The sequence below is a fragment of the Streptomyces mutabilis genome, from assembly GCF_014649815.1.
Lineage (GTDB): Bacteria > Actinomycetota > Actinomycetes > Streptomycetales > Streptomycetaceae > Streptomyces > Streptomyces mutabilis.
The window spans coordinates 227,252-283,240 of record NZ_BMTT01000002.1 but is presented as its reverse complement, the minus strand read 5'-3'; the positions used below and the strand labels follow the sequence as shown (position 1 = coordinate 283,240).

Annotated in this window: 54 protein-coding genes, 1 pseudogene and 1 riboswitch (2 of these 56 only partly in view); of the genes and pseudogenes, 31 read left to right on the top strand and 24 right to left on the bottom strand. The window is 72.8% G+C overall.

All coding sequences use genetic code 11. From position 1 onward, the window contains the following. The 4 genes from IE142_RS05460 to IE142_RS05445 all read left to right on the top strand — a co-directional run. Positions 1 to 590, top strand: partial view of a glutathionylspermidine synthase family protein gene (locus IE142_RS05460; RefSeq protein ID WP_191884654.1) — the end only. 595 nt of this gene lie to the left of the window's left edge; 590 of the gene's 1,185 nt are visible here — the last part of the coding sequence; its start codon lies beyond the left edge, outside the window; its stop codon occupies positions 588 to 590. Positions 591 to 649: 59 nt separating this feature from the next. Then, positions 650 to 736, top strand: a riboswitch (ZMP/ZTP riboswitch). A gap of 26 nt (positions 737 to 762) precedes the next feature. Next, positions 763 to 2,208, top strand: coding sequence for a glycine hydroxymethyltransferase (locus IE142_RS05455; RefSeq protein WP_191884653.1), 1,446 nt, complete (start codon positions 763 to 765; stop codon positions 2,206 to 2,208). Positions 2,209 to 2,256: 48 nt separating this feature from the next. Next, the gene (gene trpS, locus IE142_RS05450; protein WP_078949379.1) at positions 2,257 to 3,276 is read left to right on the top strand and encodes a tryptophan--tRNA ligase; all 1,020 of its coding nucleotides are present in this window, start codon (positions 2,257 to 2,259) and stop codon (positions 3,274 to 3,276) included. A 198-nt stretch (positions 3,277 to 3,474) separates the two neighbouring features. Then, positions 3,475 to 4,053 (top strand): 2'-5' RNA ligase family protein, encoded by a 579-nt coding sequence (locus tag IE142_RS05445; RefSeq protein ID WP_100046864.1) that lies wholly within the window; start codon positions 3,475 to 3,477, stop codon positions 4,051 to 4,053. A 10-nt stretch (positions 4,054 to 4,063) separates the two neighbouring features. On the opposite strand, the gene dprE2 is transcribed toward IE142_RS05445, so the two are convergent. Both dprE2 and dprE1 read right to left on the bottom strand, forming a co-directional pair. Further along, positions 4,064 to 4,819, bottom strand: coding sequence for a decaprenylphospho-beta-D-erythro-pentofuranosid-2-ulose 2-reductase (gene dprE2 / locus IE142_RS05440; protein WP_191884652.1), 756 nt, complete (start codon positions 4,817 to 4,819; stop codon positions 4,064 to 4,066). Between the two features lie 19 nt (positions 4,820 to 4,838). Continuing rightward, entirely contained in the window at positions 4,839 to 6,230 is a 1,392-nt protein-coding gene (gene dprE1 / locus IE142_RS05435; protein WP_191885044.1) for a decaprenylphosphoryl-beta-D-ribose oxidase, read from the bottom strand. Between the two features lie 133 nt (positions 6,231 to 6,363). Here dprE1 and IE142_RS05430 point away from each other — a divergent pair, with 133 nt between their 5' ends. Genes IE142_RS05430 through IE142_RS05415 form a run of 4 tightly spaced genes read left to right on the top strand, consistent with a single transcriptional unit; the run spans position 6,364 to position 9,215 of the window. After that, positions 6,364 to 6,870, top strand: coding sequence for a phosphatase PAP2 family protein (locus tag IE142_RS05430; protein WP_100046867.1), 507 nt, complete (start codon positions 6,364 to 6,366; stop codon positions 6,868 to 6,870). After that, positions 6,863 to 7,813 carry a decaprenyl-phosphate phosphoribosyltransferase gene (locus IE142_RS05425; RefSeq protein ID WP_191884651.1) on the top strand — a complete coding sequence of 317 codons (951 nt, stop codon included), beginning with the start codon at positions 6,863 to 6,865 and terminating at the stop codon, positions 7,811 to 7,813. The genes IE142_RS05430 and IE142_RS05425 overlap by 8 nt, the downstream gene beginning before the upstream one ends. Further along, positions 7,807 to 8,292, top strand: coding sequence for a GtrA family protein (locus IE142_RS05420; RefSeq protein ID WP_191884650.1), 486 nt, complete (start codon positions 7,807 to 7,809; stop codon positions 8,290 to 8,292). Before IE142_RS05425 ends, IE142_RS05420 begins: the two co-directional genes overlap by 7 nt. After that, positions 8,280 to 9,215, top strand: a complete 936-nt coding sequence (locus IE142_RS05415; protein ID WP_229830169.1) for a YihY/virulence factor BrkB family protein — start codon at positions 8,280 to 8,282, stop codon at positions 9,213 to 9,215. The genes IE142_RS05420 and IE142_RS05415 overlap by 13 nt, the downstream gene beginning before the upstream one ends. On the opposite strand, the gene IE142_RS05410 is transcribed toward IE142_RS05415, so the two are convergent. Further along, positions 9,163 to 10,443 carry a D-alanyl-D-alanine carboxypeptidase family protein gene (locus IE142_RS05410; protein ID WP_191884648.1) on the bottom strand — a complete coding sequence of 427 codons (1,281 nt, stop codon included), beginning with the start codon at positions 10,441 to 10,443 and terminating at the stop codon, positions 9,163 to 9,165. The two genes, IE142_RS05415 and IE142_RS05410, sit on opposite strands and share 53 nt — an antisense overlap. Before the next feature lie 690 nt (positions 10,444 to 11,133). Between IE142_RS05410 and IE142_RS05405 the strand changes: the two genes are divergently transcribed. Then, positions 11,134 to 11,340, top strand: coding sequence for a hypothetical protein (locus IE142_RS05405; RefSeq protein WP_191884647.1), 207 nt, complete (start codon positions 11,134 to 11,136; stop codon positions 11,338 to 11,340). Positions 11,341 to 11,807: 467 nt separating this feature from the next. Here the strand turns inward: IE142_RS05405 and IE142_RS05400 are convergent, their stop codons facing one another. Next, positions 11,808 to 12,053, bottom strand: coding sequence for an SCO4848 family membrane protein (locus tag IE142_RS05400; protein ID WP_043380788.1), 246 nt, complete (start codon positions 12,051 to 12,053; stop codon positions 11,808 to 11,810). Between the two features lie 152 nt (positions 12,054 to 12,205). On the opposite strand from IE142_RS05400, the gene IE142_RS05395 reads away from it, so the two are divergent. Beyond that, complete coding sequence (locus IE142_RS05395; protein ID WP_191884646.1) at positions 12,206 to 13,558, top strand: metallophosphoesterase; 1,353 nt, start codon at positions 12,206 to 12,208, stop codon at positions 13,556 to 13,558. Here IE142_RS05395 and IE142_RS05390 read toward each other — a convergent pair. The 4 genes from IE142_RS05390 to IE142_RS05375 form a co-directional block, all read right to left on the bottom strand. Further along, positions 13,549 to 14,310 (bottom strand): TetR/AcrR family transcriptional regulator, encoded by a 762-nt coding sequence (locus IE142_RS05390; RefSeq protein WP_191884645.1) that lies wholly within the window; start codon positions 14,308 to 14,310, stop codon positions 13,549 to 13,551. The two genes, IE142_RS05395 and IE142_RS05390, sit on opposite strands and share 10 nt — an antisense overlap. 11 nt (positions 14,311 to 14,321) lie before the next feature. Continuing rightward, a complete protein-coding gene (locus IE142_RS05385) occupies positions 14,322 to 14,807 on the bottom strand; it encodes a thiol-disulfide oxidoreductase DCC family protein (protein ID WP_191884644.1) in 486 nt (161 codons plus the stop codon). A gap of 4 nt (positions 14,808 to 14,811) precedes the next feature. Next, positions 14,812 to 15,219, bottom strand: a complete 408-nt coding sequence (locus IE142_RS05380; protein WP_191884643.1) for a hypothetical protein — start codon at positions 15,217 to 15,219, stop codon at positions 14,812 to 14,814. A 94-nt stretch (positions 15,220 to 15,313) separates the two neighbouring features. Further along, positions 15,314 to 15,724 (bottom strand): VOC family protein, encoded by a 411-nt coding sequence (locus IE142_RS05375; protein WP_043380779.1) that lies wholly within the window; start codon positions 15,722 to 15,724, stop codon positions 15,314 to 15,316. A gap of 168 nt (positions 15,725 to 15,892) precedes the next feature. On the opposite strand from IE142_RS05375, the gene IE142_RS05370 reads away from it, so the two are divergent. The 3 genes from IE142_RS05370 to IE142_RS05360 all read left to right on the top strand — a co-directional run bounded on the left by IE142_RS05370 (position 15,893) and on the right by IE142_RS05360 (position 17,280). Beyond that, the gene (locus IE142_RS05370; RefSeq protein ID WP_191884642.1) at positions 15,893 to 16,348 is read left to right on the top strand and encodes a TM2 domain-containing protein; all 456 of its coding nucleotides are present in this window, start codon (positions 15,893 to 15,895) and stop codon (positions 16,346 to 16,348) included. Next, positions 16,341 to 16,769, top strand: coding sequence for a DUF2752 domain-containing protein (locus tag IE142_RS05365; protein ID WP_191884641.1), 429 nt, complete (start codon positions 16,341 to 16,343; stop codon positions 16,767 to 16,769). The genes IE142_RS05370 and IE142_RS05365 overlap by 8 nt, the downstream gene beginning before the upstream one ends. Positions 16,770 to 17,010: 241 nt before the next feature. Next, on the top strand, positions 17,011 to 17,280 hold the full coding sequence (locus IE142_RS05360) for a TM2 domain-containing protein (RefSeq protein ID WP_043380773.1): 270 nt from the start codon (positions 17,011 to 17,013) through the stop codon (positions 17,278 to 17,280). Positions 17,281 to 17,362: 82 nt separating this feature from the next. Here IE142_RS05360 and IE142_RS05355 read toward each other — a convergent pair whose 3' ends face one another. The 5 genes from IE142_RS05355 to IE142_RS05335 form a co-directional block, all read right to left on the bottom strand. After that, positions 17,363 to 18,136, bottom strand: coding sequence for a succinate dehydrogenase iron-sulfur subunit (locus tag IE142_RS05355; RefSeq protein ID WP_043380772.1), 774 nt, complete (start codon positions 18,134 to 18,136; stop codon positions 17,363 to 17,365). Then, positions 18,136 to 19,890: a succinate dehydrogenase flavoprotein subunit gene (sdhA, locus tag IE142_RS05350; protein ID WP_191884640.1), complete on the bottom strand. Its 1,755-nt coding sequence runs from the start codon at positions 19,888 to 19,890 to the stop codon at positions 18,136 to 18,138. Before sdhA ends, IE142_RS05355 begins: the two co-directional genes overlap by 1 nt. A gap of 19 nt (positions 19,891 to 19,909) precedes the next feature. Continuing rightward, positions 19,910 to 20,398: a succinate dehydrogenase hydrophobic membrane anchor subunit gene (locus IE142_RS05345; protein ID WP_191884639.1), complete on the bottom strand. Its 489-nt coding sequence runs from the start codon at positions 20,396 to 20,398 to the stop codon at positions 19,910 to 19,912. 5 nt (positions 20,399 to 20,403) lie between these two features. Then, positions 20,404 to 20,784, bottom strand: a complete 381-nt coding sequence (sdhC, locus tag IE142_RS05340; protein ID WP_043380764.1) for a succinate dehydrogenase, cytochrome b556 subunit — start codon at positions 20,782 to 20,784, stop codon at positions 20,404 to 20,406. A 262-nt stretch (positions 20,785 to 21,046) separates the two neighbouring features. Continuing rightward, entirely contained in the window at positions 21,047 to 21,541 is a 495-nt protein-coding gene (locus tag IE142_RS05335; protein WP_191884638.1) for a 2-oxo-4-hydroxy-4-carboxy-5-ureidoimidazoline decarboxylase, read from the bottom strand. Positions 21,542 to 21,822: 281 nt separating this feature from the next. Here IE142_RS05335 and IE142_RS05330 point away from each other — a divergent pair, with 281 nt between their 5' ends. The 6 genes from IE142_RS05330 (at position 21,823) to IE142_RS05305 (ending at position 27,556) form a co-directional block, all read left to right on the top strand. After that, positions 21,823 to 23,382: a beta-N-acetylhexosaminidase gene (locus tag IE142_RS05330; protein ID WP_191884637.1), complete on the top strand. Its 1,560-nt coding sequence runs from the start codon at positions 21,823 to 21,825 to the stop codon at positions 23,380 to 23,382. 170 nt (positions 23,383 to 23,552) lie between these two features. Then, entirely contained in the window at positions 23,553 to 24,122 is a 570-nt protein-coding gene (locus IE142_RS05325) for a hypothetical protein (RefSeq protein WP_191884636.1), read from the top strand. Positions 24,123 to 24,208: 86 nt separating this feature from the next. Beyond that, positions 24,209 to 24,775 carry a hypothetical protein gene (locus IE142_RS05320; RefSeq protein WP_191884635.1) on the top strand — a complete coding sequence of 189 codons (567 nt, stop codon included), beginning with the start codon at positions 24,209 to 24,211 and terminating at the stop codon, positions 24,773 to 24,775. Positions 24,776 to 25,440: 665 nt separating this feature from the next. Then, positions 25,441 to 25,848, top strand: a complete 408-nt coding sequence (locus IE142_RS05315) for a hypothetical protein (RefSeq protein WP_191884634.1) — start codon at positions 25,441 to 25,443, stop codon at positions 25,846 to 25,848. 155 nt (positions 25,849 to 26,003) lie between these two features. Next, entirely contained in the window at positions 26,004 to 26,621 is a 618-nt protein-coding gene (locus tag IE142_RS05310; RefSeq protein ID WP_191884633.1) for an RNA polymerase sigma factor, read from the top strand. 50 nt (positions 26,622 to 26,671) lie between these two features. Further along, positions 26,672 to 27,556 (top strand): hypothetical protein, encoded by an 885-nt coding sequence (locus IE142_RS05305; RefSeq protein ID WP_191884632.1) that lies wholly within the window; start codon positions 26,672 to 26,674, stop codon positions 27,554 to 27,556. Positions 27,557 to 27,599: 43 nt separating this feature from the next. Here IE142_RS05305 and IE142_RS05300 read toward each other — a convergent pair whose 3' ends face one another. Further along, complete coding sequence (locus tag IE142_RS05300) at positions 27,600 to 28,523, bottom strand: glycosyltransferase (protein WP_191884631.1); 924 nt, start codon at positions 28,521 to 28,523, stop codon at positions 27,600 to 27,602. 713 nt (positions 28,524 to 29,236) lie between these two features. Here IE142_RS05300 and IE142_RS05295 point away from each other — a divergent pair. Together IE142_RS05295 and IE142_RS05290 are read left to right on the top strand one after the other, a co-directional pair. Continuing rightward, a complete protein-coding gene (locus IE142_RS05295) occupies positions 29,237 to 29,899 on the top strand; it encodes an RNA polymerase sigma factor (protein WP_191884630.1) in 663 nt (220 codons plus the stop codon). Then, positions 29,899 to 31,005, top strand: coding sequence for a hypothetical protein (locus tag IE142_RS05290; protein ID WP_191884629.1), 1,107 nt, complete (start codon positions 29,899 to 29,901; stop codon positions 31,003 to 31,005). Before IE142_RS05295 ends, IE142_RS05290 begins: the two co-directional genes overlap by 1 nt. A 257-nt stretch (positions 31,006 to 31,262) precedes the next feature. Here IE142_RS05290 and IE142_RS05285 read toward each other — a convergent pair whose 3' ends face one another. After that, positions 31,263 to 32,171: a L,D-transpeptidase family protein gene (locus IE142_RS05285; RefSeq protein WP_191885043.1), complete on the bottom strand. Its 909-nt coding sequence runs from the start codon at positions 32,169 to 32,171 to the stop codon at positions 31,263 to 31,265. Positions 32,172 to 32,423: 252 nt separating this feature from the next. Here IE142_RS05285 and IE142_RS05280 point away from each other — a divergent pair, with 252 nt between their 5' ends. Together IE142_RS05280 and IE142_RS05275 are read left to right on the top strand one after the other, a co-directional pair. Continuing rightward, complete coding sequence (locus IE142_RS05280) at positions 32,424 to 34,004, top strand: acyl-CoA mutase large subunit family protein (protein WP_191884628.1); 1,581 nt, start codon at positions 32,424 to 32,426, stop codon at positions 34,002 to 34,004. 32 nt (positions 34,005 to 34,036) lie between these two features. Beyond that, positions 34,037 to 34,478, top strand: a pseudogene (locus tag IE142_RS05275) (TetR/AcrR family transcriptional regulator C-terminal domain-containing protein); the annotation flags it as partial. Here the strand turns inward: IE142_RS05275 and IE142_RS05270 are convergent. The 3 genes from IE142_RS05270 to IE142_RS05260 form a co-directional block, all read right to left on the bottom strand. Further along, entirely contained in the window at positions 34,466 to 35,455 is a 990-nt protein-coding gene (locus IE142_RS05270) for a class I SAM-dependent methyltransferase (RefSeq protein ID WP_191884627.1), read from the bottom strand. The pseudogene IE142_RS05275 and the gene IE142_RS05270 sit on opposite strands and share 13 nt — an antisense overlap. A 77-nt stretch (positions 35,456 to 35,532) precedes the next feature. Continuing rightward, a complete protein-coding gene (locus IE142_RS05265) occupies positions 35,533 to 36,675 on the bottom strand; it encodes an acyltransferase family protein (RefSeq protein ID WP_191884626.1) in 1,143 nt (380 codons plus the stop codon). Positions 36,676 to 36,720: 45 nt separating this feature from the next. Continuing rightward, positions 36,721 to 37,617: a class I SAM-dependent methyltransferase gene (locus IE142_RS05260; RefSeq protein ID WP_191884625.1), complete on the bottom strand. Its 897-nt coding sequence runs from the start codon at positions 37,615 to 37,617 to the stop codon at positions 36,721 to 36,723. 380 nt (positions 37,618 to 37,997) lie between these two features. Here IE142_RS05260 and IE142_RS05255 point away from each other — a divergent pair, with 380 nt between their 5' ends. Further along, positions 37,998 to 39,089, top strand: a complete 1,092-nt coding sequence (locus IE142_RS05255; protein WP_191884624.1) for an acyltransferase — start codon at positions 37,998 to 38,000, stop codon at positions 39,087 to 39,089. 63 nt (positions 39,090 to 39,152) lie between these two features. Here the strand turns inward: IE142_RS05255 and IE142_RS05250 are convergent, their stop codons facing one another. The 6 genes from IE142_RS05250 to IE142_RS05225 form a co-directional block, all read right to left on the bottom strand. After that, entirely contained in the window at positions 39,153 to 40,508 is a 1,356-nt protein-coding gene (locus IE142_RS05250; protein WP_191884623.1) for a polysialyltransferase family glycosyltransferase, read from the bottom strand. Between the two features lie 3 nt (positions 40,509 to 40,511). Beyond that, entirely contained in the window at positions 40,512 to 41,477 is a 966-nt protein-coding gene (locus IE142_RS05245) for a glycosyltransferase family 2 protein (protein WP_191884622.1), read from the bottom strand. Between the two features lie 123 nt (positions 41,478 to 41,600). Next, positions 41,601 to 43,835, bottom strand: coding sequence for a polysaccharide pyruvyl transferase family protein (locus tag IE142_RS05240; protein WP_191884621.1), 2,235 nt, complete (start codon positions 43,833 to 43,835; stop codon positions 41,601 to 41,603). Then, positions 43,832 to 45,097, bottom strand: a complete 1,266-nt coding sequence (locus IE142_RS05235) for a glycosyltransferase family 29 protein (RefSeq protein ID WP_191884620.1) — start codon at positions 45,095 to 45,097, stop codon at positions 43,832 to 43,834. The genes IE142_RS05240 and IE142_RS05235 overlap by 4 nt, the downstream gene beginning before the upstream one ends. Positions 45,098 to 45,263: 166 nt before the next feature. Further along, positions 45,264 to 46,598 (bottom strand): polysialyltransferase family glycosyltransferase, encoded by a 1,335-nt coding sequence (locus IE142_RS05230; RefSeq protein ID WP_191884619.1) that lies wholly within the window; start codon positions 46,596 to 46,598, stop codon positions 45,264 to 45,266. After that, a complete protein-coding gene (locus tag IE142_RS05225; protein ID WP_191884618.1) occupies positions 46,595 to 47,584 on the bottom strand; it encodes a glycosyltransferase family 2 protein in 990 nt (329 codons plus the stop codon). Before IE142_RS05225 ends, IE142_RS05230 begins: the two co-directional genes overlap by 4 nt. Before the next feature lie 198 nt (positions 47,585 to 47,782). Here IE142_RS05225 and IE142_RS05220 point away from each other — a divergent pair, with 198 nt between their 5' ends. The 7 genes from IE142_RS05220 to IE142_RS05190 all read left to right on the top strand — a co-directional run. Beyond that, positions 47,783 to 49,132: a DUF6716 putative glycosyltransferase gene (locus tag IE142_RS05220; RefSeq protein WP_191884617.1), complete on the top strand. Its 1,350-nt coding sequence runs from the start codon at positions 47,783 to 47,785 to the stop codon at positions 49,130 to 49,132. A gap of 77 nt (positions 49,133 to 49,209) precedes the next feature. Continuing rightward, on the top strand, positions 49,210 to 50,469 hold the full coding sequence (locus IE142_RS05215) for an N-acylneuraminate cytidylyltransferase (RefSeq protein ID WP_191884616.1): 1,260 nt from the start codon (positions 49,210 to 49,212) through the stop codon (positions 50,467 to 50,469). Between the two features lie 13 nt (positions 50,470 to 50,482). Then, positions 50,483 to 51,421 (top strand): N-acetylneuraminate synthase family protein, encoded by a 939-nt coding sequence (locus tag IE142_RS05210; protein WP_043380703.1) that lies wholly within the window; start codon positions 50,483 to 50,485, stop codon positions 51,419 to 51,421. Positions 51,422 to 51,472: 51 nt separating this feature from the next. Further along, positions 51,473 to 52,540 (top strand): hypothetical protein, encoded by a 1,068-nt coding sequence (locus IE142_RS05205; protein WP_191884615.1) that lies wholly within the window; start codon positions 51,473 to 51,475, stop codon positions 52,538 to 52,540. Positions 52,541 to 52,714: 174 nt separating this feature from the next. Beyond that, a complete protein-coding gene (locus IE142_RS05200; RefSeq protein ID WP_191884614.1) occupies positions 52,715 to 54,442 on the top strand; it encodes an AbeC-like domain-containing protein in 1,728 nt (575 codons plus the stop codon). Positions 54,443 to 54,486: 44 nt separating this feature from the next. After that, a complete protein-coding gene (locus tag IE142_RS05195) occupies positions 54,487 to 54,867 on the top strand; it encodes a hypothetical protein (RefSeq protein ID WP_191884613.1) in 381 nt (126 codons plus the stop codon). A gap of 309 nt (positions 54,868 to 55,176) precedes the next feature. Beyond that, positions 55,177 to 55,989 carry the 5' portion of a M20 family metallopeptidase gene (locus tag IE142_RS05190; RefSeq protein ID WP_191884612.1) on the top strand. It continues 423 nt past the right edge of the window, so 813 of the gene's 1,236 nt are visible here — the first part of the coding sequence; the start codon lies at positions 55,177 to 55,179; its stop codon lies off the right edge, out of view.

The window sequence follows — 55,989 nt, the reverse complement described above, 5'->3', positions numbered from 1 at the left end:
CCGCCGAGCAGGCGGGCCTGGCCACCGAGTGGATCTCCATGGAGGAGATCGGCTGGGACCGCCTCTCCGGCCGCTTCGTCGACACCAGGCTCCGTTTCATCCGCAGCATCTTCAAGCTCTACCCCTGGGAGTGGCTCACCACCGACCGCTTCGCCGACCACGTCCTGGACACCCTCGACAACGGCGGCGGCACCGGCACCACCCTGTGGATCGAGCCCGCCTGGAAGATGCTCCTCAGCAACAAGGCCCTGCTCGCCGTCCTCTGGGAGCTGTACCCCGGCCACCCGAACCTGCTCCCCGCCCACCTCGACGGCCCCCGCGAGCTGGCCGACACCACCGGCTACGTCGCCAAGCCCCTCCTCGGCCGCGAGGGCGCCGGCGTCACGGTCCACCGCCCCGGCACCGAGGCCCCCGCGCGCACCGAGCCGTGCTGCTACCAGGAGCTGGCCCCGCTCCCGGACTTCGACGGCAACCGCGTCGTGCTCGGCGCCTGGGTGGTGGAGGACGAGTCGGCGGGCCTGGGCATCCGGGAGTCCTCGGGCCTGGTGACGGACGAGTACGCCCGCTTCCTGCCCCATGTGATCCTCTGAACACCGTCGCTCGCATGGTGGACGCCGCGGCCCGGCACTCCGGGCCGCCCGGTAGGCTGGCCGCGGGCCGTGACTGGCGCGCTGGGATGGGACCGACCATCGGGGAGCGGCCCGAGCGACGAGTGCCGTGCGCCTGGGCCGTACCGTGAGAACGCCACGTCCGGAGGTCCCCATGTCAGCAGAGCTGTCCCCCGAGTCCACCGCCTACCGAGCCGCGCTCGACGTCATCCGCACCGTCGAGCCCCGCGTCGCCGACGCGATCGGCCAGGAGGTCGCCGACCAGCGCGAGATGCTCAAGCTGATCGCCTCCGAGAACTACGCCTCCCCGGCGACGCTGCTGACCATGGGCAACTGGTTCAGCGACAAGTATGCCGAGGGCACCGTCGGCCGCCGCTTCTACGCCGGCTGCCGCAACGTCGACACCGTCGAGTCCCTGGCCGCCGAGCACGCCCGCGAGTTGTTCGGCGCCCGCCACGCCTACGTCCAGCCGCACTCCGGCATCGACGCCAACCTCGTCGCCTTCTGGGCCGTCCTCGCCGACCGAGTGGAGGCGCCCTTCCTCCAGAGGACCGGCGTCCGCCAGATCAACGACCTGACCGAGGCCGACTGGGCCGAGCTGCGCCAGGCCTTCGGCAACCAGCGGATGCTCGGCATGTCCCTGGACGCCGGCGGCCACCTCACCCACGGCTTCCGCCCGAACATCTCCGGCAAGATGTTCGACCAGCGCTCCTACGGCACCGACCCGGCCACCGGCCTCATCGACTACGAGGCCCTGCGCGCCCAGGCCCGCGAGTTCAAGCCGCTGATCATCGTCGCCGGCTACTCGGCGTACCCGCGCCTGGTGAACTTCCGGATCATGCGCGAGATCGCCGACGAGGTCGGCGCCACCCTCATGGTCGACATGGCCCACTTCGCGGGCCTCGTCGCGGGCAAGGTCCTCACCGGCGACTTCGACCCGGTCCCGCACGCCCAGATCGTGACGACCACCACCCACAAGTCCCTGCGCGGCCCGCGCGGCGGCATGGTGCTGTGCGACGACTCCCTCAAGGACCAGGTCGACCGCGGCTGCCCGATGGTGCTCGGCGGCCCGCTCCCGCACGTCATGGCCGCCAAGGCCGTCGCCCTCGCCGAGGCCCGTCGGCCCGCCTTCCAGGACTACGCCCGGCGCATCGTCGACAACGCCCGCGCGCTGGCCGAGGGCCTGATGAAGCGCGGCGCCACCCTGGTCACCGGCGGCACCGACAACCACCTGAACCTGATCGACGTGGCCTCCTCCTACGGCCTCACCGGCCGTCAGGCCGAGGCCGCCCTCCTCGACTCCGGCATCGTCACCAACCGCAACGCCATCCCCGCCGACCCGAACGGCGCCTGGTACACCTCCGGCATCCGCATCGGCACCCCCGCGCTCACCACGCGCGGCCTGGGCACGGCGGAGATGGACGAGGTCGCGGGCCTGATCGACCGCGTCCTGACCACCACGGAGCCGGGCACCACCAAGTCGGGCGCCCCGTCGAAGGCCTCCCACGTCCTGGACGAGAAGGTGGCCCAGGAGATCGCCCAGCGCGCGACGGACCTGGTGAAGGGCTTCCCCCTGTACCCGGAGATCGACCTCGGCTGACGGTCGCCGACCGGGGGGAACGAGTCTGCGGCGGAACCTGAGACAATGATGGGCATGGCCTCTGAACGTCCCCGCGTGCTCTCCGGTATCCAGCCGACCTCCGGCTCGTTCCACCTCGGCAACTACCTCGGTGCCGTACGCCAGTGGGTCGACATGCAGGACACCCACGACGCCTTCTACATGGTCGTCGACCTGCACGCGATCACGGTCCCGCAGGCTCCCGAGGAGCTGCGCGAGAACACCCGCGTAGCCGTCGCGCAGCTCCTCGCCGCCGGTCTCGACCCGGACCGGTGCACGCTGTTCGTGCAGAGCCACGTCCCCGAGCACGCCCAGCTCGGCTGGCTGATGAACTGCATCACCGGCTTCGGCGAGGCGTCCCGGATGACGCAGTTCAAGGACAAGTCCGCCAAGCAGGGCAACGACCGCACCACCGTCGGCCTCTTCACGTACCCGATGCTGATGGTCGCCGACATCCTGCTCTACCAGGCCGACCAGGTCCCCGTCGGCGAGGACCAGCGCCAGCACCTGGAGCTGACCCGCGACCTCGCCGACCGGTTCAACCAGACCTACGGCGACACCTTCACCGTCCCGAGCGCGTACATCCTCAAGGAGACGGCGAAGATCTACGACCTCCAGGACCCGACCGCCAAGATGAGCAAGTCGGCGGCCACCCCCAAGGGCCTGATCAACCTCCTGGACGAGCCGAAGACCACCGCGAAGAAGGTCAAGAGCGCGGTCACCGACACCGACACCGTGATCCGCTTCGACCGCGAGCACAAGCCCGGCGTCAGCAACCTGCTGACGATCTACTCGACGCTCACCGGCACGACGGTCCCCGAGCTGGAGCAGAAGTACGAGGGCAAGGGCTACGGCGCGCTGAAGACGGACCTCGCCGAGATCGTCACCGACTTCGTCACGCCCTTCCGGGACCGCACCCGGCAGTACCTGGACGACCCGGAGACCCTCGACTCGATCCTCGCCAAGGGCGCGGAGAAGGCGCGCTCCGTCGCCGCGGAGACCCTCGCCCGGGCGTACGACGGGCTCGGCTTCCTGCCCGCCAAGCACTGACCGCGGCGCCACCCCGGAGCCGCCCCCGGCGCTGATCACAGCACCCGCGGGCCCGTCCCGTGCGCCCCGGCACGCCGCCGTAGCGCTGCACATCACTCCGGTTGCGCCTGCCCCGGGCACGGTCGTGGCCGTACAGTCGATAACCGGGTGTCCGACACAGCGACACTCAACGAGTGACGCGTAACGACAGGAGACGACGTGGGGACCGTAACGATCGGCGTGTCGATCGCGGTCCCGGAGCCACACGGCAGCAAGCTCCAGCAGCTGCGCGCGGGCTTCGGCGACGCGGCCGCTCACGGCATCCCCACGCATGTCACCCTGCTGCCGCCGACCGAGGTCGACGGCGGTGCGCTGCCGTCGATCGAGGCGCACCTCGCCGAGGTCGCGGCGCGCGGCAGGCCCTTCCCGATGCGCCTGTCCGGCACCGGCACCTTCCGCCCGCTCTCGCCCGTGGTCTACGTCCAGGTGGTCGAGGGCGGCGCGGCCTGCTCGTGGCTGCAGAAACGGATCCGCGACGCCTCCGGCCCGGTGCCACGCGAACTGCAGTTCCCGTACCACCCGCACGTCACCGTGGCCCACGGCATCGACGAGGCGGCGATGGACCGCGCCTACGAGGAACTGTCCGACTACGAGGCCCAGTGGCCCTGCACCGGCTTCGCGCTCTACGAGCAGGGCGCCGACGGGGTGTGGCGCAAGCTGCGGGAGTTCCCGTTCGGCAGCGCCACCGTGCCCCCGCAGGCGGGCCGCGTCGAACGCGACTCCCTGCCCACCCGCTGAACCGGGGCCCTCACACCGGCAGCCGCCGGAACACCCCCCGCGGGAGGTGCCGCAGCGCCGACATCACCACGCGCAGCGCGCCCGGCACCCACACCGTCTCCGAGCGCCGCCGCAGCCCCAGCTCGATGGCCGTGGCCACCGCCTCGGGCGTCGTGGCGAGCGGCGCCTCCTCCATGCCCTCGGTCATCCGCGACCGCACGAACCCGGGGCGTACGACCATGACGTGCACGCCGGTGCCGTGCAGCGCGTCGCCGAGGCCCTGTGCGAAGGCGTCCAGGCCGGCCTTGCTGGAGCCGTAGATGAAGTTGGCGCGGCGGGCCCGCTCGCCGGCCACCGAGGAGAGCACCACCAGTGAGCCGTGGCCCTGGGCCTGCAGCGCGCGGGCGCTGATCAGGCCCGCCGAGACGGCGCCGGTGTAGTTCGTCTGCGCCACCCGCACGGCGTTCAGCGGCTCCCGCTCGTCGTGCGCCTGGTCGCCCAGGACGCCGAAGGCGAGCAGCACCATGTCGATGTCGCCCTCGGCGAAGACCTTGCCGAGCGCCGCCTCGTGGGACTCGGGGTCCAGCGCGTCGAAGGCGACGGTGCGTACCTCGGCGCCGAGATCGAGCAGCTGCCGCGCGGACCGGTCCAGGGCGGGGGAGGGGCGGCCGGCCAGCCACACCGTGCGGGTGCGGCGGGCGACCAGGCGGCGCGCGGTGGCGAGCCCGATCTCGGACGTACCGCCGAGGACGAGTAGGGACTGGGGGATGCCGAAGGCGTCCTTCACGACAGCTCCTGAAGATTGCTCAGAGATGGAGACGGCGGGCCAGGTCGGACACGAACACCCCGCGCGGGTCCAGCTCCGCGCGCAGCGCGCGGAAGTCGGTCAGGCGCGGGTACATCGCGTCGAGCAGTTCGGGCCGCAGCCGGGAGTCCTTGGCGAGGTAGACCCGACCGCCGGCCTGTGCGACCTCCTCGTCCAGGCCGTCGAGGAAGGCCCCGAGGCCCGGCAGGCCCGCCGGGACGTCCAGGGCGAGGGTCCAGCCGGGCACGGGGAAGGAGAGCCAGCCCGGGTCGGCTTCGCCGAAGCGCTTGAGGACGGCCAGGAAGGAGGGGCAGCGGTGCTCCGAGATGCGCCGCACGATCCGGCGCAGGGCGTCCGCCCGGTCGTGGCCGACGACGAACTGGTACTGCACGAAGCCGCCGCGGCCGTAGACGCGGTTCCAGTGGGGGACGCCGTCCAGGGGGTGGAAGAAGGTGGAGATCCGCTGCAGGCGGCCCCGGCTGACGCGGGGCGCCTTGCGGTACCAGAGTTCGTTGAACAGGCCCACCGTCGTCCGGCTCAGCAGGCCGTCCGGCACGAGGTCGGGGGCGGCCGGGAGACGGGAGGTGCGGAAGGCCAGCGGGTCCCGCCGCGCGCGCGAGCGCTCGGGGAGCGCGTCCAGCGGGGCGTGGTCGCCGCGGGTGAGGACCGCGCGGCCGGTCCGCGCGCCGCGCGCGAGGAGGTCGATCCAGGCGACCGAGTAGCGGTAGCGGTGGTCCGTGGCCGTCAGGCGGGCCATCAGGTCGTCGAGGTCGGCGGCGCGCTCGGTGTCGACCGACATCAGCGCCGTCTCGACCGGCTGGAGCCGCACGGTCGCGGTGAGGATCACGCCGGTCAGGCCCATGCCCCCGGCGGTCGCGTCGAACAGCGGTGTGCCCCGGTCCACGGTGCGGACCCGGCCGTCGGCGGTGAGCAGCTCGAACGAGAGCACGTGCCGCGCGAAGGACCCCGACACGTGGTGGTTCTTGCCGTGGATGTCGGCGCCGATCGCTCCGCCGACCGTCACGTAGCGGGTGCCGGGCGTCACCGGCACGAACCAGCCGAGCGGCAGCAGCACCTCCATCAGCCGGTGCAGGGAGACCCCCGCGTCGCACAGCACGGTGCCGCCGTCGGCGTCGATGGCGTGGACGCGGTCCAGGCCCGTCATGTCGAGCACGGCTCCGCCCGCGTTCTGCGCCGCGTCCCCGTACGCCCGCCCCAGGCCCCGCGCGATGCCGCCGCGGACCCCGCACTCCCGGACGGCGTCGGCGGCCTCCTGGTACGTGCGGGGGCGGATCAGCCGGGCGGCGGTGGGCGCGGTACGGCCCCAGCCGGTGACGGGACCCCATGTCGTGCCGGAGTCTCCTTCGGCGGCGGGAACGGTGTCGGCGGACATGCGGGCGACCGTACCGCCCTTGTACGGGGGATCAGTCATGGAACATCCGGCTCATCCCCGAAACGGGTGATTAATGGTATGTCGCTCGATCACGCCGGACTTCCCGCGCCGTGGGCGTGAACAGTGAGTCCACATGGACGACCTCGACATGGACCACCGGATCGTGACGGCGCTCAGAGCCTGCGGCACGGACCCGCGCGTGGCCGGTGCCGCGCGTGCCCTGTCCTGGGCCGGGGAGCACGGGGCGCTGTGGCTGGCGGCGGGCCTCGCCGGAGCCGCCGTGGACGGCCCGCGGCGCGGTGCCTGGCTGCGCGGCACCGCCCTCACCGCGGGCGCGCACGTCGTCAGCATGGGCGTGAAGCGGGTCGTGCGCCGTCCGCGCCCCGCGCACATCGTGCCCCTGGTGCGCACCGCCGGCCGGCACTCCTTCCCCAGCTCCCACGCCACCTCGGCCGCCGCGGCCGCCGTCGCCTTCGGCGCGCTCGGCGTGCACGCCGTCTGGCCGCTCGCCGCCGCGGTGTGCGTCTCCCGGCTGGTCGTCGGCGTGCACTACCCCTCGGACGTCGCGGCGGGCGCGGCCCTGGGCGCGCTCACGGCCCGGCTCGGCGCCGACTGGATGCGCGGAGGTCCCCGTGACTGACGCCGCCGTACTGCGGCAACGCGCCCCGGAACAGCAGCCCGAGTCCGCGCCGCCCGGCCGCAAGGGGTTCCTGGCCGGCCTGCTCAGGACCGCACGCCCCCGCCAGTGGGTCAAGAACGTCCTGGTCGTCGCAGCCCCGGCCGCCGCCGGCGAGCTGTTCGCCCCGAACGTCCTGACCCGGCTGGCCCTGGTCTTCGTCCTGTTCACCGCCTGCGCCGCCGCCGTCTACCTGGTCAACGACGCGCGCGACGCCGAGGCCGACCGCGCCCACCCGGTCAAGCGGCACCGCCCGGTGGCCGCCGGACAGGTTCCGGTGCCGGTCGCGTACGTCGTCGGGGGCGCCCTGGGCGTCCTCGCGCCCCTCGTCGCGGCGTGGCTGTGCCCGCCCGTGGTCGCCGCGCTGCTGACCGCCTACCTCGCCATGCAACTGGCGTACTGCATCAGCCTCAAGCAGGTCCTGGTCGTCGACCTCGCCGTCGTCACCACCGGCTTCCTGATGCGGGCGATGATCGGCGGACTCGCGCTCGGCATCCCGCTGTCGCGCTGGTTCCTCATCACGACCGGCTTCGGCGCGCTGTTCATGGTCTCCGCCAAGCGCTACTCGGAGGCCGTCCAGATGGCCGGGAAGGCGGGCGCCACCCGCGCGCTGCTCACCGAGTACACCACCGGCTACCTCCGCTTCGTCTGGCAGCTCGCGGCCGGCGTCGCCGTCCTCGGCTACTGCCTGTGGGCCATGGAGGAGGGCGGCGTGCCGCACACCAGCGTGCTGCCCTGGCGCCAGCTGTCGATGGTCGCCTTCATCCTCGCCGTCCTGCGCTACGCCGTCTTCGCCGACCGCGGCACCGCGGGCGAACCCGAGGACGTCGTCCTGCGGGACCGGGCGCTCGCCCTGATCGGCGTGGTGTGGGTGGCGATGTACGCCCTGGCGGTGGCCAATTGGTAGACGGCACCGCCAAGGGAACACGGCGCGAGGTGATCGGCTTCGCCGTCGCCGGGCTCCTCGCCTACGCCGTCGACCTCACCCTCTTCACGGTCCTGCGCGGCCCGGCGGGCCTCGACCCGCTCACCGCCAAGGCCCTTTCCTTCGTCGCCGGCTGTTCCGTGGCGTACGCGGGCAACGCGTTCGGCACTTACCGGCACACCCGTCCCCGGGGCTTGCGCCCGTACGCCGTCTTCTTCGCGGTGAACGCCGCCGGAGCCGCCGTACAACTGCTGTGCCTGGCCGTCAGCCACTACGGCCTCGGCCTCACCTCGCAGCGCGCCGACACGATCTCCGGCGCCGGAATCGGCATGGTCCTGGCCACGATCCTGCGTTTCTGGGGCACAAGGACACTGGTCTTCCGCACCGGGGCCGGAACCGGTGGCACGGCGGGATCATGGACCGGGACGGGTGGGGGCAGGGTCGGATCATGGACTGGCTGAAGAAGCTCCCCGTCGTCGGGCCGTGGGCGACGCGGCTGATGACCACGCACGCGTGGCGCTCCTACGAGCGACTGGACCGGGTGAAGTGGACGCGCCTGGCGGCCGCGATGACCTTCACCAGCTTCGTCGCGCTCTTCCCGCTTCTCAGCCTGGCCGCGGCGGTCGCCGCCGCCACGCTCAGCAAGGACCGGCAGAACGAGCTCCAGGACAAGATCGCCGAGCAGGTCCCCGGCATCTCCGACCAGCTGAACATCCAGGGCCTGATCGACAACGCCGGCACCGTCGGCCTCATCGCCGGTGCCCTGCTGCTGTTCACCGGCATCGGCTGGGTCGACGCCACCCGGGGCTGCCTGCGCGCCGTCTGGGAACTGCCCGACGAGGAGGAGAACCCCCTCCTGCACCGGGCCAAGGACGGGGGCGTCCTCGTCGGTCTGGGCGGCGCGCTCCTGGTCACCGTCGCCATCTCCACGGTCGCCTCGGCGCTGGTCGGCTGGATCGTCCGGCAACTCGGCCTCGACGGCGGCTTCGGCAGCGTGCTCCTCTACGTCGCGGCGTTCGCCGTCGCCGTGCTCGCCGACTTCCTGCTGCTCCTGTACGTGCTCACCCTGCTTCCCGGCGTCCAGCCCGCGCGCCGCCGCCTGGTGGTGGCCGCGCTGATCGGCGCGATCGGCTTCGAACTGCTGAAGCTGCTGCTGAGCGGCTACATGCAGGGCGTCGCCGCGAAGAGCATGTACGGCGCCTTCGGTGTTCCCGTCGCCCTGCTCCTGTGGATCAACTTCACCTCGAAGCTGGTGCTGTTCTGCGCCGCCTGGACGGCGACGGGGAGCAAGGAGCGGGAAATCGGGGAGGAGGAGAGCGGCGAGCAGGGCCTCACGGGCGCGTCCGACGACGGACCAGGTCCGGCAGCGGCCACCTCCGGTTGATCAGCCACGCCCCGCCCGCGAGCAGCACCAGCACCCCGGCGGTGATGCCGGCCGCGACGCCGACGCCTCCGGAGCCGCCCGCGGCCGGGGCGACCGCCACCGGCTGCGGGCCCGCCGTGCCCTCGCCGGCGCCGCCCGCCTCCCCAGAGGGGCCGGCGCCCGGCTGGGGGCTTGCCCGCGCGGCGCTCCTCGGCGGGACCAGCTCACCCACCGGCTTCACCTTGCCGGCCGCCTTGAAGCCCCAGTCGAAGAGGCGGGCGGTCTCCTTGTAGACCTCGTTGTGCTCGTCCTTCGCCGGGTTCATCACCGTGACGAGCAGGACCTTGCCGCCCTGTTCGGCGACGCCCGTGAAGGTGTAGCCCGCGTTGGTGGTGTAGCCGTTCTTCACGCCAGCGATGCCCGGGTAGACCTCCACGTCGGAGTCGCCGGCCAGCAGGCGGTTGGTGTTCTGGATCTCGAAGGGCGTGCGGGACGTCTTGCCCTTCTCGTCCTTCTTCGTCTCGCCGGGGAACTCGGTGCGGACCGTCGAGGCGTACTCGCGGAAGTCCTTCTTCTGAAGCCCGGAACGGGCGAACAGCGTCAGGTCGTACGCGGAGGAGACCTGGCCCGGCGCGTCGTAGCCGTCGGGGGTGACCACGGTCGTGTCCAGGGCCTGCAGTTCCTCGGCGTGCGCGTTCATCTCCGCGACGGTCTGCTTCGCTCCGCCGTTCATCGCGGACAGCACGTGCACGGCGTCGTTGCCCGAGCGCAGGAAGACGCCGAGCCACAGGTCGTGGACGGTGTAGGTCTCCTCCTCCTTCACACCGACCATGCTTGAGCCCGCCCCGATGCCCGCCAGGTCGGCCCGGGTGACCTTGTGCTCGGTGGTCTTCGGCCACTTCGGCAGCAGCGTGTCGGCGAAGAGCATCTTCAGCGTGCTCGCCGGGGCCAGCCGCCAGTGCGCGTTGTGTGCGGCGAGCACGTCGCCGGACTCGGCGTCGGCCACGATCCACGAGCGGGCGGTGAGGTCCTTCGGCAGCACGGGCGCCCCACCCGCCAGATCCACCTGTGTCCCCGGCTGCCCGAGCCGTGCGCCGCCCACCGTCGACATCTTGGCGGGCGGGGTGGCCGAGGGGCTCGCCGAGGGGCTCGGGGCGGCCGACGCCGCGGGGGAGAGGACGGCGAGGGCGGTCAGGGCGGCGGAGGTGACCGACAGGGCTCGCCTGACGGTCTTCTTGGGTGCGGGCACGAACGAGAACGTACCTCCCCGCACCGGCGCGGTCCCACCCCCCTCCCCACCACGCGCCCGGAACCGGACACCAGGCGGCGACCCGGTGACCCAGACGCGGAACGAGCGGCATCTTTCCGCCCGGATACGCGAGTTGACTTCTGGAATCCGGGTCACCCGAATGACGTCCGATCGCCGCTGGGCCGACGCGGTACGCCTACGGCCAGAGGCCCGCCGCGTGCAACGGGAGAGCGGTGAGATTCCAGGGCCGCATGTATGTCCACGAAGTGCCGTGGCCGAATCGTCGTGACCCCATGGCCGCCGTCCGGCTGGATTCCTGATCCGTGAATCCCGTGGCTGTCACCGTGTGTCGGTAACACGCGTGCTGCGCGGTTCAGGCGGGCGGCTCTCCGGCGCCGTCGACCGTGCTCTGCTGTGGGTCCGCGGCAGGCTTCCCGGGGCCCGGAGGCAGCAGGAGGGCGGGGCGGCGGCGGTGGAACCCGCGAAGACGGACCGACTCGATCACCTGGCACAACGGCTTCACACGCGGTCCGTCCGTCGTGGCCGCCGCGCATGACGCCGCTGGATCGACCTGCACCGCCTCGGGGACGCGGCCGGCACCGACAGGCTCGCCAGGAGAACTTTTCGCGGCCCCCGCACCGGGCCACGGCAACTGATCATCCACACTAAGCAAGGACCACAGGGAGCGTCATGAAGATCGCCTGGTTCGCCTGGCTGGCGAGGCACTTCGGTGAATACGGCTACGACGACGGACCGTTGCGCGCCGCGATCGGCACGGGCGCCGTGCTGGTGACCGCCGCGCTGCTCTGGTTCACACTGCACCGCAACCGGCCGGCCGCCGTGGTCGCCACCGGCCTCACCTGCGCCCTGGGCATCGGGTGGCTGGCCTTCCACTGAGAGGACGTTCATGACGGCCGCCGTCGTCGTCGGTTCCGGGCCGAACGACCGCTCCTCGACCTCGAGGTACTGCACGACATCCGCGCGGCCGTCCACCCCATGGCGCCGGTGTCCGCGTTCATGCGGTCGCTCGGCCTGTGGAGGCGCACGGCGTCCCGCTGCTGCACCCTCGAACTGCACGGGCGGCGACATCGCCTCCGGCGCGATGACCCGGTGGCGGACTCTGGCGCGCCCCGTGCCCCGCTGGAACCTCTACCGGACGCCTCTGCCCGGCACGCGGCTGTGTTCCTCGGCGACTCCGCCGGGTCCCTCGGTCCACGGCACGTGCGGGTACCACGCGGCCCGGGCGGCGTTGGCCGCCTGGCCGGAGGCGGCACGGTCCGCTGCCGTCCGGCTCGGTCGGGGCGATCGCACGCTCGAGGGATGACGGCTTCCGCGACTTCCGGAACCGGCCGGGCCGCGCACCGTCAACCCTGGCCCTTTTTCCTGTACGCACGCACGCCGCGGAAACCGATCACTCCAATGGCTGTGCCTAGGATGAACGATGTGACAGCCAAGGCCAGGTGTACCCACAGATACGCGGTGGGACTGCCGTCCTCGAACGCCAGACCGCTGGCGTCCTGGAACAAGTTCTTCACGAAGGTCGCCCAGATCACCCAAGACCAGGCACCGAAGGCGAGCAGAAACCAAGAGACGGGGCGGCTGAGCTTCACGGGGAGTGGTCCTTCGCTGCGGGAATCCGTGCGCTGCCAGTATCCGACTGGCTGTCCTGCATCCTGGTAACGGGGTTCGACTGCGCGCACTGCGCCGAACGTCCATGGGCGTCGCTGACGTCGGGACGTCATTACTGAGGGGATACGACGGCATGGTGGTCGTCTTCGCGCTCGTCGCGCTGGCCGTGGTGAGCGTGGTGGTCGCGGCGAACTGGTACGTGTGGCGGCGGCTGTTCCGCGACACGACCCGGGGACCCGGCGCGGTGCGCCGCATCGGTGCGGTGGTGATCGCCGGCGGGTGGGCGCTGGCGGTGTGCGCGCTGGTCGCCGAGCGCGCGGGGGCACCGTTCTGGCTCCAGCGCGTCCTGGCATGGCCCGGCTTCCTGTGGCTGGCGCTGTCGATCTACCTGCTGCTGGCGGTACTGGCGGGCGAGGTCGTACGCCCGCTGCTGCGGCGGATGCTGGAGCGCCGGGCGGCCGCGCGGCAGGCGGAGGCGGCGGTGGAACCGCTGATGTCCCCGCCCGCCGACACGGAGCGCATACCGGCCGGAACGGCCCCGTCCAAGCCGCCTAGGGCGCCCGACGCACCGGGGTCCTCCGGGGCCGCCGGTGGAACCGCTGAGCCCCCGGCCTCCGACGCCACCACACCCGGCGCCACGCCCGAGAACCCCCTCGCCCTCCCCTCCCGCCGCCTCTTCGTCTCCCGTGTCGTCGCCGGTGCCGCCGCCGCGGCGGCCGTCGGGACGGTCGGCTACGGGACGTACGGCGTCCTGAACGGCCCGAGCGTCAAGCGGGTCACCGTTCCGCTGGCGAAGCTCCCGCGCGCGGCGCACGGCTTCCGCATCGCCGTGGTCAGCGACATCCACCTCGGTCCGGTGCTCGGCCGGGGCTTCGCGCAGAAGGTCGTGGACACGATCAACTCCACGCAGCCCGACCTGATCGCCGTCGTCGGCGACCTGGTGGACGGCAGCGTGAAGGACCTCGGCCCGGCGGCGGCCCCGCTGGCCGGGCTGAGGGCCCGCCACGGTGCGTTCTTCGTCACCGGCAACCACGAGTACTTCTCCGGCGCCGAGCAGTGGGTCGCCGAGGTGCGGCGGCTCGGCCTGATCCCGCTGGAGAACGCCCGCACCGAGCTGCCCCACTTCGACCTCGCCGGGGTCAACGACATCTCGGGCGAGGGCGAGGGCCAGGGCCCCGACTACGCCAAGGCCCTCGGAGACCGGGACCGGGCCCGCGCCTGCGTGCTGCTCGCCCACCAGCCGGTGCAGATCCACGACGCCGTCGATCACGGCGTCGACCTCCAGCTCTCCGGCCACACCCACGGCGGCCAGCTCTGGCCCGGCAACCTCATCGCGGGCGCCGCCAATCCGACGCTGGCGGGCCTGGAGCGCTACAGCGACACCCAGTTGTACGTCAGCCGGGGCGCGGGCGCCTGGGGGCCGCCCACGCGGGTCGGGGCGGAGTCGGACATCACGGTGATCGAGCTGGCGTCCCGTCAGGCCTGACCGGCGCCGTCCTTCGCCGGCGCCGGCTTCTTCGCGGGGTCCGGCAGCGCCTTCGTCATCCCCGGCAGGAAGTCCGTGAACAGCTCGTGCACCTCGCGCACCAGCGGGCGCAGCACCCGGAACCGGGCCAGCGCGACGCCCCGCGCGGTGAGCCGGGCGCCGCGCTCGGCGAGCCGGTAGCTGCGCTCGCGGTCCTCGGTGCGGTCGAAGATCCAGTACAGGACGAGACCCATCTGCGAGAGCCACATCAGCTCGGGCAGGATGTCGCGCAGGTCCTCGGGCACCTTGGTCCTCGCACCGGCGAGCACCGAGCGGTGGAGGCTGATGGCCTCCTCGCGCGCGTGCTCCGACTCCGGGGAGAAGGGGCTCAGCGGGCTGTCGGGGTCGGCGGCGTTCTTGAAGAACTGCACCGCGAACTCGTGGTACGGCGTCGCGATGTCCAGCCAGACCTTCAGCACGCCCGCCAGCCGCGCCTCCAGGTCGCTCTCGCGGGCCAGGACCTCACGGACCGCCGCCTGGTGCTCGGCGGCGATCCGGTCGTAGAAGCCCTGGATCAGGTGCTCCTTGCCGGCGAAGTAGTAGTAGGCGTTGCCGACGGACACCCCGGCCTCCTGGGCGATGGCCCGCATCGTCGTCCGGTCGTAGCCGCGTTCCTGGAACAGCCGCATGGCCGTCTCCAGGATCAGCGCGCGGGTCTGCTCGGACTTGCTGGGGTGGGCGCCGTCGTGGGGGCCGTCGTTCTTCGCGGGCACGGGACCAGAGCCTAGTCAGTGGCACAGGTGCCGTCGGCACAGCCTCGTCCGGCGTACCGCCAGCCGAGGCGCGGCTCGTAGACCCACCCGTCGGTACGGCGGTACCCGTCGCCGCCCCACCGCTGCTGTCCGCCCCGCCATTTCGCGGCGGCGAGGACGGCTCCCCGGGCCAGCGCCGCCCCGGTGGGCGTGCTGAGCCGGTGGGCGAGCGCGCGGTGCTCGCGCAGGGCCCACAGGACGACGACCCAGGCGGCGGCGCCCCGGTAGACCTGACCGGCGTCGCCGACGGCGGTGACCTCGTCGAGGGTGGCCGCGTGGTCGAGGCCGGGACAGCGCCGGCGGGCCTCGTCCGACCCGGCCGGGACCAGGTCCAGCGGGACCAGTCGCGGCTGCCGCAGCAGCCAGTCCCGCACGTGGGTGCACAGGGAGCACTCGGCGTCGTAGAGGACGGTGAGCCGGCGCACGGGGGCGCCGGCCGTCCCGCGGGCGTGGGCCATCGGCTCAGGCCCCGGCCGTCGGGGCCACCCAGCCCTGCGGCGGGACCGGCGGCACCTGCTCCCGCTCCATCATTCCGCGCCGCCGGATCTTGTTGAGCACGTACACGTTGCCCAGGTGCATCACACCGAGCACCAGCAGCACCACGCCCAGCTTGGTCGACAGGGCCTCGAAGATGCCGCGGGTGTCGGCGATGGTCTCGTCGCCGCTCAGGTAGAGGGCGACGAAACCGAGGTTCACCAGGTAGAAACCGACCACCAGGAGGTGGTTGACGGCGTCGGCGAGCTTCTCGTTGCCGTGCAGCACGTCGGCGAGGAAGACCCGGCCGTTGCGGCTGAGCGTGCGGGCCACCCAGACGGTCAGACCGATGCTGACGGCCAGGTAGATGACGTAGGCGATGACGGTGCGGTCCATGCCCCACCCCTTCTTGAACGCGTTCAAAACGCTGACAGGGCTGACTGTAGACCTGCTTTTGAACACGTTCAACTCAACGGGCGAGTGGCCCGCGTCACGGCCGCCGGCCGAGCTCCGGCCGCTTGCTGTAGTCCGTGAGGCCGATGACGTTCCCCCACGGGTCGGCGAACTCGACGGTCCAGCCGGTGGCGACGGGGAACGGCTCGTCGAGCGGTGGCACCCCGGCGTCGCGCAGCTCGCGGGCCGCCTTGCGGGCGTCCGTCACCTCCAGCCACACCCGCGCGGAGGGCCACATCGGCGGCTGGCGCCCGAACTCCTCCTCGAGGCGCAGCAGGAGGCCCGGCGTCTCGACCCCCACCTTCAGCAGCGCGATCCCGGCCTCGTCCAGCCGGTAGGCGACCGGGAAGCCGGCCCGCTCGTAGAAGTCGACGGCCACGCCGAGGTCCCCGACAGGCAGCAGCACGTTGTCGAAACCGAGCAGTTCGTACGACTCATGATCTGACATAACGTCACATTAGGTGTGCGCAGAGTGAAGTGGGCGCAATGGACGGCGGGGTGGCGGCGGGGTCACTCGTTGGGGCGGACCGGTACTCCCGGGGCCCGACTTCTCTTTGTTCGTACAGTCCTGCAATATGACCGACAGTTTTCCGCAACGTCCAGGAGTGACACCACTGTGAGCGAGCAGCCGCAGCAGCCGTCCCAGCCGCCCGGTTACGGCTACCCGAACCAGGCCTCCGGCCCGACCGGCCCGACCGGCCAGGCCGGTCCCTACGGCTACCCGCAGGGTGGCTACCAGCAACAGCCTCCCGGCGGCTACCAGCAGCCCGCCGGCGGTTACCAGACCCCCTATCAGCAGGCGCCCGGGTACTACGCCGGCGACCCCAACGCGGCCTACGGGTACGACCCCTACGGGCGCCCGTACTCCGACAAGTCCAAGATCGTCGCCGGCGTCCTCCAGCTCTTCCTCGGCACTTTCGGCATAGGCCGCTTCTACGTCGGCAACGTCGGCATGGGCATAGCCCAGCTCCTCACCTGCGGCGGGCTCGGATTCTGGGCGCTGATCGACGGCATCATGTACCTCGTCAGCAACGACCGCACGGACGCCCAGGGGCGGATCCTGCGTGGCTGACGCGGCCCGTTCGGTACCGTCCGAGGGGCGGCGCCCGTCACGGCATCCCGCGGCGGCGCCCCTCGCGGTGCTCGCCGCGGGCGTCGCCGGTGCCGGTTACCTGTGGTTCACCGACCCGCACGAGCCCGGCCACCTCCTGCCCCAGTGCCCCTTCCGGTACGTCACCGGACTGCTCTGTCCGGCCTGTGGCGGCACCCGCATGGCATACGACCTGATGCACGGTCACTTCGCCGCGGCCTGGCTGGACAACCGCGCCCTGCTGCTCGCCGCGCCGTTCGCGCTGGCGCTGTGGGGCCGCTGGACCGTGGAGGGCCTGCGCGGGCGCTTCTACCGGCCCCGGATCGCCCCGTGGGTCCAGGTGCTGGTCCTGCTGGCGGCGGTGGCGTGGACGGTGGTGCGCAACTTCGTCCGGGGCGCGTAGGCGGCACGGGCGCCCATCGGCGACCACCGGCCGCCGGTCGAATGATCACGGAATGGGAACGTTCGATCGAATCCACTCCCGCTCGCCCCACCACCCTCTCTATGCTCCTCACGCACAGGGGGGACGTCCACGGCGCTACGTGGGCCGCCGTGCACACTCCGTGCGCGATCAGCGGTGCTCCTTCCTGAGCCGCCGGGTGGCCATCCGCCCCGGCCCGTTCCCACCTCCCAGGAGCACCACCATGACCGTCCCCCCGAACACCGCCGCCGCTCCCTACGGCTACGACCCGCAGGGCCGCCCGTACTCCGACAAGTCGAAGATCGTCGCCGGCCTCCTCCAGATCTTCCTGGGCACCCTGGGCATCGGCCGCTTCTACGTCGGTTCCGTCGGTGTCGGCGTCGCGCAGCTGCTCACCTGCGGCGGCCTCGGCTTCTGGGCGCTGATAGACGGCGTGATGTTCCTGGTCAGCAACGACCGCACCGACAAGGAGGGCCGCGTGCTGCGCGGCTGACGCCGCCTCACCGCTCCGCAGTACGGCCGAGGGCCCCGATCGACGTGATCGGGGCCCTCGGCCGTACTGCGGAGCGCGCGGGTCAGAAGCGGCGCGTGATGAGCGCCCGCTTCACCTCCGCGATCGCCTTGGTGACCTCGATACCGCGCGGGCAGGCGTCCGTGCAGTTGAAGGTCGTACGGCAGCGCCAGACGCCGTCGCGGTCGTTGAGGATCTCCAGCCGCTGCTCGCCGGCCTCGTCACGCGAGTCGAAGATGAAGCGGTGGGCGTTGACGATCGCGGCCGGGCCGAAGTACTGGCCGTCGTTCCAGAACACCGGGCACGAGGACGTGCAGGCGGCGCACAGGATGCACTTGGTCGTGTCGTCGAAGCGCTCGCGGTCCTCCGCGGACTGAAGGCGCTCGCGCGTCGGCTCGTTGGTGTCCTTCGTGATCAGGAAGGGCATCACGTCCCGGTACGCCTGGAAGAACGGCTCCATGTCGACGACCAGGTCCTTGAGGACCGTCAGGCCCTTTATGGGCTCGACCGTGATCGGCTTCTCGGGGCTGATGTCCTTGATCAGCGTCTTGCAGGCGAGGCGGTTCGTGCCGTTGATCCGCATGGCGTCCGACCCGCAGATGCCGTGCGCGCAGGAACGGCGGAAGGTGAGGCTTCCGTCCAGGTCCCATTTGATCTTGTGCAGCGCGTCGAGGACACGCTCCTTCGGGTCGATCTCCAGCTGGAAGTCCTCCCAGGTGGCCTCGGCCGAGACCTCCGGGTTGAACCGCCGGACGCGGAAGGTGACCGTGATGTACGGGGAGTCGGCGAAACCGGGCTCGGGGGCCTTGTCGCTCTTCTCCATGACAGGGGTAGCCATCAGTACTTACGCTCCATCGGCTGGTAGCGGGTCTGGACGACCGGCTTGTAGTCGAGCCGGATGGACTCGGCGCCGTCGTCGCCCACCTCGCGGTACGCCATGGTGTGGCGCATGAAGTTGACGTCGTCGCGGTTGGGGAAGTCCTCGCGGTAGTGACCGCCGCGCGACTCCTTGCGGGCGAGCGCCGACACCGCCATGACCTCGGCCAGGTCGAGCAGGTTGCCCAGCTCGACGGCTTCCAGCAGGTCGGTGTTGAAGCGCCGGCCCTTGTCCTGGATCGCCACGTTCTTGTAGCGGGCGCGCAGCTCGCCGATCTTCTCGACGGCCGTCTTGATCGTCTGCTCGGTGCGGAACACCATGACGTTGGCGTCCATGCACTCCTGCAGCTCGCGGCGGAGCGTCGAGACCCGCTCGTTGCCGGTGGAGGAGCGCAGGCGCTCGATCTGCTCGACGACCAGAGACTCCGGGTTCTCCGGCAGCTCGACGAAGTCCGCCTTCTGCGCGTACTCCGCCGCCGCGATGCCGGCCCGCTTGCCGAAGACGTTGATGTCCAGCAGCGAGTTGGTGCCCAGGCGGTTGGCGCCGTGCACGGACACGCAGGCGACCTCGCCGGCCGCGTACAGGCCCGGGACGACGGTGGTGTTGTCCGCGAGGACCTCGCCCTCGACGTTGGTCGGGATGCCGCCCATGGCGTAGTGCGCGGTGGGCTGGATCGGGATCGGGTCCGTGTAGGGCTCGATGCCGAGGTAGGTCCGCGCGAACTCCGTGATGTCGGGCAGCTTGGCGTCCAGCTGCTCCGGCGGGAGGTGGGTGAGGTCCAGGTAGACGTGGTCGCCCTCGGGACCGCAGCCGCGGCCCTCGCGGATCTCGGTGTAGATGGAGCGCGAGACGACGTCACGGGACGCGAGGTCCTTCATGACCGGCGCGTACTTCTCCATGAAGCGCTCGCCGTCCTTGTTGCGGAGGATGCCGCCCTCACCGCGGGCGCCCTCCGTCAGCAGGATGCCCATGCGCCAGATGCCGGTCGGGTGGAACTGGAAGAACTCCATGTCCTCCAGCGGCAGCCCGCGCCGGTACACGGCGGCCTGGCCGTCACCGGTCAGCGTGTGCGCGTTGGACGTCACCTTGAAGAACTTACCGGTGCCGCCGGAGGCGTAGATCACGGACTTCGCCTGGAAGACGTGGATCTCGCCGGTCGCCAGCTCGTAGGCCACCACACCGGCGGACTTCCTGACGCCGTCGACCTCGGTGATCAGCTGGTCCAGGACGTAGAACTCGTTGAAGAACTCCACGCCCTCCTTGACGCAGTTCTGGTACAGCGTCTGGAGGATCATGTGGCCGGTGCGGTCGGCCGCGTAGCAGGACCGGCGGACCGGCGCCTCGCCGTGGTTGCGGGAGTGACCGCCGAAGCGGCGCTGGTCGATCGTGCCGTTCGGCGTCCGGTTGAACGGCAGACCCATCTTCTCCAGGTCGAGGACCGAGTCGATGGCCTCCTTCGCCAGGATCTCGGCGGCGTCCTGGTCGACCAGGTAGTCACCGCCCTTGACCGTGTCGAAGGTGTGCCACTCCCAGTTGTCCTCCTCCACGTTGGCCAGCGCGGCGGCCATGCCGCCCTGCGCGGCGCCCGTGTGGGAGCGGGTGGGGTAGAGCTTCGTCAGGACGGCCGTGCGGCTGCGCTTGGTCGCCTCGATGGCGGCCCGCATACCGGCGCCACCGGCGCCGACGATGACGGTGTCGTACTTGTGTACCTTCATGATTTTCGCAGCCCCGTGCCTAGCGGATGTTCGGGTCGAAGGTGAAGATCACCAGCGTGCCCAGCAGGATGGTGAACACCGTGGCGGTGTAGAGCAGGCCCTTGAGCCACAGGCGGGTGTTCGGGCGCTCCGCGTAGTCGTTGATGACCGTGCGCAGGCCGTTGGCGCCGTGCAGCATCGCGAGCCAGAGCATCAGCAGGTCCCAGACCTGCCAGAACGGCGAGGCCCAGCGGCCGGCCACGAACGCGAAGCCGATCTTGGAGACGCCGCCGTCCAGCACCAGCTGGATGAGCAGGTGGCCGATGACCAGGACGACCAGCACGACGCCGGACAGGCGCATGAAGAGCCAGGCGGCCATCTCGAAGTTGCCCCGCGTGGACTTCGGGGACTTCTTGGTCCGCTTGCGGGGCGGCTCGATCAGCGGCGCCGGGTTGTCCACGGAGTAGACGGAGGCGTCGGCGCCCTCGACGGGGCCGATGCCGGAGGCGGTGGTTTCAGTGGTCGACATGCGCGTCAGCTCCCGAACAGTTCACGAGCGGCGTGGCCGAGGACGGGGTAGATCGCCCCGAGCATCAGCACGACCCACAGGCCGACAACGGTCCAGAGCATCTGCTTCTGGTAGCGGGCGCCCTTGATCCAGAAGTCGACGGCGATGACACGCAGGCCGTTGAGCGCGTGGAACAGGATGGCGGCGACGAGGCCGTATTCCAGCAGCGCGACGATCGGCGTCTTGTACGTGGCCACGACGGTGTCGTAGGCCTCGGGGGACACACGGACGAGAGCGGTGTCCAGCACGTGGACGAACAGGAAGAAGAAAATGAGGACGCCGGTGACTCGGTGAGCCACCCAGGACCACATTCCTTCCCGGCCGCGGTACAGCGTTCCAGCCGGCACGGAAGTTTCCTCCGGGAGCGGGGATTGGGGCCGCGCCGGCTTTCCTTGTCGGTCGGGCCCGGCCGGGTACGGTCCACCGGCCCCCAGCATCGTAGCGACGGTTGCCCGCGTCGCTTACGGGGGGCCTGCTTGTGTGATCAAAGTTGCACTCAAAGGAGCAGTGGGGTGGACGCGGAGGCGGCCACCGGGGGTGATGGTTTGTCCTGTATGCCGGGCGTGGGTCGTCGGTGGCTGGTCGCGCCCCGCGGCGGAGCCGCTGATGTCACAGCCCCGCGCCCCTCAGGACGTCGGTCAGTCGCGCTCTTGCCAGGCGCCGGAGTTCGTCTGCCGCCACCTGGCGTTCCTCGTCCGGATCGTTCGCCAATCGTGACCGGATGCCCGCGAGGGCGTGGTTCACGGCCTCGTTCGCGGGCATGCCGTTCAGGCAGATGACGAACGCGTGTCCGAAACGGCTCTCGTAGGCCGCGGTCGCCGCGCTCAACGCCGTGTGGGCCGCCGCGTACGTGTCCGCCGGGAGAGGCGGGAGGCCCTCCGCCGTCAGGGCCTCCGTCAGGTCGTCCGGGGGGAGGTCGTACGACGCCTCCTCCGCGGCCGCCAGGAGGGACGGGAGGTCGGGGTAGGGGCGGTGGGAGACGAGGCGGTGGGCCCAGTGGTGGCTGTTCAGGCAGGTCAGGAGTGTGGCGACGGCTTCCTCGGCGGGCGCGGTGTTGAAGCGCTTCAGGGCTGACGGCGTGACCGGTGCGGCGCGGGTTTGCACCGGTACCGGTATGGCCACTCGGCCGGGGAGGTCTGGGAGACGGTGCACGGGCGGCGTGGGTCCTCGTGGGCGTCACGTGTGTGTCGGCAGGGGATTGTGCGAAGGAAGTGGCTTCACGTTATCGAGTGACGGCATGGCGTGTCCGTCTGATGCCCGAATTTCACCTGAACGGGAGAGTTTCAGAACATGTGGTGGACGCATGGTTCGGCTCGCGGCCCTAGGTTGGCGCTGTGAGCCAACACGGACGCCGGACGCCGGCGCACAAGGTGAGGCAGCGGGCCGTGATCGCCGGAACGGTGGTCGCTGCCCTCGGCGTGGGAGTCGGCCTCTGGGCCACCGACGGGGACGGCGGGCCCGGAACACCGGCCGCCCGCTCCCCCGAGGAGGCCGCGGCCCCCAGCCCCAGCCGCTCCTACCCACTGTCCCAGGAGCCGCGCACGATACCGGCCGTACGCGACCACACCCCGGCGCGCGGCCCGGGCTGGCGGCCGGCGAAGGACCACCGCGTGGTCGTCGCCGACGCCTCCCTCGCCGACGAGGGGCGCCTGATCGCGGGCGAGCTGGGACTGACGTACGCGGGGGAGAAGGACGACGAGCGCGCCGGGGACCTGCTGCTGGACGTCAGGCAGGACAAGGGCGCGGACCCGGAGTCGTACACCATGACCGTGCGCGACGGCCGCGTCACCGTCACCGGCCCGGCCGAGGCGGGCGTCTACTACGGCACCCGGACCCTGAAGCAGGCCGTGGCCGGCGGTGGTACCGCGCCCGAGGGCGAGGTGAAGGACGAGCCGGCCAAGGAACGGCGCGGGTTCATGCTCGACATAGCCCGCAAGCACTACGACGCCGACTGGATCAAGGACCGGATACGTGAGCTCGGCGACCTGAAGTTCAACGAGCTGGGCCTGCACTTCTCCGACGACCAGGCCTTCCGCATCGAGTCCGACTCGCACCCCGAGGTCGTCTCCGACGACCACCTGACCAAGGCCGAGGTCAAGGAGATCATCGACCTCGCCGCCTCGCGCCACATCACCGTCGTCCCCGAGGTCGACTCGCCGGGCCACCTCGGCGCCGTGATCGCCGCCCACCCCGACCTCCAGCTGCGCAACGCGCAGGGCACGCCCACGCGTGGCGCGATCGACATCTCCAAGCCGGAGGCCGCCGAGATCGTCGACGACCTGCTGAACGAGTACGCCGACCTCTTCCCCGGGTCGCAGTTCCACCTGGGTGCCGACGAGTACCAGGCGCTCGTGGTGTCCGACCCCGAGGCGTCCTACCCGAACCTGGCCGCCGCCGCCCGCGAGGCGTACGGCTCCGGCGGCACCGTCGCCGACCTCACCACCGGCTGGCTCAACGGCCGCGCCGAGACGGTCATGGCCCACGACCGCACCCCGCGCGCCTGGAACGACGGGTTCTTCAAGAACACGTCCGTCGAGCCGTTGAAAGAGATCCAGGTCGCCTACTGGACCGGCAAGGAGATCGGCGCCCGGCAGCCGGCCGAGTACCTGAGCGCGGGCCGGAAGGTCGTCAACTACAACGACGAGTTCCTCTACTACGTGCTCGGCGAGCCGCAGACCTTCGTCTACCCGACCGGCGAGCGCATCTACGAGCAGTGGACCCCGCGCGTGATCCGGGGCACGACGGCGGTCGACGCCAAGTACGACGACCAGATACTCGGCGGCAGCTTCGCGGTCTGGGGCGACATCCCGAGCGCCCAGACGCAGGCGCAGGTCGCAGACGGCATCCGGCTGCCGCTGGCGGCGACGGTCCAGAAGCTGTGGGACCCGGGCGAGCCGGAGCTGTCCTGGGCCGACTTCAAGGCGCTGGCGAACCGGCTCGACTGACCGCGCGACCGACCGCTCGGGCGGCCGCGGCCCAGGCGCTCGGGCGACCGTTTCGCCCCGGTGCCCGGCCGACAGTCCGGCGCGGGATTGTCCGATACGGCTGCGAACTCGCGTACGGCTGTGGTGGTCTTTTGACGAGCCGAAACGGACACGCCGGGGGGAGCCGGGACATGGGCTACTGGGGGTATTTCGTCGTGGGCCGCGCCGAGCGGCCCCTCACGGAGCTGGACGCGCTGTCGGGCGCCGCGGACATGACCCTGCGCCAGTCCGCGCCGGACGGCTGGCAGGTGTGGGAGTTCCCGGGCGGCGACGGGGACGTCGGGAACATGAACGACCTCGCCGGGCAGACCGGCGCGCCCGCGCTGTTCGGGTACGTCATGGACAGCGACTGCGTGGTCGTGGAAGCGGCGGCGCCCGAGAGCGGCGCGTGGACGACCTGCCTGGCGCGGTCCGCGATGGCCGGATACCTCGGCGCGGAGAAGGAGGGGCTCACCCTGGAGGACTACTTCCTCGAACCGCGAGACGCCGCCGAGCGCGCCGTCGCCTGGGCCGCCGAGGCCGGGCGCACCGCGAGCGCCGGGGAGCTGACGGAGGTGCTGTCGGCCGACCCGGGCCCCGGTCCCGAGGCGGTCTTCGAGGTCAGCCCCGAGGCCGGGGCCGCTGGTGGTGCCGCCGGTGACCCGGTGGCCGAAAAGCTCTTCTTCCGGTTCCTCGACCGGCTGGGCGTGGTGCCGCTGTGACACTCCCGGGCCGTCGCGCGCAGTAAGGGGAAGTGCGTGCTCCGTGGTCGTGAGCGGGGCGGAACGGCAGAAAAGGGAGGCACCGGATGAGCCTGGTGGAACTGATCGCGCGGGCCGACGCACGCGGACTCGCCGGGAGTGGACTGGCTTGTTTGGATCGCTGCGTCCCTCTGCTGGACGGCGGCGACGAGGTCCTGCGGCCCCTGTGGGCGGCCCTCGCCGACGACGCTCCGGCCGGGCCCGGCTGGGCGCGGGAACTGGACCGGGTGCGCGACGCACTCGCCGGTCCCGACGCGACCGGCGAGGACGAGTCCGTGGTGCTGGCCCGCCGGATGCTGGCCGCGGCGCCGGCCGAGTGCTCGGGGGCCGGGCTGAGGGCGTGGGCCGACGCCTGCTCCGCCGCCTCGCTCCGCATCCACCGGCTCCTCGACCCGGCGACGGACGCCGCCGCCCTCGGGGACGGCGTCCGCCGTGAGGACGGCGCGGAGTCGCTGTCCCCGCTCGTCGCCGCCGAACTGCGCCGCCAGCTCACCGTCCTGGACGCGCTCACCGGCAACGGCCCGGCCGGGCTGCGCCGCGCCCTGGAAATCTCCACGGAGGGCCGCCGGGTACTGCGCGCGGTGGTCTCCCGCCGCGCCCGCGGCCGCGGCTGAACACCCGCTCCACCACCGGCGCCGTCACCGACGCGGCAACCGGTCCCCGAGGGCGCGCCCACCGCGGTTCTGCGGCTGGAACCGGCGCCGGGCCTGTGGTCGGTCTGTCGGCGGGCTCGCGCGGAGACCGGCTGCCGGGCGCGCCGCCGGACCGGTCGTGGAGCCGCCGCTGCTGCCGCCCGGGCCCGCCCGCTGTCCGGGGCCGCGGCCGGTTCCACCGTCGGGGCTGCGGGTGGGCCGCTGCCGGGGGCCGCGGCTGCCTCCGCTGTCGGGTCCGCTGCTGGGATCCGTCCTGGTGTTGTCGTCGGGCCTGTCGTGCGTCCGGTGCCGGGCCTGTCGTGCGTCCGGTGCCGGGCCGGTCGCGTCCGGTGCGGAGACTGTGGTCGGTCTTTGCGGCCGAGTCCGTCGTCGGATCCGCCGCGTGGGCGGGCCCGCTGCCGGGCCTGTCCCGCACGCGCCGCACGACCTGCGGCCGTGCCCGTCACCCTCGGTCCACGGCCGGGCCCGTCCCCGCCCACCTGTGACCGTCCTGCGGGGGACGCGCGGCGACGTTGCGGGGGTCGTGGGGGAGCTGGGGCGGTCCTGCGGTGGTTGCGGAACGGGCGGCGGATTCGTGTGACGAATCGTCGCCCGGTGGCGCTCTAGCCCATGTGACGACAGCGCGTGTGACGACTGCGACCAGCGAATCGACGACCCGGCAGGAGACCCGGCCGGCGGCTGCCGCCAAGCCGGTGCGGTGGGCGGCCGACGCGGCGGCCGTGCTGCGCGAGGGCGCCCGGCTGCGCCTGGACTACTCGGCGCAGAGCCTGTGGCGCGTCGACCGGGTCATCGACGGCATCCGGCGCGAAGGAGCGCCGTACGCCGCCGTGGAGACCGTGCTGCGCGGGCTCGGCGCCTACGGCGGCGAGGTGATCGTGCGTCAGGCGGGCGGCGAGTGGTGGGCGACCGGTGGTGACCACTGGGTCCGCACTCCCGACGGCCGTCTGTGGGACCCGATCGACGAGGCCCGCCGCTGCTTCGCCGGTGACGGCTCCCTGCGGCTGCTGTGCCGCGACGCGACGGCGAGCGGATGAGATGAGGTGACGGCGGGCGGCTCCGCGCGCCCCGCCACGCGGTGAGGGGCGCGCCGGGACCGCCGCCTGTGACACTTCCGTGCGCGTCGACGCTGATGACCGTGGGGCGGGCTCAACCGGGCGCGCGAAGGACTCGGTACGGACTAGGACGGTTCTTGGGCCAGCGAGGGGAACCCCGCCGCGTACAGACGTACGACGGGGAACTGGGTGCGGCCGTCGCGCGGGCCCAGGATGGTGACGAGGCGGCCTTCGCGGTCGCCTACCGGCTCGTGCAGCCGGGCCTGTTGGGCTACCTGCGCGGGATGGTCGGGGACGACGCCGAGGACGTCGCGTCGGACGCGTGGCTGGAGATAGCCCGTGACCTGCGCCGTTTTCGAGGTGACGGGGCCGGCTTCCGGGGCTGGACGGCGACGATCGCCCGGCACCGGGCACTGGACCACCTGCGCCGCCAGAAGGCCCGTCCCCGGCCGACGGCGCTGGAACAGGACGTACTGGACCTGCCCGGCCCGCACTCCACGCACGACCAGGCGCTGGAGACGCTGTCCACGGAGGCCGCCCTCACCCTGATCTCGGGGCTGCCCCGCGACCAGGCCGAGGCGGTGCTGCTGAAGGTCGTCGTCGGCCTGGACGGGCCCGCCGCCGCGCGCGTCCTCGGCAAGCGGCCGGGCGCGGTGCGCACGGCGACGTACCGGGGGCTGAAGCGGCTGGCTCGCCAACTGGGTGCCGACGGTGTGACGGATGACGCGCCCAGGACGCTGGGGGAGTCGACATGACGGGCACGGGCGGCACGGACCCGGCGGATCGAGCGGGAACGGAGGCGGACATGGGTGCGCAGCACGGCGACGGCGACACCGGTCGCGCCGGCCCCCGCCCCGGCCACCACGACGCCCCCGGAACGGAAGCCCTGCTCGCCGCCGCCCTGCGGCAGGACCACGTCGACCCCGAGGGCGAACGGCGGGCCGTCGCGGCCTTCCGCGCCGCCCGCGACGCGGCACCGGCCCGGGCGGCCCGCACCCGCCGGCGGGACGACTGGCGGCCCCGTGAGCGGCGGCGCGCCGGACGTCCGCTGAAGACCGCCCTGTCCGTGACGCTGGCGAGCCTCACCCTGGGCGGCGTCGCCTACGCGGCGATCGGCGGGGGCGGCTTCGCCGCCGAGAGCGCACAGCCGGACGGCCCGCGTTCGTCCGCCACCACGGCCGGGGACGGCGGGGGCCGCGGCGAGGGCGCGGGCGGCGCGGACGGCACCGACGTCCGGCCGGTACCGGCGCCGAGCCCCGCCACCACGGCCCCGGACGCCCCAGCCCGGTCCGGCCGTCCGGCCTCCGCCCAGGAGACCGAGGAGGCCTGCCGCGCTCTCCAGCGGCTGGACGGCCGCGGCAAGGCGCTGGACGCCGCGGTCTGGGAGGGGCTCGTCGCGGCTGCGGGCGGCGAGGAGGACGTCGCCGCCCACTGCGCCGAGGTGCGTGCCGGAGACGCCCGGCAGGACGCCGGGGACGGCGCGGACGGGCTCGTCCCCTCGGTCGCCCCGGCGCCGTCGGGAGGACCCGCGGACGCGGCGGGCGGTGCGGTGGGGGGCACGGCCGACGGTGGTGCGGACGCCGGGGACGACGGAGCGGGCGGGGCCGGCCTGGACGCGGGCGACGGCGCGGCGGCCGGCACCGTCGCCGGGCGGTCCGGCCTGTCTCCCGGGACGGGCGGACAGCCTTAGGCCCGGCCGGGGAAGGCCGCCCGCCCCGGCGGAGCCGCGGCGGTCAGTGCCGCTCGTAGTCCTGGTTCTCGCTCTCCTCGGTGAGCCAGTTCACCTTCTGGTGGAGGGCGTCGGCTCCCTCGGGTTGCAGGGTCGACGGGTCGTAGTCGCCCTTCGTCTCCATCTGGTAGTCGACCAGGGCCTTGAGCATGGGATTCGGACCCGTGCGTACCGCGGCGTCGCCGGTGCCGAAGTCGCCCTCGGTCGCGCCCTCGTTCATGAGCGCGACCTGCTTGATGATGCGGTCCATCGCGACCGAACCCTGCTGCACGGCGAAGAAGTGGTTACCGAATTGGCCCGACTTGAGATAGTGCTCCGCGGCGGCCCCGGTCTTCTCGCCCTCCGAGAGTTCGAGTTTGTCCAGATTGGCGTCTTTCAGGGCAGCGTCCCTGGACCGCTTGTCGCGCAACTGCGGCCCGAGCACGGGAACGTCGCCGACACTGAGTCGGGGAACGTCCTCGTGCAGCTTGACCTGGCCGATCCCCAGGTCGACATCCGCGTAGACGCCGCCGTGCTTGTGCAGGATGCCGTAACGCGCCAGGTCGGAGGCGGCGGGGTAGTCCTTCGCCGCGAGGGCCGCCCGGTAGGCGCTCTCGACCCGTTCGTCCAGGCCGTCCTCGATGTTCTTCCGCTCGATGCTGCCCATGCGCAACTTCCCGACGAGCGGCGTGAAAGCAGTGCCCCAGTCGGTGTCGGGAGTGGTCCAGATGAGGATCTTCCAGCCGCTGGTCTTCGCCTGCTCCGCCCACTGCACGATGTTCCGGAGGGCGGCGTCCTTCATCCTTCCGCCGAGCCAGCAGAAGTGCACCAGCGGAGGAATGGCCGTTTTCTCCCCGTCGGGAGAGGGCGCGGGCCGGCCGGCCGACCGGTCCTCGGCCGTCGCCGTTCCGGTGGCCCGCTGGAGCACCGCGGGATGCCCCTGCCCCAAGGCGCGCGTCGTCGCGGCGTTGCCGACGGAACGCTGCAGGGTCGTGAGGGCAGGTGGCCGGTCGGACGACCTCGGCCTCGACGGCACCGGTGCCCGACGGGCTTCCGTGCGAGATAAGTCCGCCGCTGGAACACGTCCTGAATGCACTGGCATCCGTACTTCCGTGAGGGGTCGGAGGCGACGAGCCGCACCGCCTCCGGTGCCGGTGGGCCGCAGATAAACAGGTGGGCCCTGAAAGGGTGTTGGGGACGTTACCACCCCGTGTGCGAGCCGTCGGGGCGGTCGCCGGGCGATGCGGGAAGGTGCTCACCGGGCCGGTCGGCGCGCGGGCTGCGGAAGGCAGGTGGTGTTCTGCGGCGCCCAGTTCGGAGTGGGCGTGCGCCGGAGACGACCGGGGCCGCCACCCCCCACAGGAGAGGCCCCGGCCGTCGCGCGGCACGGGCCGCGCGGCGGCCCGTACTCCCTACAGCGCCGCGACTGCGTTTTCTGTCACACCCCACCGCGTCACGGGTTAGTTGCATCTTGTACGGCTATGCGATGGGGACATGGACGAGTGGCGGTTTCAAGACGTAACGTGCCATTCGCGCCGATCAGCGGGGGGTCTCCTCCCACATCACGTGAGCGGTGGACCACCGCGACCATCAATCGGGAACCACGACGGCGAGTACCCGGTCCGCGAGAGCGGCGCCGGCTTAGGCGCAAAGAGAGGCTCGGTGCTGGGGGACGACGCGGAGCTGACCGCCGCGGTGCGGGCGGCCCAGGACGGGGACGAGACCGCGTTCCGGACTGTGTACCGCGCGGTGCATCCGCGACTGCTGGGATACGTGCGGACGCTGGTGGGCGACCCGGACGCCGAGGACGTGGCGTCCGAGGCATGGCTGCAGATCGCCCGTGACCTGGAGCGGTTCGACGGCGACGCCGACCGGTTCCGCGGCTGGGCCGCCCGCATCGCCCGCAACCGCGCCCTGGACCACATCCGCATGCGGGGACGCCGGCCCGCGATCGGCGGCGACGAGACCGAGCTGGCCGGCAAGCCGGCCGAGTCCGACACGGCGGGCGAGGCCATCGAGGCCCTGGCCACCGGCCGCGCCCTCTCCCTCATCGCCCGGTTGCCCCAGGACCAGGCCGAGGCGGTGGTCCTGCGCGTGGTGGTGGGCCTCGACGCCAAGAGCGCCGCGGAGACGCTGGGCAAGCGGCCCGGTGCCGTCCGTACGGCGGCGCACCGCGGTCTGAAGCGCCTGGCCGAACTCCTCGGCGGCGATCCGGAATCGGGCGGCGGGCTCGGCGCCCTGCCGCCCCAGCGAGAACCGCACCGCCGTGCGGTGACGTCCGCGAGTGTGACGCATACGCGTGCGCGGACGCAGAAGGACATGTGATGGCCGACGAGCAGGACAGGTGGCTGGACCGCGAAACGGCGGAGATCTTGCTGCGCGGAGAGTCACTGGAGGCTGTCGACCCCGCGGTCCGCGAACGGGCCGAACGGCTCGTCCAGGCCCTCGGCGCGCTCGCCTCCCCGCCCGTGCCGACCAGCGGGGAACTCCCCGGCGAGGCCGCCGCGCTGGCCGCTTTCCGCAAGGTGCGCGCCGAGCGGGCCGACGAGGCGGCGGGGGCGCCGGCCGGCCGCGGACGCGCCGGCGCGGTACCGCCGTCCGACGCCGCGCTGATCCGCATCGGCCCGCGTGGCGAAGGCGCCCGGCGCCCCCGCCGGGATCGTCCGCTGCGCCTCGGGCTGGCCGCCGCGCTGACCGTCGGCATGGTCGGCGGGGTGGCGGTGGCGGCCGGAACCGGAGTCCTGCCGCGGCCGTTCGACGACGCCGCACCGGACCCCGCCGCCACCGTGTCGGCCGCCGAGTCCCCCGACCGTCCGCTCATCTCGCCCTCGCCGCTGGACGGCATGCGGGGTGGCTCGGTGCCCGGCGGCGGTCCCACGACCGGCGTGCCCGACCGCGACGAGCCGGCGGACGGCACGGCCGAGGGCCGCGACACCGACTCCGAGGATCAGGGGACCGGCGGTCCCGGAGGAGGGCGGCAGGCCCTCGCCGCGGCCTGCCGCGACGTACGGGCCGGCCGGGAACTCGACGACGCCCGCAGGCGCGCTCTGGAGGAGGCCGCCGGGAGTTCGTCGAAGATCGGCAAGTACTGCCGGAACCTCCTCGCCGGCCCCGGCACCGCCGCCCAGGACCGCGACACCGGCCGGGACGCCGGGAGCAACGGTGAGGCCGGTGAGGCGGCGCGGGAACGCGAACCGCGCAAGGACGCGGGCAACAAAGGGGACAAGGAAGGCAAGGGGGACAAGAGCGACCGTGGCGACGACGGTGGCAACGACGGCAAAGGGGCCAAGGGTGGCAAGGGCGGTGGAGGAGGCGGCGGTGACGGGGACGGCAAGGGCGATGACGGCGGCGGCCACATAGTCCCGCCCGCCGGACAGCACCACCGCCCGCACGCCCCCTCGGCGCCGGCGCACCGGCCGTGGTCGGGGTAACGGTCGCACGCGTCGCTCCCGACCGGCGACATCGCCTCTGGGGCCGCCTCTGACCTGCGCTTTCCCTAGGTGTACGGAATCTCCTCGTCGAGGGTGTGACACTTTCGGCCGCCGTGGCGCAGTAATGAGTGAGCCGACTGGTCATCGGCTTTCGCACCGAGCCGGGGTTCCCCCCGTACCTACGGCTCGTGCACTCGGCGCGGGCGGGACACGTTCCCCCGGTCCCGCCCGCGCCCCCGTTCCGTCCGTCCCCCGCTTCACCGGTACACGACGACCTTGTCGCCGTTGCGCACCTGCGCGTACAGCTCCGCGACGGCGGCCTCGTCCCGCACGTTGACGCAGCCGTGCGAGGCGCCCGCGTAGCCGCGGACAGCGAAGTCGTCCGAGTAGTGCACGGCCTGGCCGCCGCTGAAGAACATCGCGTACGGCATGGCCGAGTCGTAGAGCGTCGAGACGTGGTGGCGGGACTTCCAGTAGACCTGGAACACACCCTCGCGGGTCGGCGTGTACTGCGAGCCGAACCGCACCGGCATCGTCGACACGGTCCGCCCGTCGATCATCCAGCGCAGCGTCCGGCTGGTCTTGCTCACGCACAGCACCCGGCCGGTGAGGCAGCGCGGGTCGGGCGCGGCGGCCGGCTGGCCGCCCATCAGGTACAGCTCCCACTTGCCCGGCTCGCGCGTCATGCCCAGCAGCCGCTGCCAGGTCACGGTGTCCGTCCTGCCGGTCCGCGGCAGCCCGCGCTTGCCCTGGAAGCCGCTCACCGCGCGCTCGGTCAGGTCGTCGTACGTCCCGGTCGGGCCGTCGACCAGCCACTCGACCTGGCGCAGCCGGGCCTGGAGCTCGCGCACGTCCCGGCCGCTGTCGCCGGGCCGCCACAGCACCGGGCCCGCGGTCGGGGCGGGCGGCGCGCTCGGGGGCCGGTCGCCGGCCGGCGCGCCCTTCGGCCCGTCCGCCCCTTCTGGGGCCTTCGGTGTCGTCGGCTCCCTCGATTCCTTCGCCTTCTTCGACGGAGCGCTCGTGACGTCTATGTGCACCGGCGCGCGCCCCTTGCCGTCCGGGCCCGTGCCCTGCACGGTGCAGCCGCCGACCGCCAGCACGCCCCCCAGCGCGACGGCCACCGCCCTCCTGGTGCTGCCCACGCTCCCCATGCCCGTCATACGCATCACGACCCCCCGCCGTCTCACCGCCCCGCACGGACGTCCCCTGAGATGTTCCCCGCGGATGACGCGCCGCGAACGGCGCGGCATCGTTGTGACCGGGACCGCATCGAAGTTGTGAGCAAGGTCCCAGCGTGCGCCCCTCCACGGGTGGTGCGTGCGCCGATACAGTCCGTCGACAGGGTCGGTCTGTACTGGCGAGTAACTGACGGGTAGTTCGAGCTTTTCGAACATGTGCTCAGCGGGAGGCAACACACCATGGCGCGCGAGTCGGAGTCCGGACTGCCCATCGAACCGGTCTACGGGCCCGACAGCCTGGCGGGCTGGGACGCGGCCGAGAAGCTGGGCGAGCCGGGGGAGTACCCCTTCACCCGGGGCGTGTACCCGACGATGTACACGGGCCGGCCGTGGACGATGCGCCAGTACGCAGGTTTCGGCACGGCGACGGAGTCCAACGCCCGCTACAAGCAGCTGATCGCCAACGGCACGATGGGCCTGTCGGTCGCCTTCGACCTGCCGACCCAGATGGGCCACGACTCCGACGCGCCGATCGCGAGCGGCGAGGTCGGCAAGGTCGGCGTGGCGATCGACTCGATCGACGACATGCGGGTGCTGTTCGGCGGGATCCCGCTGGACAAGGTGTCGACGTCGATGACGATCAACGCGCCCGCCGCCCTGCTGCTCCTGCTCTACCAACTCGTCGCCGAGGAGCAGGGTGTGAGCGCCGACAAGCTCACCGGCACGATCCAGAACGACGTGCTGAAGGAGTACATCGCGCGGGGCACGTACATCTTCCCGCCCAAGCCGTCGCTGCGCCTGATCGCGGACATCTTCAAGTACTGCAAGGCCGAGATCCCGAAGTGGAACACGATCTCGATCTCCGGTTACCACATGGCCGAGGCGGGGGCCTCGCCCGCGCAGGAGATCGCGTTCACTCTCGCGGACGGCATCGAGTACGTGCGCACGGCGGTCGCGGCCGGCATGGACGTCGACGACTTCGCACCCCGCCTGTCGTTCTTCTTCGTGGCCCGTACGACGATCCTGGAGGAGGTCGCCAAGTTCCGCGCGGCCCGCCGGATCTGGGCGCGGGTGATGAGGGAGGAGTTCGGCGCGAAGAACCCCAAGTCGCTGATGCTGCGCTTCCACACGCAGACGGCCGGCGTGCAGCTGACGGCGCAGCAGCCCGAGGTGAACCTGGTCCGTGTCACCGTGCAGGGCCTGGGCGCGGTCCTCGGCGGCACGCAGTCCCTGCACACCAACTCCTTCGACGAGGCCATCGCGCTGCCCACCGACAAGTCGGCGCGGCTCGCCCTGCGCACGCAGCAGGTCCTCGCCTACGAGACGGACGTGACGGCGACGGTCGATCCCTTTGCCGGTTCCTACGTCGTCGAGAAGATGACCGACGACGTCGAGGCGGCGGCGCTGGAGCTGATGGGCAAGGTCGAGGATCTGGGCGGCGCGGTCAACGCCATCGAGCACGGCTTCCAGAAGAGCGAGATCGAGCGCTCCGCCTACCGCATCGCCCAGGAGACCGACTCGGGTGAGCGGGTCGTGGTCGGCGTCAACCGCTTCCAGCTCGACGAGGAGGAGCCGTACGAGCCGCTGCGCGTCGACCCGGCCATCGAGGCCCAGCAGGCCGAACGCCTGGCGAGGCTCCGCGCGGAGCGCGACCAGCAGGCGGTGGACACGGCACTGACGGCCCTGAAGAAGGCGGCCGAGGGCGAGGACAACGTCCTGTACCCGATGAAGGACGCGCTGCGGGCCCGGGCGACGGTGGGCGAGGTGTGCAACGCGTTGCGGGAGGTTTGGGGGACGTACGTGCCGTCGGATGCCTTCTGAGGCCCGCTGAGCTGGGTCGTTACCTCGAACGTGACGGCCTGACCCTGCGCACCGTCGCCAGGGAGCTGGACGTCAGGTCGCCCGCCCTGTAGTGGCACTTCGAGGACAAGCAGGCTGCTCGACGAGATGGCCACGGAGATGTCCCGGCGGATGGCCGCCGGGACTCCCCTCGACCCGGCCGACACCTGGCGGAACGGCTGCTCGAGGTCAACCGGGGCCTGCGCGCGGCACTGCTCGGCTACCGCGACGGCGCCACGGGGTTCAGCGGCTCACGCTTCACCGGCCTGACGGGGCGTGCAGCCGCTGCCCGGCGAACGCCGGGAAGGCTACGACCTGTACGAACGCGCCCGCCTGATGGCCGACTATCCCTTGACGGCTCAGGCGGGCGCGGAGATCTCCACGGACTACGACCGGCACTTCGAGGAAGGGCCGGCCCTGGTGATCGCGGGGATCGGGGGAACCTACGGCCTCGACCGACCCGTACCGCCCGTGTTCTGGGCCGTAGCGCCCGCCTTCGCCCGCTGCGTGGCCCGGTACCGGCGCACCGCGCGGGTGACGACCGGCGGCAGTACGTCCAGGGCGAGCCGGCGGGCACGCTCGCGAGGGGTCCGCGGCCGGGGCGGGCGCGCCTGCGCGGGCCGGGCCTGCGCTCGCGGCGTCGGGGTCGCCGGTGCGGGCGCGGGCGCCGGGTGCCGTGAGGACGGCAGCGACGGCGGCCGCATCCGCTTGCCCTTGGCGCGGGCCCGCACCAGCCGGTGTCCCGCGGCCTCCTCCACGGTCACGGCGACGTCGTCGCGCTCGCGCAGGGCAGCCAGCAGTTCCTCCTGGACCGGCTCCGGGTCGCCCCAGGTGCCGTACAGCTTCTGGCTGCTCAGGCAGACGGGCCGCAGCCCCCGGTTGAGCACCGCCTCCCACGCGGCGACGGCGACGCCCGGGGTGTGCTCGCTGCGGAAGTCGTCGAGGACCACGATGCCGTCGGGCAGCAGCAGGTCCCGGGCCGCGCCGATGTCCCCGTGCACGTGCTCGTACAGGTGCGAGGCGTCGATGTGGGCGAAGCGGCAGGTGCCGGGTGCGACCTCGTCGGTGATCGTGGAGCTGACGTCCTGGACGATCGCCGGGAGGGCCTCGTGGAAGGAGAGGTAGTTCCGCTCGAAGGCCTGCCGGGTGAGCGTGGAGTACGACTTCGCCGCCTCCGCCCGGTTGGCCGCGTCCGGCGGCTCGGTCCCGAACAGGTCGCAGACCGTGAGGGTCTCGCCGTCCCGCAGATGGTGCCCCAGCAGGATCGCGCTCTTGCCCATGTAGGCGCCCAGTTCGAGCAGGTCGCCCCGGGTGCCCTGCCGCTCCTGACGCTCCAGGAACCAGGAGAACAGAACCTGGTCGAGCGGCCAGAACCAGCCGGGTACGTCGTTCAGGTCGCCGGGGTACTTGTGCGTCTCTTGCGCAGTGGCCATGCAGGGAGGATGCCTTCTCGATGCGCGAAATGGAGCGGGCACGCGCGATCCGGTGGAAGGAAAATCGCACGAATCGCTCAACGCTTCCGGACGAGCACCCTCCGTATCCTCGGCGCCAGCGGTCTCTCGACGTACCGGTGCAGCAACCACGCCAGCGCCAGCATCGCGGCGGCCGTCAGAACGAAGGTCACCGCCGACGGCACCCCCAGACCGCGGTGCAGCAAGTAAATCAACACCCACCCGAGGTGCTCGTGCACCAGGTAGAACGGGTACGTCAACGCCCCGGCCACCGTCAGCCCGCGCCAGGTCACCCGGTCCAGCAGTCCCAGCGCGATCGCCCCGACCGCCACGAAGCCGAGGGCGACGACGAGGACGATGCCGAAGGACGTCCGATGGGCGAACGCGTCCGGGTCGGCTGCGTTCCACAGCCCACGTACCGCGTAGTGCTGCCCGAACAGGAAACCGCCGGCCACGATGCCCCACGCGTGGGCGTCCCGCCGGTCGCGGTGGACGAGGTACAGGCCGATGCCGCCGATGAAGAACGGGGCGTACTCCGGCATCACCACCAGGTCGAGCAGCGGCTCGTTCGCGGCCTCGGCGAGCGCCGAGGCCAGCAGCCAGCCGGCGCAGAACACCACGACCCGCCCGCGGTTCGCGCCGGGCAGGACCACGCACAGGCCGAACAGCGCGTAGAAGCGGACCTCGACCCACAGGGTCCAGCACACCCCCAGCACCCGGTCCGCGCCCAGCGGCTGCTGGAGCATGGTCAGGTTGACCAGAGCGTCGCTCGGCGAGACCGCGTCGTAGGCGACCACCGGCAGCGCGAACACCGCCGTCACCAGGACGACCGCCACCCAGTAGGCGGGCAGCAGCCGGGCGGCTCGGGAGGCGCAGTACGAGGCCACGGAGCGGCCCCAGCCGCTCATGCAGATGACGAACCCACTGATCACGAAGAAGATCTGCACCCCGAGGCAGCCGTAGGCGAAAGAGCCGTGCAGCGTCGGGAACTGGCGGGCCGGCGAACTGCCCCAGGCCTCGGCGACCGCCCCGCCGCGCCCGCCGTAGTGGTACGCCGCCACCATCAGCGCGGCCACCAGCCGTAGTCCGTCCAGGGCGCGCAGCCGGCCGGGCGCGCCCTTCGCCCGCGTCGCCCGCGCCGGTGCGGGAGCGCTGTCTGCGACGGGGCGCGTCACCGGCGCGCTCACGACCGCCTCGGTCACTGCTGCTGCTCCTTCGGCCGTGCCGGCCCGGTCGTACGTGGGTGTTCAGGACGCCCGCAGGAAGGCGGAGTGGGCTGCCTTGCCCAGGTAGGTGAAGCGCGTGCCGTCCTTCAGGTGCTCGTCGAGGGCCTCCTTGACGCCCGGCCAGTTGGGGTCGCCGAAGTCGTCCAGGACGACCACCGCGCCCGGCGCGGCGATCTCCTCGGCCCACTGCAGGTCCTGGCGGACCCCCTTGGCCGAGTGGTCGCCGTCGACGACGATCACGCCGTACGCGCGGTCGGAGACCGCGGCCCGGGTCTCGGGGTCCTCGGAGTAGCCGCGCCGGATCCGGGCGGCCGTGCCCGCCGGACCGGCGAGGGCGAGGTTGGTGCGCACGGCGTGCTCGTCGACCGGGGAGCCCGTCGGGTCGGGGCGCGGGTCGGTGCCCGGCTGGAGCTGGACGCCGGCGAAGGGGTCGACGATGGTCAGGCTCGGGCTGCGGCCGTCGCGCTCCATCATCCGGAGCAGGCCGGTGGAGAACATGCCGTACAGCGTCCCTATCTCCAGGATCTCGTCGTTCGGCGGGTCGAGGAGCGGGATCGTGCCGAGCTTGCCGCAGATGTTCATGGTGCCGCCCGCGACCCGGCCCACGCCCAGCGACTCCAGTGCCACGAGCAGCCGGTAGGCGGTGGCGACGTTGCGGACCGCCGCGTCACGGTCGTCGGCCAGGGCGGCGACCTCGGCGTGCAGGCGCTTCAGCGGGCCGTCGGCCACCACCCGGGAGAGGCCGCGGCCGGGGGAGCCGAGCAGCAGCTCGTTGCTGAGCCGGTGCGCCGAGGCCTCCCGCACCGCCGAGCGGACCTCTCGCTCGACGCGCCGGTCGATGCGCTGGTCGATGAGGTCGGCCACGGGACGCAGCAGACGCCGGGAGACCGGACTGCGGAGCAGGGAGCGGCTGTTCATGGGGCAACGACCTCAATCCGTCACGGAGGTGAACGTGTGAGTACGCGGAACGCCAGTGGGGTGGATGGGGCCAGACTAGGGAGGTCGCGACCTGAAGCGGAGCTGTCGAACGGGCGGCCGGGGGAACTTCTGTCGAACGCCGTGTGACGGGACGATGGAGGAACCCGGAGTTCACCGGAAGGTCATGCGCGTGTGGCCATTGTTCACGCGGGACGGCTTCCGGCCGCGCACGGCGCCTGCATAGCCTGCACCGATGTGCGCCGCGCGGGCGCCGCGGCTGCGGGTGCGCGCGGCGCGGGCCTTCGATCTGCTGGCCCGGCCGGAGAACCGGCGGGCCCGCGCGTACTGTCCGGGAGTGACCACCCATCGCCGCCGAGCCCTTGACCGCCGCCGAGTCCCCGCGCGAACCCGTCCCCGCCACCGCGGAGACACCGGCCCCGCGCGCCCGGGGCGAGCACCGGTACGACATCGACCTCGTCCGGGTCCTGGCCTCGGTCGGGGTCATCGTCTGCCACGCCGCGGGCGAGATGATGAAGGCCGTGGACCGCACGCCCCCCGAGGGCGGGCCCGTCTACTGGACCGCGCTCGCCGGGGACGCGCTGAGCCGGTGCGCCGTGCCGCTGTTCTTCGCGATCGCCGGCTGGGTGGTGCTGAGCGGGGCGCCGCCCCGGGACGGCGGGCAGATCCGCAAGCGGCTGGCCCGCATCGTCGTGCCGATGGCCGTGTGGACCGTCGCCTACCTGGCGTGGGACTGGATCCGGGACGCGAACGCCGGCCCCACCCGCGACCTCGCGTGGGACGCGCTGTTCGGCTCGGTGCGGCCGGCCTTCCACCTCTGGTACCTGTACGCGTACGTCCCGGTGATCCTGCTGCTGTCGGTGGCCGTCCTGGTCCGGGCCGGCAAACGGCCATGGGGCGCGGGCGCCGCCCTGCTCGCCCTGGCGCTCGCCCCCACCCTCCTCGGTGACCTCGCGCGCCTCCTCGACGTCCGCCTCCCGCCCTTCGCCTGGCAGTTCGGCGTCTACCAGATCGTGTACGCGGTCGCCGGTGCCGTCCTGCTGTCGCTGCCGGCCTCCGCGGTCGCGGGCCGCGCGCGGCGCCTGGTGTGGCTGGCCGGCGGACTGTGCGCGTGGGGGGCGGTGGCGGTGTACGAGCACCGGGTGCACTTCCCGAGCCCGTACGCCTCCCTCGTGGTGGCGCTGCTGGCGGGGACGCTGCTGATGGCCCTCAACCGGATCGGGGTGCCCGAGCGGTTCCGCCCGCTGCTGGGGAGGCTCGCCGGGGCCTCCTTCGGCGCCTACCTGGTGCACCTGATGTTCCTGGAGGCCGTCGCCCCGCGCCTGGTGTCGGCTGACGCCGGCTGGCCGGCCGCGGTGGCCGGGCTCGCCGGGCTCACGCTGGCCACGGTCGTACTGTCGTTCGCCGCCGCCCTGCTGTGGCCGCGGCTGCGACTGGGCCGCTGGCTGGGCTGAGCCGACGGCACGCGAAGGCCGGCCCCCCACCTAGTGGCGGGGGGCCGGCACCGTCCTACCGGGTCACTTCTTCCCGGCGCCGCGCCGCACCGCCCTGCGCACCACGCGACGGGCCCGCCGCACCTGGAGCTTCGCGCGCAGTTGCGGGCGGCTGCCGGGCAGGCCGAGCTCGGTCAGGCGCAGCTCGGGGAAGTAGTAGCCGGGGCTGGTAGCCAAATTGGCCCGCAGCCAGGTCTCCGTCGGCTCGCGCAGCTCCGCGTACGTCTTGGGCTGCATGCAGAAGCCGATCGCCCGCACCAGCGGCGACAGGGTCGCGGGTGCCGCCTCCACGAGGGCCGGGCTCTGCCCGCGCTCCAGGTCGGGCACCAGGTGGTCGACGACGGCCAGCGGCACGCGGTTGCTGTTCGGGTAGGGCTTGAGCCGTCCCATCACCAGCGCGGTCCCCACCCGGGCGATGGGCACGTCGTAGTAGGCGGAGGCGGTCACCATCGCCGTCGAGAAGCAGCCGACGACGAGTTCGGGCGCGCAGTGGTCGTACAGCGTCTCGGCCAGCAGGGGCGCGTCCAGGACGGTGAGCCGCACGCCCGCGTCCGCCGCCGCCTTGCTCAGCGCCGCCGTGTAACCGGCGGGGGCGGTCGGGTGGGGCTTGAAGACCACGGAGCGGTGCCCGGCGCGCGCCGCCCCGATGAGCATGCGGACGTGGAGGTCCTCCTCCTCCTCCGCGCTCAGGATGTTGATCGCCGCCAGGTACTGGCCGAGCAGCACGGCGGTCGGCTTCTCCCGGACCACGGGCACCAGCCGGGGGTCGTCCGCCGCCTCCCGGGATATCTCGTCGAGCACCGCGCGGAACGCGTCGTCCGGTACGACCTCGGGCTCGACGTCGAACTCGGACAGCAGCAGCGGCTTCAGACCCGGTATCAGGTCGAGATGGAGCAGCCGCCGGATGCGGCGCGCGAGGGTCAGCGGCAGCTTCTCGCGGGTCGGGCCGTAGCTCATCAGGCCGTCGGCGTACACGTGCAGCGCCGCCTCGGAGAAGATCGCCGCCAGCGCGCGGGCCGGGTTGACCTGGATCGACTCGACGGCGAGCTCGATCAGGTCGCGTTCGCCGATGCCCCAGGCGAGCCGGAACGCCTTCTGCCACAGCGCCGTGTCGTTGCCGCGCGGGCCCCAAGCGCTGGGGTGGTGCGGGCGGATCGCCTCGTTCCAGCTGACCACGGAGTCGAACCGGCCGGATATTCGCTCGTACCCGTGCATCTCGTCGAGGCGCAGCGCGGTCTCGGGTATCGCCGCGTTGTTGGAGACCAGCAGGATGCGCCGGGCCCCGTCGCGCGGCCCGAACAGGCCCGCGTCGAGCGCCGCGGCGAGGGTGGCCGCCCCGTACAGGGTGGAGACCTGGAAGATCTGGGTCTTGTGGGGCATGGATCAGGCAGCCTTCCGCCCGTCACGCAGGCGGCTGAGCAACCTGCTCCGAGTCTTGTCGATGGTGCGCAGGGTCTCGTCCAGCACGTGCTGGGGCATGCGGTGCAGCGCGTCCCGCGCCTCCCGCCGCAGCCGCTGGGCCGCCGAGGTCTCGTACTCGTCCACCTTGCCGAGGTGGAAGGCGATCATCGCGCAGTACGTGCGTACGGCCTTCGGGAGGAAGCGCTCGGCCTCGTGGTCCGCCAGCAGGTCCTTCAGGAGCATGTCGTAGGCCGGGATGAAGTCGAGCTGGCGGGCGTCCTTGATCTGGGTGAGGGAGGTGGCCACGCCCCGTCGGTAGAAGACGCCGTGCAGACCGACGGAGGCGTACGAGGTGGCCTTGAGGTGCAGGCGCCAGATCCACAGCCGGTCCTCGGCCGTGCGCAGTTCGGTCGCGAAGCGCATCGCGCCGTCGTCGAAGAGGTGCCGGCGGTAGATCCCCGCCCAGACGAAGGGGTAGTCGACCATCGTCTCCATGTGGGGCGGCGCTATGCCGTCGCGCGGGTCCATCACGGTGTTGCGCGCCGGGGCCGGGGGCCGCCGGATCACCCGCTCGGTCCCGGTGGCCTGCACGTGGTCGGTGCGCGCGAAGTCGCAGCCCAGTTCCTCCACGTGAGCCACCAGTTCGGTGAGGTACCCCGGCCCGTACCAGTCGTCGCCGTCGAGGAACGTGACGAAGTCGCCCCGGGCCGCGTCGATCCCGCTGTTGCGCGCCTGGGCGATGCCCATGTTCCTCTCGTGCCGGATCACCCTGGTGTCGGCGCGTGACTCCGCCCAGCGGTCGATCGCCCATGACGTGGCATCCGTGGAGCAGTCGTCGACGAGGAGGAACTCGAAGTCCGGGTCCGCGTTGTTGGCGAGACTTCTCAGAGTGCTCTCGGCGAAGGCTTCCACATTGTGCATGGGGACGACGACGGACAGTTTCGGCACGCGGGCCTCTCACGCTCGTAGGTCGGGGATTGGAACAGGCTAACTACGCGCACGGAGCCGGCGGTGTCGCACGGGACGCGCGGAGGCGAACTCCATTCGCAGCGGAAGTGAATTCTTGGTGTCTCACACCGCGCGGAAGGTGTTCCGCAGTTCCTCGATGTTCGACCGGGTGGTCTTCCACAGGAATTCCTGCGCGCCGTGCACGTCCGCCACCGCCGCCGCGTGATCGTCGAGGACCGCCGCCGCCCGCCCCGCGAGCCGGGGGCCGAGCTCCCGGTCGTGCACGGACAGTCCCCACTCCCGGCGGTCGATGTCGGAGAGGAAGTAGGCGAGCTTGGGATGGGAGACGAGGCTCAGGATGGGGGTCCCGCAGCCGAAGGGGATCATTCCGGCGTGCCCGCGCATCCCGATCACCAGGCGCGCGCGGCCGTAGAGGTCGCGGATGCCGTCGTTCGACAGGTCGTAGAGCTGCTCGACGGGCAGGGCCAGCCCGTGCTCCCGCCGCAGGTCGTGCACGAACCTCTCGTCGGCCGGCATGTGGGCCGCGTACCGTACGTCGGCCCGGTCGCGCAGGCTGCGCAGCGCGTCCGCCATCTGGGCGAGGAAGTGGCCGTAGTCGTGCCCGAAGCGCAGGCCCGCGCGGTCGTAGGCGCAGTTGACCAGGACCGTGTCGGACCGCTCCACCGAGGCGAACCGGTCCGGGTCGAGGAGCCGGGCCACCGTGGTCGGGCAGGGCTGGTAGCGCACCCGGTCCCGCAGCCCGGCGGGCAGCAGCTCGCGGACCCGGTCGATCGAGCCGTGGTTGCGCAGCCCGAAGAACGCCGACCGCTCGACGAGGACCCGCAGGCTCTCGGCGAACCGGCCCCGGCGGTAGAGCTGCCCGTCGAAGACGTTGTACCCGACGGCGAACACCGCCAGCGGCGCGGTGAGGCGGGCCAGGAGGTCGTCCGGGACGTTCCACTGCCAGTGGCTGTTGCCGTTGGGGGAGGTGTCCGGCAGGAACAGCCCGCCGCCGCCCACGATCACCCCGCGCCGCGCGTTCAGCTGCTCCAGGGCGGCCTCGTCGACCAGCCGGTGCACCGGCTGCCGGTACCAGCGGCGCGGGCCGGTGTCGCTGTCGAAGCACATGCGCACCGCCTCGGGCAGCACCTTGTCCCCGGCGTTCTCCTGCCCCTCCGCGAACAGCGCCACGTGCGCCAGCTGCCGGTCGGCGGCGTCGCCCGGCTGCCGCGGCTCCGGCACGTCAGGTCGGGTGCGCACGTACCAGCTGTGGCAGCCGGCGTCGGTGGGGTCGGCCTCCAGCCCGTCGCGGGCGTAGGCGTGCGCCTCGTCCTCCCGTCCGCACAGCCACGCCAGCCGGGCGAGCTGCGCGAAGGCGCGCGGGGCGACGTCCGGGGAGGCCGCCGCGAGCAGCAGGTGCGCCTCGGCCTCGTCGTAGCGGGACAGGGCCATCAGGCAGACGCCGAGGGTCTCGTGGCAGCGCGGCGCGTCCAGGCGGTCCCCGACGACCGGGGCGAGGACCTCCACGGCCTCGTCGTAGCGGCCCTGCTGCCGGTGCACGTCCGCGACCGTGCGGGCCAGGTCCAGGGAGGGGCGGGCCGCCAGCAGGGGCGGGGCCAGGTGGGCCAGCAGGTCGGGGTGCTTGCGGCCGGGCAGCGCACAGTAGGCGGCGCGGAACTCCTCGTCGCCCATCTCGAAGCGGCGCCGCGCCTCGGTCGCCGGCCCGTACCCGGGCGCGTCCAGCGGGCCGGTGAAGCGCACCACGGCGACCTCCGCCGGTACCGGCAGGTCGTCGTGGAGGCGGCGGGCGAGGAAGTCGAACCGCGGGTCGAGAGGGACCAGGACGCCGTCGAGCGCTGGGCCGAGATCCTCGTCGGCGGCGACCGCGAGCCGGCCGGCCAGGGCGTCGCCCACGTCGGCGCGCTGGACGACGAACAGGCCGTCCGGCAGCACGGCGCGCCGCTGGCCGGGCTCCCCGGCGCACAGCAGCTGCTCGACGGCGCCCACCCCGTGGCGCATCCGCAGCAGTTCGCCGAGGTCGCCGAGGACGACCATGCCCGGGTCGAGGGCTACGACGGTGTCGTAGCCCTCCAGCCGGAAGACGTCCCGGCGGTCCTCCGCCCGGCGCGTGACGACGCGCGGGTGCAGCCGCCGCAGCGCGTCGAACGAGGCGTCGGCCAGACCAGGGTGGAGGACCACGAAGTCCTCGCACACCGCCGGGTTGGTCAGCACCAGGCTGCGTATCAACACGAGGAGGCCCGAAAGGCCGTCCTCGTCGGTGTGGACGGCGAAGGCGATCCGGCGTCTGCCGGTGACGGTGCTCCGGTCGTCCGCGGAGGGGGCGGAGGAGTGGGTCATCGCAGGGCGATCCTCATCTTGCGGTCGTCGACGTGCGTGGCGCGGTCCATGACCCACTCGGCCTCCCTCGGCCGCAGCCGGCCGGGCAGGGTGAAGCCGACGAGGTCCAGGCGGGGGCTCGCGTCCAGGAAGTCCAGCAGCCTCAGGACGGTGAACGCGGTGGTCGGTGCCGTCCCCCAGGCGTCCTCGCCCAGCAGCGCCGGGTCGTGCAGGGGCCGGCGCAGGGAGGCGTCGCCGACGTGCTCCTGCGCTCCGGGCACCAGCCGCTGCCGGGTGGCGCGGCGCCAGCCGGCGGCCGGATCGCCGAACACCAGTCGGATGCCGGCCCGCTGCGTCCAGGCCGGGCCGTCCCACGGGGTGTCCCCGCGCAGCGTCACGGCGTGCAGGCCGGTGCGCTCGCCGGTGCCCTCGGGGCGCACGCGGAACGCGTCGCAGCGCACCACCAGGTCGTAGGCGTCGATCTCGGCGCCGAGGGTGCTCGCGGCCACGTCGCCCGTGTTGGCGACCACGCACACCGTCCGCCCCGCGACCAGGCTCCGCAGCCCGCCGACGCCGACCGGCGTGGTGCCGCCCAGCAGCGGGTCGGGCATCCCGGACCGCTCGACGAGCCGCCGGAAGGCGCCGTGGAGCGCCAGCAGGCGCCGTACGGCGGGGTCGCCCGGCCCGCGCTCAGCGACCCGCGCCCGTACGAACGCGGCGAACCGCGGGGCGACGGCCGCGGTGGTCGTGCCGGGCCCGGTGAGCAGCTCGCGCAGCGGGCCGCCGGCCTCCGGGAACAGGGCGACGGCCGCGTCCAGGCACTCCCGCCGGCGCCGCAGGGTGTCCGTCCTGCGGGCCACCTCCGGGGCCGGCCGGCCGTCCGGCAGCAGGGCGGCGTAGCGCTCGTAGCAGCCCAGCGCCTCGTCGTCGCGGCCCAGCGCGTCCAGGGCCAGGCCGCGCAGCCGCCAGGCGCCCTTGGACCGCTGCCGGATCCCGCTCGCCGTCTCGGCGACCCCGAGCGCGAGGCCCGGCCCGTCGTCCCCGCCGGCCTCCAGCGCGCGCTCGCCGACCTGGAGCAGGGCGTCGAAGGGGTCGGCCGACGGGTCGTCGAGGGAGGCCGTGAACGTGCCGATGGCCTCGGTCAGCCGGGCCCGCGGGGGAGTGGACCCGGCACCCCGCGCCGCCAGGTGCTCGCCGCACAGGCGCAGGCCCCGGGCGTACAGCGCCGGCCTGGCGGCCTCCTTCTGCCGTGCCTTGAACAATCCCGCCAGGGGCTTCGTCATGCGCTCCACCGTTCTGCGACCGGAGGCCGAATGTGCCCCAGCGCGACGGGCCGCGGGTGGCTTCGCGGCGGACGGTGGGTGAACACTCGCCCGCGGGCGGGTGACCGGTACGACCGCCCGGGGGCGGCCCACCCGCCGGTCGCGCCCGGGAGGCCACCCGCCGGCCTCACCTCCCGATCGAGCGGCGGATCGCCCGGGCCCGCCGGACCACTCGGCGCGCCGTCGAGTTGTGCGGCAGGAAGCCGAGGCGTGCGGGGATCCCGCCGGGCAGCCCCAGCGACGTCAGCCGCCGCTTCTTGAAGTACCGCCGGGTGCGCGCGTCCAGGTGCTCGCGCAGGTACTCCTCGGCCGCCGGCCGCAGCTCGGGCAGCACCTTCGGCTGCATAGCGAACCCGACGGCCCGCACCAGCGCGGCGAGGGCGTCGGCGTCCATGGCCGGCCGGCCCTCCGCAACGGCGGCGGCGTCGGACAGGTCCGGCAGCAGCGCGTCCACGATCGTCGCGGGCACGCGGTTGCTGTTCTCGTACGGCACCAGCCGGTCCAGCAGCGTGTCGGTGCCGACCCGGGCGACCGGCAGCCCGTACAGCGCGGACGCGGTGAGCAGCGCGGTGGAGAAGCAGCCGACCACCAGCGCCGGACGCGTCCGCTGGAACAGCACCTCCGCGAGGACGGGCGTGTCCACCACCGTGAGGTCGACGCCGAGCCGGCCGGCCTCCTCCTCCAGGGTGCGGGTGAAGCGGGCCGGGGCCGTGGGGTGCGGCTTGAACACGACGCGGGTGTGCCCGAGGCCGGCGACGCCCGTCAGCATCCGCACGTGCAGCCGCTCCTCCTCCTCGGCGGAGAGGATACCCAGCGCCGACAGGTACTGGCCGAGCAGGACCGCCGGCCCCTCGACGTCGGGCAGCCCCGCGCCGGTGCCCGCCAGCCCGGCCAGCACCTTCGTGAACGCCGCGGCCGGCACGATCTCCCGCTCCACGTCGAACTCCGACAGCAGCAGCGGCGTGAGCCCCGGCACCAGGTCGAGGTGGAGCAGCCGCTCCACGCGCGTGCCGACCAGCGGGGCCAGCTTCGTGCGGGTGGGCCCGTAGCTCATCAGGCCGTCCGCGTAGACGGTCAGGGGCGCGTCGGTGAAGATCTGCGCCACGCCGAGCGCCGGGTGCACCTGGATCGACTCCACGGCCAGTGCCACGTCGTCGTCACCGAGTCCCCAGGCCCGCCGCAGGTGCCGCTCCCACAGGGGCACGTCCCCCGACCGGGGCGACCAGTCGCCGGGATGGAAGGGGAAGATGGTCTCGTTCCACGACAGCACGTCGTCGAACCGGCCCCGCAGCTGCTCGAACCCGGGCATCGCGTCCAGGGACGGTGTCGTCTCGGGCGTCGCCGCGTTGTTGGAGACCAGCAGGATCCGCCGGTCGGCCGCGTCGAAGCAGCCGGAGTCCAGGGCCGCGGCGAGCGTGGCCGTGCCGTACAGCGTCGAGGCCAGGAAGATCTGCGTGGTCACGCCGCCGCCTCCGCTTCCCGCCGGGCCGCCGCCGCACGGCGCCGCAGCCGGCGCAGCCGCGTGGCGCGTTCGGCGTCCATCGAGCCGAGCACCTCGTCGAGGGCGTCCTGCGGCATCCGTCCGAGCGCCGCCGCGCTCATCGCCTTCAGTTTCCGGGCCACGGCAGGCTCGAACCTTTCGACGGAACCGAGATGGTGGGAGATGATCGCGCAGTACGTGCGCACCGCCTTCGGCACCAGCCGCGCGGCGTCCGGGTCCCCGGCCGCCCCCGCGAGCACCTCGTCGAAGGCGCGGATGAAGTCGAGCTGGCGGACGTCACCGATCTGGGTGAGCGAGGACGCCACCCCGCGCCGGTAGAAGACGCCGAGCAGCCCGGTCACGGCGAACGACTCCGCCTCCCGGTGCAGCTTCCAGATCCACGGCCGGTCCTCGGCCGTGCGCAGCCCGTCGGTGAACCGCAGCAGGCCGTTCTCGGCCAGCCGGCGGTGGTAGACGCCCGCCCACGCGTAGGCGTAGTCGACGGAGGTCGTCCGATGCGCGGGCAGGATCGCGTCGCGGGGCCGCAGCGCCACGTTGCGGCGGCCGTGCGGCACCCGGTGCAGGGTGCGGGCCCGGCCCGTGCACTGCACGTGGTCGGTGCGCACGAAGTCGACGCCCAGCCGCTCGATCGCGGACACCAGCCGGGCGCAGTGGCCCGGCGCCAGCCAGTCGTCGCCGTCCAGGAAGGTGACGTACTCGCCGCGCGCCCGGTCGATGCCGGTGTTGCGGGCGGTGGCCAGCCCGCCGTTCTTCTCGTGTATGACCAGCACCGCCCCCGGCAGCTCGCGCTCGGCGCGGGCGAGAAGGTCCACGGTCCCGTCGGTGGAACAGTCGTCGACGAGAATGAACTCGAAGTCGTCCCGCGCGTTGGCGAGCAGACTCCGCAGGGTGTCTGGTGCGTATTGCCGCACGTTGTAGAACGGCACGATGACGGAGAGCTTGGGCACGTCGGCGAGGTTATGCGGCGGCCCGTCATTCGGCTTTACCCACACCTTGATATGAGGTGAACGCGGCGTGGCGAAGCAGTGAAGCGAACATTTTTCCGAACGCCGGACGAGCCGATTCTCCATTCGGCGATGTGCTGTTCACCATTTGTTGGATTCCGGTTGGGCGGTTCCTAGGAATGGCTTCCTAGCGTCTACGACGTGCCAGCAAGTGCAACGAAGGCCCTGCGAGTCGCCGTCCTGGCGGACTCCGACACCCGGTGGAAATGGGGCGCGCTCACCGCGAGCCGCATCGCCCCCGAATCCCCCGGGAGCACGGACGTCCACCTCGACGGCTACCTCCTGCGCGGCCGAGCCACCCCCACCCCCCGCCAGCTCAGGGAAGTCGGCGTCACCGCGGACACGCTCCGCGAGGTGACCGCCGTCGAGTTCCTGCGCGCGATGGGCGACGCGACGGGCGAGGAGAGCTACGACGTCCTCGTCCTCGCCCTGGTCGGCGGCGGCGTCCAGGCGATGCTGCACGGCCTGGGACGCGTCTGGCAGGACCGCGCCGACCGGCCCGTGGTCGTCACCGGCTACGTCGGCGTCGTCTACGAGAAGCTCGCCGACGGCCTGCTGCTGCGCCACGGCGCCGACGTCGTCCTCGCCAACTCCCGCCAGGACGCGGAGCGGTTCCGGAAGGTGTACGAGGGTGTCGGCGCCGACGCCTCGGCGGTGACCGAGGTCGCCCTGCCCTTCCTGGGCGGAGCCGCCTACACCGGTGAGCCCGACGGGGACGACCGCCCGTACACGGTCGTCTTCGCCGCCCAGCCCTCGGTGCCGGACAACCGCGGGGACCGCGTGTACCTCCTCGAACGGCTGATCCGGCATGCCCGCCGCCACCCCGAGCGGGAAGTCGTGCTCAAGCTGCGCTCCAAGCCCGGCGAGCACACCACGCACATCGAGGAGCTGCCGTACCAGAAGCTGGTGCAGCGGGCCGACCCGCCGCCCAACTTCCGTTTGGTGTACGGGCACATGGGCGAGGTCCTCGACCGCACCGACCTGCTGGTCACCATCAGCTCCACGGCGGCGCTGGAGTCCCTGCACCGACGTATCCCGACGGCCGTACTGACCGACCTCGGCGTGCGCGAGGCGCTCGGCAACCACCACTTCGTCGGCTCCGGCTGCCTCGCCTCCTGGGACCAGCTCGACGAGGGCCACCGCCCGGTGCCCGACGCCGAGTGGGTCGCCCGGCAGGGCGTGGCGGCCGAGGGCGGTGCCTACGAGACCGCCTTCGACCAGGCCAGGGACCGCATCGCCGCCCTGCGCGGCCGGCCCGGCGGCCTGCCTCCGATCGCCCCGTACTACACCACCGTCACCGCCCCCCGGTACCTCCCCGGCATCCTCGCCCGCCACCACCTCGCCCCCGACGGCACCCCGCTGCCGGGCGCCCCCGCCGCCGACAAGGCGCCCGGCCCGGTCCGCCAGGTCGTCCGTCGGGCCGCCCGCGGCGCCTACCGCCACGGCGTCCAGCGCGTCGCCCCGGTGATCCGGCGGATGGGGGAGCTGTGAGCGGGCCGATACCCGGGACCCCGGCGGTTCCCCAGACATCCGCGTCACCGGCGTCACCTGCGCAAGGAGCAGACCTCATGTCCAACCAGGAAGCGGACCAGGGCGCCTCGGTGCGCCGAGTGCTCGCGGTGATCCCCGCGCGCGGCGGCTCCAAGGGCGTGCCCGCGAAGAACCTCGCCCCCGTCGGCGGCGTCCCCCTGGTGGCCCGCGCGGTGCGCGAGTGCCTGGCCACCCGGCTGGTGACGGACGTCGTGGTCTCCACCGACGACCAGGCCATCGCCGCCGTGGCCCGCGAGGCCGGCGCCGAGGTCGTGCTGCGGCCCGCCGCCATCGCCGGTGACACGGCCACCTCCGAGGCCGCCGTCCTGCACGCCATGGACGCGCACGAGGCCCTGCACGGCGCCGCCGTCGACGTGGTGCTCCTCGTGCAGTGCACCAGCCCCTTCATCGTCCGCGAGGACATCGACGGGGTGGCCGGCGCGGTCGCCGAGAACGGCGCGGACACCGCGGTGACCGTGGCCCCGTTCCACGGCTTCGTGTGGCGCGACGGCGCCGACGAGGACGGTCCGGAGGAGGGCGGTTACGGCGTCAACCACGACAAGTCCTACCGCCCCCGCCGCCAGGACCGCCCCCAGGACCTGCTGGAGACCGGCGCCGCCTACGCGATGGCCGCACCCGGCTTCCGCGAGCACCGGCACCGCTTCTTCGGCCGCACCGAACTGGTCCGCACCGACCCGGCCCGCGTCCTGGAGATCGACGACCCGCACGACCTCGCCCGCGCCCGCGCCCTGGCACCGCACTTCGACGCGGCCAGGCCCGGCGCCCTCCCGACCGCCGCCGACATCGACGCGGTCGTCCTCGACTTCGACGGCACCCAGACCGACGACCGGGTGCTGATCGACTCCGACGGACGGGAGTTCGTCTCCGTCCACCGCGGCGACGGGCTCGGCATCGCCGCCCTTCGCCGCAGCGGCCTGACGATGCTCATCCTGTCCACGGAACAGAACCCGGTCGTCGCCGCCCGCGCACGCAAGCTCAAGCTCCCCGTGCTGCACGGCATCGACCGCAAGGACCTCGCCCTCAAGCAGTGGTGCGAGGAGCAGGGCATCGCGCCCGAACGCGTGCTCTACGTCGGCAACGACGTCAACGACCTCCCGTGCTTCGCCCTCGTCGGCTGGCCCGTGGCGGTCGCGAGCGCCCACGACGCCGTACGCGGCGCCGCCCGTGCGGTCACCACCGTCCCCGGCGGTGACGGCGCGATCCGGGAGATCGCGAGCTGGATCCTCGGCCCCTCACTCGACTCCCTCGAATCCCCCACGATCACCCAGTCCAAGTAAGGAACCCCCTGTCATGAGCACCAACTCCCGCATCCGCACCTTCGGTACCCGCGAGGCCGGTCCGGGCCGCCCCGTCTACATCACCGGCGAGATCGGCATCAACCACAACGGCGACCTCGAGAACGCCTTCAAGCTGATCGACGTGGCCGCCGAGGCCGGCTGCGACGCGGTCAAGTTCCAGAAGCGCACCCCGGAGATCTGCACCCCGCGCGACCAGTGGGACATCGAGCGCGACACGCCCTGGGGCCGGATGACGTACATCGACTACCGCCACCGCGTGGAGTTCGGCGAGGACGAGTACCGCCAGATCGACGAGTACTGCAAGTCGAAGAACATCGACTGGTTCGCCTCCCCGTGGGACACCGAGGCCGTCGCCTTCCTGGAGAAGTTCGACGTCCCCGCCCACAAGGTCGCCTCCGCCTCCCTCACCGACGACGAACTGCTGCGCGCCCTGCGCGCGACGGGCCGGACGATCATCCTCTCCACCGGCATGTCGACGCCGAAGCAGATCCGCCACGCGGTCGAGGTCCTCGGCAGCGACAACATCCTCATGTGCCACGCCACGTCGACGTACCCGGCGCAGGCCGAGGAGCTCAACCTCCGCGTCATCAACACCCTCCAGCAGGAGTACCCGAACGTCCCGATCGGCTACTCCGGCCACGAGACCGGCCTGCAGACCACCCTCGCCGCCGTCGCTCTCGGCGCCACCTTCGTCGAGCGCCACATCACCCTCGACCGCGCCATGTGGGGCTCCGACCAGGCCGCCTCCGTGGAGCCGCAGGGCCTGACCCGCCTGGTGCGCGACATCCGCACCATCGAGGCCTCCCTCGGCGACGGCGTCAAGAAGGTCTACGACTCCGAGCTCGGCCCGATGAAGAAGCTCCGCCGCGTCACCGGCGTCGTCGCCGAGGCGGAGATCGCCGCCGCCGCGGGCGAGCCCGTCACCGTCTGACACCCGGCCCGACACCCCACCAGGCCCTCACCACGGGACGGTCCCACACCGATGAGCCCCCGCGCCGGGAACGCCGGCCCCCGCACTCTCGCCTTCGTCGAGAGCCCGGTACAACTGCTGAACGTGCTGGAGTGGGCGCACACCCGCGCACCCGGCGCGGAGCTCACCCTCGTGGTCCTGTCCCCGGTCGATCCGATGACCCGGGGCCAGCTCCGCCGCATGGCGGAACTGGCCCGGCGGGAAGGGCACGAAATCCGCTGGGAGGAGGCGCGCGGTGGCGCCACGGCCCCCTTCCGGACGGTGGGCGGCCTGGCCGGCGCCCTGCGCCAGGCCGAACGGATCGTCATGGGCGACCCGTTCTCCCGCTACGTACAACTGCTCCTCACCATCACCCGCGCCCACGACCTCGTCGTCGTCGACGACGGCACGGCCACGATGGAGTTCGTCACCCAACTGGCCCACGGCGAGCGCCTGGTCCGCTGGCACCGCAAGGGCAGCCGCCCCGGCCCGCGCGACCTCCTCTTCGCCCCCGTCTCCCGCTCCGCCCGGCACCGCCTGACCCCGAACAAGGACCGCCGGGTCTCGGTCTTCTCCTCCATGCCGATCGAGGACACCCCGGACGGCGTCACCGTCACCGCCAACGACTTCGCCTGGACCCGCGCCCGCTTCGGCCCGCCCCGCGTCACCAGGGGCGCCGACATGGTCGGCACCTCGCTGGTGGAGACCGGCGTGGTCGACGCCGACCGCTACCTGGAGGCCGTACGCGGCCTGGCGAGGACCCACGGCGCGGCCCGCTACTTCGCCCACCGCCGCGAGAGCACCGAGAAACTGCACCGGCTGGCGGTGGAAACGGGCCTGGAGATCGTCCGCCCCGACCTCCCCCTGGAACTGATCGCCCGCCGCGGCCCGATCGGCCGCACCATCCTCAGCTTCCCGTCCACGGTCGTCCACACCCTCCCCCTCGCCCTGGCCGGCACCGAGGTCCGCGTCTCCGTCTGCGACATCGACCCCGCCTGGCTCACCCAGCACGCCTCCCCCCGGGCCCGGGGCTTCCTGAACGGTGTGACCGGCTCGGCCCGGGACGTGCACCGGCTGTCGGCGGTGGCGGGCGCCGGGTAGCGACCACCACCGGCGGCGGGCGGGAGCGCACCGGGCGCAACCCGGGGACGGCGCGCGGGCCCGGAACCCGCGCCCCCGGCGGCCATCCACCGGGCTCCGCGGGCCCGCAACCCGGGGGCGTCGCTGCTCGTTGTCCGTGGCACACCTCGTCCCGACACGCACCACGGGGGCCACATGGAGCACGAACCCGCCACCACGGACCGCGCGCGGAGCGTCCCCGCGCCCAGACCGCCCGCGTCCCCGCCCGGCCCGGCGCCGGACCTGTGGAACACCCCGACCCGGCACATGTGCGCGGGCACCTGGGTCGACGAGTCCTTCGCCCGCGTCGTCGTCCGGGAACTGGAGCAGGAGCGGCACCGCGCCCACGCCCCTTCCTGCGGCGTCGACCAGCGGCTGCTGCTCGACCACGCCCGTCGCGCCCTCGCCGCCGTGCACACCCGCGACCTGGTGGTCTCCGCCGCCTGGCTGGCCGGTCTGCTCTGCGTGCCGGCCGCCGCCGTCGCCCGCGTCCTCCTCTCCAGGATCTCCGCCGGCACGCGCGGCGGCGTCCGGCGGCTGCCCGGCATGCACAGCCTGCGCCGGGACAAGGACGGTGCGCCGCGGGTCGAGGACGCGGCCGGCGGTCTCGCCACCGCCGGCCTCTTCAGCGCCGTGGGCACCGCACTGTGCGCGTACGCCCAGACCCAGGTGGCCCCGTGGGGCCCCGCCGGCTTCTGGCCGGCGCTGCTGTGCACCGCGGTCCTGCTGACGGGCGTGCCGTGGTGGGCGGCCTGGCGGCAGCAGAAGGAGGTGTGGGACACCGCGTCCCGCGAACTCGTCCCCGGCGCACCGGCGCCCGCCCCGCCACGGCAGACCACGGACGTTCCCCGCAACGACGGCAATCTCGTCATCCACAGCGGCTACCGGCCCTTCACGGGTTCCGGCACCGAGCTCACCTCCTGGTCCCTCGACCTGCGGCTGCGGCCCGCCCCCGGCGCCGCGCCGTCCGTCCCCCTCACCACGGACAAGCTCGTCGTCGCCCTGCGCGACGGCCTCGGCGGCCTCGGAAGCGAACCGCGGGGCGTCGCCGGTCTCTCCGTCGAGGAACGGCTGTACGTCGACGGCACCGAGCTCGACGGGCCCGAACCCTTCTCACGTTCCGTCTTCTGGCCGGACGGTGCGGACAGCCGCCTGACGTCCCGACCGGCACGGCACGCGAAGGCCCCGGTCGTGGAAGCCGCGCGGGGACGCGTCGACGGCCCCGTACGGCACTGCGTGTGCGCCCAGGTGCGGATGTGGGACGCGGAGATCGTGCTCACCGTGCACGTACAGGCCGTCGTCGTCTCCGGGACCCTCCACCTCAACAGCGCCGCGTCGGTCCTCACCCCGGTCCGGAGCGCCTACCAGGAGGTGGACCGCCTCACCGAACGGCACCACGGCGACGACACCCCGCGGATCGCCGCCGCCGCGCTCTCCGCGATGCACGAAAGCCTCGGCGGCCCTGTCGCCCGCCCGCTGGGCCGCCTTCTCGCCGACCGGGCCGACAGCCGCCGTGAGGAACGCCTTCAGGACGTCATCGCCCACGACCGGCGGTACGACTTCGGCGCGCGCACCAGCCTGCGCGAGCACGCCGACTCGGGGGAGTACACGAACTACTTCCAGCGCATCGACGTCCAGCGCGCCGCCCGCCGCATCGAGCTGCGGCTCCTCGCCGATCTGGGCGAACTGCTCGCGGAGCACGGGCTCGACACCTCCGAACTGGAGGAACGCCGGAGCGTCATCCTCAACAACGGCGTCATCATGACGGGCGGCACCATGCACGGTGCCGTTGCGGCAGGCCCCGGCGCCCAGGCCGCCGCCGGCCCCGGTGCGCAGACCGGCGCCGCCTCCCGCGTCCGTCAGGGCGCCGCCGCCACGTCCTGATCCCCCGTCACCACGCACACACCGCACCGCAGAGGAGTCTCACCGTGAGCGAACCCGGCGGCATCAACCACGGCATCGTCATCGGCGGCAACGCCGGCGTCTCCGGTTCCGCCCTGGCCGCCGGCGCGGGCGCCCGCGCGGTCCACGAAGGCGGGACCGAGCAGGACGTACGCGCCCTGGTCACGCGGCTGCGCGCCCTCCTCGCCGAGCCGGACCCGGCGGACGGCGTCACACCGGCCCAGCGGCAGACCGCCGAGGAAGCCCTCGCCGTGATCGAGGGCGAACTGTCGGCCGGTCTTCCGGCCACCGGCCGGCCGGCCCTCACCGACCGCGTGCGCGAACTCGCCCTGTGCCTCGCCGGCACCGGCGCGCTCGCCCAGGCCGCCGACCAACTCGTCACCGCCGTGCGCGCCCTCCTCGGCTGAGGGGCGGGAGAGCCGAGGCGGCCGGGCGGCCCGCCGGTCCGGCGGGCCGCCCGGCCGGTGAACGCGGACGCGTGGGCCGGGCCGGGCGTGGTACGCGCTAAGACAGGACGGGTGCCGGGGAGCGGGCCGTGTCGTCGACTCCGGTGGATCTCATGATCGGCTCGGTCGGAAGGCGGGCGAGTTTACCCAAACGAGTCGAGAGCTATGCGTAGGGCGGCCGGAGTTTCTTCCCCTGACGGGCTGAATTTTTGTTGATCGTGGGCCCTGTGACAGGCCGGGCGTCCTACCCTTCAGAGGGTGAAGCAACTGATGTCCCCAGAGTCCGAGGCCGACCTTCCCGGGGAAGCCGTGCTTCCCGGTGCGCTGCCCGAGGGGCTGCGCGCGGAGCTCGTGGCCTTCCGCCGCGACCTGCACATGCACCCTGAGCTGGGCAACCAGGAATTCCGCACCACCGCCGCGATCAAGGAACGGCTCGAGCGGGCCGGCCTCAAGCCGCGTGTGCTTCCCATCGGGACCGGGCTCGTCTGCGACATCGGCACCAACACCGACTCGGGGCAGTGGGCCGGCGGTCCCCGCATGCTCGCCCTGCGGGCCGACATCGACGCCCTGCCCATTCCGGACACGAAGAGCGAGTGCGAGTACCGCTCGCGCGTGCCCGACCGCGCCCACGCCTGCGGCCACGACGTCCACACCACCGTCGTCCTCGGCACCGGGCTGGTGCTCGCCGAGCTGCACGAGAAGGGTTTGCTGCCCCGGCCCGTGCGGCTGCTCTTCCAGCCGGCGGAGGAGGTGCTGCCCGGCGGTGCCGCCGACGCCGTCGAGGGTGGCGCGCTCGACGGGGTGCGCCGCATCCTCGCTGTGCACTGCGACCCCCGGGTGGACGCCGGGAGGATCGGGCTCAGGGTCGGCCCCATCACCTCCGCCTGCGACCGGCTGGAGATCGCCCTCAACGGCCCCGGCGGCCACACCGCCCGCCCGCACCTCACCACCGACCTGGTCACCGCCGCCGCGCGCGTCGTCACCGACGTGCCCCCGCTCGTCGCCCGGCGCGTCGACAGCCGCAGCGGACTCGCGCTGACCTGGGGGCGGATGGAGTCCGGCCACGCCCCGAACGTCATCCCG

What these genes read in the sequence shown, in the direction of transcription:
- IE142_RS05385 (WP_191884644.1), bottom strand. Translation starts at nt 14,807, where the DNA reads ATGGCCCACGCCCGCGGGACGGCCGGCGCCCCCGTGCGCCGGCTCACC.
- IE142_RS05375 (WP_043380779.1), bottom strand. Translation starts at nt 15,724, where the DNA reads ATGTCAGATCATGAGTCGTACGAACTGCTCGGTTTCGACAACGTGCTG.
- IE142_RS05360 (WP_043380773.1), top strand. Translation starts at nt 17,011, where the DNA reads ATGACCGTCCCCCCGAACACCGCCGCCGCTCCCTACGGCTACGACCCG.
- IE142_RS05355 (WP_043380772.1), bottom strand. Translation starts at nt 18,136, where the DNA reads ATGGCTACCCCTGTCATGGAGAAGAGCGACAAGGCCCCCGAGCCCGGT.
- IE142_RS05430 (WP_100046867.1), top strand. Translation starts at nt 6,364, where the DNA reads ATGGACGACCTCGACATGGACCACCGGATCGTGACGGCGCTCAGAGCC.
- IE142_RS05415 (WP_229830169.1), top strand. Translation starts at nt 8,280, where the DNA reads ATGGACTGGCTGAAGAAGCTCCCCGTCGTCGGGCCGTGGGCGACGCGG.
- IE142_RS05210 (WP_043380703.1), top strand. Translation starts at nt 50,483, where the DNA reads ATGAGCACCAACTCCCGCATCCGCACCTTCGGTACCCGCGAGGCCGGT.
- IE142_RS05270 (WP_191884627.1), bottom strand. Translation starts at nt 35,455, where the DNA reads ATGGCCACTGCGCAAGAGACGCACAAGTACCCCGGCGACCTGAACGAC.
- IE142_RS05235 (WP_191884620.1), bottom strand. Translation starts at nt 45,097, where the DNA reads ATGACGAAGCCCCTGGCGGGATTGTTCAAGGCACGGCAGAAGGAGGCC.
- IE142_RS05260 (WP_191884625.1), bottom strand. Translation starts at nt 37,617, where the DNA reads ATGAACAGCCGCTCCCTGCTCCGCAGTCCGGTCTCCCGGCGTCTGCTG.
- IE142_RS05380 (WP_191884643.1), bottom strand. Translation starts at nt 15,219, where the DNA reads ATGGACCGCACCGTCATCGCCTACGTCATCTACCTGGCCGTCAGCATC.
- IE142_RS05305 (WP_191884632.1), top strand. Translation starts at nt 26,672, where the DNA reads ATGGGTGCGCAGCACGGCGACGGCGACACCGGTCGCGCCGGCCCCCGC.
- IE142_RS05240 (WP_191884621.1), bottom strand. Translation starts at nt 43,835, where the DNA reads ATGACCCACTCCTCCGCCCCCTCCGCGGACGACCGGAGCACCGTCACC.
- IE142_RS05200 (WP_191884614.1), top strand. Translation starts at nt 52,715, where the DNA reads ATGGAGCACGAACCCGCCACCACGGACCGCGCGCGGAGCGTCCCCGCG.
- IE142_RS05290 (WP_191884629.1), top strand. Translation starts at nt 29,899, where the DNA reads ATGGCCGACGAGCAGGACAGGTGGCTGGACCGCGAAACGGCGGAGATC.
- IE142_RS05345 (WP_191884639.1), bottom strand. Translation starts at nt 20,398, where the DNA reads ATGTCGACCACTGAAACCACCGCCTCCGGCATCGGCCCCGTCGAGGGC.
- IE142_RS05280 (WP_191884628.1), top strand. Translation starts at nt 32,424, where the DNA reads ATGGCGCGCGAGTCGGAGTCCGGACTGCCCATCGAACCGGTCTACGGG.
- dprE1 (WP_191885044.1), bottom strand. Translation starts at nt 6,230, where the DNA reads ATGTCCGCCGACACCGTTCCCGCCGCCGAAGGAGACTCCGGCACGACA.
- IE142_RS05250 (WP_191884623.1), bottom strand. Translation starts at nt 40,508, where the DNA reads ATGCCCCACAAGACCCAGATCTTCCAGGTCTCCACCCTGTACGGGGCG.
- IE142_RS05395 (WP_191884646.1), top strand. Translation starts at nt 12,206, where the DNA reads ATGGTGGTCGTCTTCGCGCTCGTCGCGCTGGCCGTGGTGAGCGTGGTG.
- trpS (WP_078949379.1), top strand. Translation starts at nt 2,257, where the DNA reads ATGGGCATGGCCTCTGAACGTCCCCGCGTGCTCTCCGGTATCCAGCCG.
- IE142_RS05320 (WP_191884635.1), top strand. Translation starts at nt 24,209, where the DNA reads ATGAGCCTGGTGGAACTGATCGCGCGGGCCGACGCACGCGGACTCGCC.
- IE142_RS05285 (WP_191885043.1), bottom strand. Translation starts at nt 32,171, where the DNA reads ATGCGTATGACGGGCATGGGGAGCGTGGGCAGCACCAGGAGGGCGGTG.
- IE142_RS05455 (WP_191884653.1), top strand. Translation starts at nt 763, where the DNA reads ATGTCAGCAGAGCTGTCCCCCGAGTCCACCGCCTACCGAGCCGCGCTC.
- sdhA (WP_191884640.1), bottom strand. Translation starts at nt 19,890, where the DNA reads ATGAAGGTACACAAGTACGACACCGTCATCGTCGGCGCCGGTGGCGCC.
- IE142_RS05215 (WP_191884616.1), top strand. Translation starts at nt 49,210, where the DNA reads ATGTCCAACCAGGAAGCGGACCAGGGCGCCTCGGTGCGCCGAGTGCTC.
- IE142_RS05325 (WP_191884636.1), top strand. Translation starts at nt 23,553, where the DNA reads ATGGGCTACTGGGGGTATTTCGTCGTGGGCCGCGCCGAGCGGCCCCTC.
- IE142_RS05205 (WP_191884615.1), top strand. Translation starts at nt 51,473, where the DNA reads ATGAGCCCCCGCGCCGGGAACGCCGGCCCCCGCACTCTCGCCTTCGTC.
- IE142_RS05405 (WP_191884647.1), top strand. Translation starts at nt 11,134, where the DNA reads ATGAAGATCGCCTGGTTCGCCTGGCTGGCGAGGCACTTCGGTGAATAC.